Origin of the sequence: Streptomyces fructofermentans (assembly GCF_014651055.1) — a bacterium.
Lineage (GTDB): Bacteria > Actinomycetota > Actinomycetes > Streptomycetales > Streptomycetaceae > Streptomyces > Streptomyces fructofermentans.
Genome location: NZ_BMWD01000017.1, coordinates 112,227 through 154,083, shown reverse-complemented (window position 1 = coordinate 154,083; position 41,857 = coordinate 112,227). Strand labels below are relative to the sequence as shown.

At 72.9% G+C, this 41,857-nt stretch carries 39 protein-coding genes (1 of these 39 running past the window's edge); 13 read left to right on the top strand and 26 right to left on the bottom strand.

The window, feature by feature from the left end; genetic code table 11:
* Window positions 1–26: 26 nt before the first annotated feature.
* Window positions 27–485: a DUF2690 domain-containing protein gene (locus IE265_RS23135; RefSeq protein WP_190037555.1), complete on the bottom strand. Its 459-nt coding sequence runs from the start codon at window positions 483–485 to the stop codon at window positions 27–29.
* A gap of 487 nt (window positions 486–972) precedes the next feature.
* On the opposite strand from IE265_RS23135, the gene IE265_RS23130 reads away from it, so the two are divergent.
* Together IE265_RS23130 and IE265_RS23125 are read left to right on the top strand one after the other, a co-directional pair.
* The gene (locus IE265_RS23130; protein ID WP_190037554.1) at window positions 973–1,419 is read left to right on the top strand and encodes a hypothetical protein; all 447 of its coding nucleotides are present in this window, start codon (window positions 973–975) and stop codon (window positions 1,417–1,419) included.
* A 107-nt stretch (window positions 1,420–1,526) separates the two neighbouring features.
* Window positions 1,527–1,949: a spore-associated protein A gene (locus IE265_RS23125; RefSeq protein ID WP_190037553.1), complete on the top strand. Its 423-nt coding sequence runs from the start codon at window positions 1,527–1,529 to the stop codon at window positions 1,947–1,949.
* Window positions 1,950–2,015: 66 nt separating this feature from the next.
* On the opposite strand, the gene IE265_RS23120 is transcribed toward IE265_RS23125, so the two are convergent.
* The gene (locus tag IE265_RS23120) at window positions 2,016–3,041 is read right to left on the bottom strand and encodes a glycosyltransferase family 2 protein (protein ID WP_190037552.1); all 1,026 of its coding nucleotides are present in this window, start codon (window positions 3,039–3,041) and stop codon (window positions 2,016–2,018) included.
* 127 nt (window positions 3,042–3,168) lie between these two features.
* Between IE265_RS23120 and IE265_RS23115 the strand changes: the two genes are divergently transcribed.
* On the top strand, window positions 3,169–4,617 hold the full coding sequence (locus IE265_RS23115) for an LCP family protein (RefSeq protein ID WP_435843720.1): 1,449 nt from the start codon (window positions 3,169–3,171) through the stop codon (window positions 4,615–4,617).
* Between the two features lie 344 nt (window positions 4,618–4,961).
* On the opposite strand, the gene IE265_RS23110 is transcribed toward IE265_RS23115, so the two are convergent.
* The gene (locus IE265_RS23110; RefSeq protein WP_190037550.1) at window positions 4,962–5,510 is read right to left on the bottom strand and encodes an acyl-CoA thioesterase; all 549 of its coding nucleotides are present in this window, start codon (window positions 5,508–5,510) and stop codon (window positions 4,962–4,964) included.
* Window positions 5,511–5,629: 119 nt separating this feature from the next.
* Between IE265_RS23110 and IE265_RS23105 the strand changes: the two genes are divergently transcribed.
* Window positions 5,630–6,901, top strand: coding sequence for an LCP family protein (locus IE265_RS23105; protein ID WP_190037549.1), 1,272 nt, complete (start codon window positions 5,630–5,632; stop codon window positions 6,899–6,901).
* Window positions 6,902–7,071: 170 nt separating this feature from the next.
* Here IE265_RS23105 and IE265_RS23100 read toward each other — a convergent pair whose 3' ends face one another.
* Window positions 7,072–8,229 (bottom strand): acyl-CoA dehydrogenase family protein, encoded by a 1,158-nt coding sequence (locus IE265_RS23100; protein WP_190037548.1) that lies wholly within the window; start codon window positions 8,227–8,229, stop codon window positions 7,072–7,074.
* A 200-nt stretch (window positions 8,230–8,429) separates the two neighbouring features.
* Here IE265_RS23100 and IE265_RS23095 point away from each other — a divergent pair, with 200 nt between their 5' ends.
* Window positions 8,430–9,773, top strand: a complete 1,344-nt coding sequence (locus IE265_RS23095; RefSeq protein WP_190037547.1) for a UDP-glucose dehydrogenase family protein — start codon at window positions 8,430–8,432, stop codon at window positions 9,771–9,773.
* Between the two features lie 161 nt (window positions 9,774–9,934).
* On the opposite strand, the gene IE265_RS23090 is transcribed toward IE265_RS23095, so the two are convergent.
* From IE265_RS23090 to IE265_RS23070, 5 genes are all read right to left on the bottom strand, one after another.
* Complete coding sequence (locus tag IE265_RS23090; protein ID WP_190037546.1) at window positions 9,935–11,116, bottom strand: dipeptidase; 1,182 nt, start codon at window positions 11,114–11,116, stop codon at window positions 9,935–9,937.
* Between the two features lie 108 nt (window positions 11,117–11,224).
* Entirely contained in the window at window positions 11,225–12,454 is a 1,230-nt protein-coding gene (locus IE265_RS23085) for an RNA polymerase sigma factor (RefSeq protein WP_190037590.1), read from the bottom strand.
* Window positions 12,455–12,620: 166 nt separating this feature from the next.
* Window positions 12,621–12,977, bottom strand: coding sequence for a YciI family protein (locus IE265_RS23080; protein WP_190037545.1), 357 nt, complete (start codon window positions 12,975–12,977; stop codon window positions 12,621–12,623).
* Window positions 12,978–13,171: 194 nt separating this feature from the next.
* Complete coding sequence (locus IE265_RS23075; protein ID WP_190037589.1) at window positions 13,172–14,185, bottom strand: LCP family protein; 1,014 nt, start codon at window positions 14,183–14,185, stop codon at window positions 13,172–13,174.
* A 239-nt stretch (window positions 14,186–14,424) separates the two neighbouring features.
* A complete protein-coding gene (locus tag IE265_RS23070; protein WP_190037544.1) occupies window positions 14,425–15,486 on the bottom strand; it encodes a LacI family DNA-binding transcriptional regulator in 1,062 nt (353 codons plus the stop codon).
* Between the two features lie 224 nt (window positions 15,487–15,710).
* On the opposite strand from IE265_RS23070, the gene IE265_RS23065 reads away from it, so the two are divergent.
* From IE265_RS23065 to IE265_RS23050, 4 genes are read left to right on the top strand one after another with little or no spacing between them, the layout of a single operon-like run.
* On the top strand, window positions 15,711–17,078 hold the full coding sequence (locus IE265_RS23065; RefSeq protein ID WP_190037543.1) for an ABC transporter substrate-binding protein: 1,368 nt from the start codon (window positions 15,711–15,713) through the stop codon (window positions 17,076–17,078).
* The gene (locus IE265_RS23060; RefSeq protein ID WP_190037542.1) at window positions 17,075–17,986 is read left to right on the top strand and encodes a carbohydrate ABC transporter permease; all 912 of its coding nucleotides are present in this window, start codon (window positions 17,075–17,077) and stop codon (window positions 17,984–17,986) included. The genes IE265_RS23065 and IE265_RS23060 overlap by 4 nt, the downstream gene beginning before the upstream one ends.
* Before the next feature lie 4 nt (window positions 17,987–17,990).
* Window positions 17,991–18,893, top strand: a complete 903-nt coding sequence (locus IE265_RS23055) for a carbohydrate ABC transporter permease (RefSeq protein WP_190037541.1) — start codon at window positions 17,991–17,993, stop codon at window positions 18,891–18,893.
* A 49-nt stretch (window positions 18,894–18,942) separates the two neighbouring features.
* Window positions 18,943–21,246: a beta-xylosidase/alpha-l-arabinosidase gene (locus IE265_RS23050; RefSeq protein ID WP_190037540.1), complete on the top strand. Its 2,304-nt coding sequence runs from the start codon at window positions 18,943–18,945 to the stop codon at window positions 21,244–21,246.
* A 106-nt stretch (window positions 21,247–21,352) separates the two neighbouring features.
* Here IE265_RS23050 and IE265_RS23045 read toward each other — a convergent pair whose 3' ends face one another.
* The 4 genes from IE265_RS23045 to tsaB are packed head-to-tail and all read right to left on the bottom strand — an operon-like array spanning window position 21,353 to window position 23,874.
* Complete coding sequence (locus tag IE265_RS23045) at window positions 21,353–21,625, bottom strand: hypothetical protein (protein WP_190037539.1); 273 nt, start codon at window positions 21,623–21,625, stop codon at window positions 21,353–21,355.
* On the bottom strand, window positions 21,622–22,737 hold the full coding sequence (tsaD, locus tag IE265_RS23040) for a tRNA (adenosine(37)-N6)-threonylcarbamoyltransferase complex transferase subunit TsaD (RefSeq protein WP_190037538.1): 1,116 nt from the start codon (window positions 22,735–22,737) through the stop codon (window positions 21,622–21,624). The genes IE265_RS23045 and tsaD overlap by 4 nt, the downstream gene beginning before the upstream one ends.
* Window positions 22,730–23,203, bottom strand: a complete 474-nt coding sequence (rimI, locus tag IE265_RS23035) for a ribosomal protein S18-alanine N-acetyltransferase (protein WP_190037588.1) — start codon at window positions 23,201–23,203, stop codon at window positions 22,730–22,732. Before rimI ends, tsaD begins: the two co-directional genes overlap by 8 nt.
* Before the next feature lie 20 nt (window positions 23,204–23,223).
* The gene (gene tsaB, locus IE265_RS23030; protein WP_190037537.1) at window positions 23,224–23,874 is read right to left on the bottom strand and encodes a tRNA (adenosine(37)-N6)-threonylcarbamoyltransferase complex dimerization subunit type 1 TsaB; all 651 of its coding nucleotides are present in this window, start codon (window positions 23,872–23,874) and stop codon (window positions 23,224–23,226) included.
* Between the two features lie 110 nt (window positions 23,875–23,984).
* On the opposite strand from tsaB, the gene IE265_RS23025 reads away from it, so the two are divergent.
* A complete protein-coding gene (locus tag IE265_RS23025; protein ID WP_190037536.1) occupies window positions 23,985–24,539 on the top strand; it encodes a hypothetical protein in 555 nt (184 codons plus the stop codon).
* A 15-nt stretch (window positions 24,540–24,554) separates the two neighbouring features.
* On the opposite strand, the gene IE265_RS23020 is transcribed toward IE265_RS23025, so the two are convergent.
* The 8 genes from IE265_RS23020 to IE265_RS22985 all read right to left on the bottom strand — a co-directional run bounded on the left by IE265_RS23020 (window position 24,555) and on the right by IE265_RS22985 (window position 33,891).
* A complete protein-coding gene (locus IE265_RS23020; protein WP_190037535.1) occupies window positions 24,555–24,719 on the bottom strand; it encodes a hypothetical protein in 165 nt (54 codons plus the stop codon).
* A gap of 921 nt (window positions 24,720–25,640) precedes the next feature.
* On the bottom strand, window positions 25,641–26,171 hold the full coding sequence (gene tsaE, locus IE265_RS23015; protein WP_190037534.1) for a tRNA (adenosine(37)-N6)-threonylcarbamoyltransferase complex ATPase subunit type 1 TsaE: 531 nt from the start codon (window positions 26,169–26,171) through the stop codon (window positions 25,641–25,643).
* Window positions 26,140–27,390: an alpha/beta fold hydrolase gene (locus IE265_RS23010; protein ID WP_190037533.1), complete on the bottom strand. Its 1,251-nt coding sequence runs from the start codon at window positions 27,388–27,390 to the stop codon at window positions 26,140–26,142. Before IE265_RS23010 ends, tsaE begins: the two co-directional genes overlap by 32 nt.
* A 103-nt stretch (window positions 27,391–27,493) precedes the next feature.
* Complete coding sequence (gene alr / locus IE265_RS23005; RefSeq protein WP_190037532.1) at window positions 27,494–28,645, bottom strand: alanine racemase; 1,152 nt, start codon at window positions 28,643–28,645, stop codon at window positions 27,494–27,496.
* A 582-nt stretch (window positions 28,646–29,227) separates the two neighbouring features.
* Entirely contained in the window at window positions 29,228–30,661 is a 1,434-nt protein-coding gene (locus IE265_RS23000; RefSeq protein ID WP_190037531.1) for an NAD(P)H-hydrate dehydratase, read from the bottom strand.
* 479 nt (window positions 30,662–31,140) lie between these two features.
* Complete coding sequence (locus IE265_RS22995) at window positions 31,141–31,509, bottom strand: holo-ACP synthase (RefSeq protein ID WP_190037530.1); 369 nt, start codon at window positions 31,507–31,509, stop codon at window positions 31,141–31,143.
* A gap of 4 nt (window positions 31,510–31,513) precedes the next feature.
* The gene (gene glmS, locus IE265_RS22990; RefSeq protein ID WP_190037529.1) at window positions 31,514–33,361 is read right to left on the bottom strand and encodes a glutamine--fructose-6-phosphate transaminase (isomerizing); all 1,848 of its coding nucleotides are present in this window, start codon (window positions 33,359–33,361) and stop codon (window positions 31,514–31,516) included.
* Window positions 33,362–33,639: 278 nt separating this feature from the next.
* Complete coding sequence (locus IE265_RS22985) at window positions 33,640–33,891, bottom strand: hypothetical protein (protein WP_190037595.1); 252 nt, start codon at window positions 33,889–33,891, stop codon at window positions 33,640–33,642.
* 174 nt (window positions 33,892–34,065) lie between these two features.
* Between IE265_RS22985 and coaA the strand changes: the two genes are divergently transcribed.
* Window positions 34,066–35,055 (top strand): type I pantothenate kinase, encoded by a 990-nt coding sequence (coaA, locus tag IE265_RS22980; protein WP_190037528.1) that lies wholly within the window; start codon window positions 34,066–34,068, stop codon window positions 35,053–35,055.
* A gap of 37 nt (window positions 35,056–35,092) precedes the next feature.
* Window positions 35,093–36,049, top strand: coding sequence for a DUF389 domain-containing protein (locus tag IE265_RS22975; RefSeq protein ID WP_190037527.1), 957 nt, complete (start codon window positions 35,093–35,095; stop codon window positions 36,047–36,049).
* Between the two features lie 234 nt (window positions 36,050–36,283).
* On the opposite strand, the gene glmM is transcribed toward IE265_RS22975, so the two are convergent.
* The 3 genes from glmM to rplM form a co-directional block, all read right to left on the bottom strand.
* The gene (gene glmM / locus IE265_RS22970; RefSeq protein WP_190037587.1) at window positions 36,284–37,642 is read right to left on the bottom strand and encodes a phosphoglucosamine mutase; all 1,359 of its coding nucleotides are present in this window, start codon (window positions 37,640–37,642) and stop codon (window positions 36,284–36,286) included.
* A gap of 190 nt (window positions 37,643–37,832) precedes the next feature.
* Window positions 37,833–38,354, bottom strand: a complete 522-nt coding sequence (gene rpsI, locus IE265_RS22965; RefSeq protein ID WP_190037526.1) for a 30S ribosomal protein S9 — start codon at window positions 38,352–38,354, stop codon at window positions 37,833–37,835.
* 42 nt (window positions 38,355–38,396) lie between these two features.
* Window positions 38,397–38,840 (bottom strand): 50S ribosomal protein L13, encoded by a 444-nt coding sequence (gene rplM / locus IE265_RS22960; protein WP_168529673.1) that lies wholly within the window; start codon window positions 38,838–38,840, stop codon window positions 38,397–38,399.
* Between the two features lie 792 nt (window positions 38,841–39,632).
* On the opposite strand from rplM, the gene IE265_RS22955 reads away from it, so the two are divergent.
* A complete protein-coding gene (locus IE265_RS22955; RefSeq protein ID WP_190037525.1) occupies window positions 39,633–40,502 on the top strand; it encodes a hypothetical protein in 870 nt (289 codons plus the stop codon).
* Window positions 40,503–40,566: 64 nt separating this feature from the next.
* Here the strand turns inward: IE265_RS22955 and IE265_RS22950 are convergent, their stop codons facing one another.
* Both IE265_RS22950 and IE265_RS22945 read right to left on the bottom strand, forming a co-directional pair.
* A complete protein-coding gene (locus tag IE265_RS22950; protein WP_190037524.1) occupies window positions 40,567–41,319 on the bottom strand; it encodes a polyprenol monophosphomannose synthase in 753 nt (250 codons plus the stop codon).
* A protein-coding gene (locus IE265_RS22945) for a UDP-glucose dehydrogenase family protein (RefSeq protein WP_190037523.1) crosses the window boundary here: on the bottom strand, window positions 41,316–41,857 show its 3' portion. It continues 781 nt past the right edge of the window; only the last 542 of its 1,323 coding nucleotides appear in the window; its start codon lies off the right edge, out of view — the gene reads right to left on this strand; its stop codon occupies window positions 41,316–41,318. The genes IE265_RS22950 and IE265_RS22945 overlap by 4 nt, the downstream gene beginning before the upstream one ends.

Genomic DNA, 41,857 nt, shown 5'->3' with positions numbered 1-41,857 from the left:
GGGGTCCGCGGCGCCCGGGTCCCCGGTCAGTAGGAGGCGGTACGGGTGTTGGCCTGGCCTGCCGCCGAGTCGATGTAGGCCTGGGCGAACGACGTCAGACCCTTGTCGTAGACCATCGGGGTGTAGCACTGCTTCTGCCCCTTGGAGATCTCGCACGAGTACTGGCGGCCGTCGTTGTTGCGCACGACGTAGGCGTGCGCGCACTCGTAGCCCGCCGCGGCGTTGCCGCAGGCCGACTGGGTGTAGTTCAGCGTGAGCCGGGCCCACGCGGTGTGGCACTTGAGGCTGTAGCGCAGCTCGATCGTGCCGAAGGTCGCGTTGCTGTTCTTCACGGTCGCGGACTCCACCGTCGTGGCGTCGCCGGAACAGCCGGCGGCCGACGGGTCCGAGCCGTCGTGGGTGTAGGCCTGCGCGCCGCCCATCGTGGCGATCAGCGACAGCCCGAGTGCCCCCGCCACCACGCCCGCCCGCGCCAGATTCCTCATACCGAAACTCACTGGATCCCTCTCCTGGCATGCCGAGAACTCCACGGATGGTCAGCCGCGGAGTGGCCTTGAAGGCCGTCGAGGATCTGATCATGGGCACTTCACACGGTCAACTCAGTTTCGGTAAAGGCGACTTGATGCGGTACGTGATGATCCCCATAGCGCCGTGGCGTGAAAACGGCGTGACGCGGGAGGGGCGTTCGTTCATGATCGAATAGACAACCGCCCCCCACGGACAGGTATGTGACAGTGCTTCAGCGCAGCACGCGTGCGCCGGCCACGCCCGACTCGGGCCGCCCGCGGGCACGTCGGCGACCGGGGCCCGGCCTCCGGCGGAGCGGCGGCGCGGCGAGGCGTTTCCGGTCACCATGATCGCTTTTCCGACAACACTTAATCGGATACTTGTTCGAATCCCAGGGCCGTGTCAGTGTCCTCTGCGGATCACGGAGATCCACATCGGCACCGACGACCGTCCCAGGGGGGCATCTTGAAGCTCAGGAGCAAGGCAGCCAGAGTCGCCACGTCCATCGCGCTGACGCTGGCGGGAATCGCCGGCTACTCGCTCGTGACGGCGCCCGCCGCGGCCGCCGCCACCTACGGCTGCAACGGTTCGCAGATCGACAGCTGGAACAACACCTACAACGGCACGACCTACGCCACGACGTACCTGTTCTGGGACGGCACCTACAACTGTGTGGCCGCCGTGAAGCGCGGTTCGTACTACGGCGTGAAGTCGCGCATCGCCGTGGACGCCTGGACGGACAAGGACGGCTACGTCAGCCCCGGGGACGACGGCAGCTACCTCTACTACGCGAGCTTCAAGTTCTACGGGAAGGGCCGCTGCATCGCGGTCGAGACCGACGTCTGGAACCTGAACGGCAACAACATCATCCAGGACCACGTACCGCCGGGCGGCTACTTCCACTGCGGCTGACCCCGCGACGCACCCGCGCGGGCACCGGGCCTCCCCGGGCCGCGTGCGGGTGCGCCCCGACAGAAGCGCGCCCGGCCCCGCACCTCGATTCCGATGGGAACCCAACCATGTTCAGCACCAAGCGACTCGGCTCGCTCGCGGCCATCCTCGGCCTGACCGTCGCCGGCACGGTCGTGGCCACCGGCACCGCCTCGGCCGCCTCCTACAACGGCGGCTGCGGGTCCGGCTACAGCGTGATCGGCTCCAAGGACGTCGGCGACGGCAACACCTTCATCACGTACAACAGCTCCAACGGCTACAACTGCGTCGTCACCGTCAGCGACACCCCGGGCTCCTCGATGTACCTGGACGCGCGGCTCCGCATCCACCGGACCGACACCGTGTGGAAGGCCTCCGAGGTGGACTCGGGCAACTTCAAGTACTACGCGGGCCCCGTCTACCTGAAGGCCGTGGACACCTGCATCGACTACGGCGGCACCGCGAACAACGCGAGCTACATCCAGGTCAACTACAACGTCCACTGCGGCTGAGCCCACTGACGCCGAAGGCCCCTGCCCGATCCGGGAGGGGCCTTCGCGCCGTGTGCCGGGAGACCGTCAGGCCTCGGCCGTAACGGCCGGCCGCCGCGAGGCGACGACCTTCCTGGCAAGCGACTTCGGGCTGGTCAGGAAGCCGAAGCCCCACGACATGTGCATCGTCGCGAGAGCCACCGGGATCCGCAGCCGCGCCTTCACCGGAAGCCCCTTGCCGGCGGGCAGCGAACCGAGCGCGATCGCCGCGAGGTAGCCACCGGGGACCACGAAGCCCCAGGGGGTCAGCGCGGCACCGACCACGACGCCCGCCGCGATCGCGCACACCGCCGCCGGCGGAGCGAGGTAGCGCAGGTTGATGGAACCGGCGTGGTACCGGGCGACGACGTGGCGCCAACGCCCGTAGTCCTTGTACTGCTTGGCGAGGGCCTTCACCGTGGGCCGCGGCCGGTACGAGACGCGCAGTTCCGGCGAGAACCAGATGAGGCCGCCCGCCTCCCTGATCCGGAAGTTCAGCTCCCAGTCCTGGGCGCGGATGAACTCCTCGTTGTAGCCGCCCTGTTGCTCCAGGGCCGCACGGCGGAAGACACCGAGGTACACGGTCTCAGCCGGGGCCGCCTCGCCGCCCGTGTGGAAGGCCGCGTTGCCCACCCCGATCTTCGAGGTCATGGCCGCGGCGACCGCGTGCTCCCAGTCGTTCTCGCCCTCGGCGTGCATGACGCCGCCGACGTTCTGCGCGCCGGTCTCCTCCAGGAGGCGGACGGCCGTCGCGATGTAGTTCGGCGAGAGCATGCCGTGCCCGTCGACGCGGACGACGACCGGGTGCCGGGACGCCTTGATCGCGGCGTTCAGCGCGGCGGGGGTGCGGCCGGTCGGGTTCGGGACCGTGTGCACACGGGAGTCCTCGCGCACGAGTTCGGCCGCGATCTCGTCCGTACGGTCCGTCGAGGGACCGATGGCGATCACGACCTCCATCTCGCCCGCGTACTCCTGGGCGAGGATCGCTTGCACCGCTCCGCGCAGGTGCCGTTCCTCGTTGAGGACCGGCATGATCACGGAGACGGCGGGGAGCTGCACGTCGTTGGCGTTCATCGCCGGTTACGTTACCGCGAACGGGGGACACGGACGCGCGCCGCCCCGTCCGCGGCCCGGGCCGGAGATCGTATGGGCCTACCGTTCCCATGGCCCCCCACATCCGGCCGACGCGGAGGTGTCCGCCTTGCCCACGCCGACCCGTCCCCCAGCGCCCCCGCCGCGGCAGCGGCCCGCACGTCCCTCCGGACGGCGCAACCGGCCGCGCTGGGCCGTCCGGGTGGCGGCCACCCTCTCGGTGACGGTGCTCGCGGCGGCCGGCATCGGGCACGCGATGGTGACCGGCCTGGACGCCGACATCAACAGGATCGACCCCTTCAAGGACATGAAGAACCGGCCCGAGCGGGGCCACGGCATGAACGTGCTCCTGGTCGGCACCGACGGCCGGGACCGGATCACGCCCGCGGAGAAGAAGAGGTACCGGCTCGGCGGCGCCCCCTGCCACTGCACGGACACGGTCATGATCGTGCACCTCTCCGAGGACCGGCGGCGGGCCAGCGTCGTGAGCCTGCCGCGCGACTCGTACGCCGAGACGCCCGAGCACACCGACCGGACGACCGGCAGGCGGCACCGCCCGCACCCGGTCAAGCTGAACGCCGCGTACGCGGAGGGCGGGCCGCAACTGACCGTGCGGACCGTGGAGAAGATGACCGACGTGAAGATCGACCACTACCTGGAGGTCGACTTCACCAGCTTCATGAAGACCGTGGACGTGCTCGGCGGGGTACGGATCTGCACCGTCCGGCCCCTGAAGGACACGTACACCGGACTCGACCTCGCGGCCGGCACGCACGACCTGGACGGCGGGCAGGCGCTCCAGTACGTCCGCTCGCGGCACATCGACGGGGCCTCGGACCTCGGCCGGATGCAGCGCCAGCAGCGGTTCATGGCGGCGCTCATCGCGCGGGCCACGTCGTCCGGGGTACTGCTCAACCCGATCAGGTTCCGTGACATGACGCAGTCCGTGCTCGGATCGGTCCGCGCGGACAAGGGGTTCGGCACGGACGAGCTGCTCGACCTGGGGCGGGCCATGCGGGCCTTCTCGCCGTCCTCCTCGGAGTTCACCACGGTCCCGATCGGGCGGATGGGGTACGCCGTGAAGGGCATCGGTTCGACCCTGAAGTGGGACGAGCGCAGGGCCGGCCGGCTCTTCGACACCCTGCGCGAGGACAGGCCCCTGGCAGCGCACCGGGTCCGGGCGAAGGCCGTACGCGTCGACGTGCCCCCACAGCAGATCAGGGTCCAGGTCGAGAACGGCACGGCCACCGCGGGACTCGGGCGCCGCGTCGACAGCGGGCTGGCGGCCACCGGGTTCCGCACGACGAGGGCCCCGGTCAACGCGGCCGACCGCACGGTCCGGCGCACGGTCGTGCGGTACGACCCGCGCTGGGACCGCTCGGCCAAGTCCCTCGCGGCGGCGCTGCCCGGCAGCGAACTGCGCGCGGAGAAGGGCCGGGGGCCGCTCATGAAGGTGACCGCCGGCGCGGACTTCCGGAGCGTGCGGAAGGTTCGGGCCGAGAATCCGGCCCCGGGCGAGTTCGGGGCGGTCACCGGCGACCAGGTGGTCTGCCCCTAGCGGTCGGCGGGGAGGTCGGCGGCGACCGGCCCGCGATGCCCGGCTCCCCCGGCGGTTCCGCGGCCCGGGCGGCTCGGCGGCCCGGGCGGTCCCGTGGCCCGGGCGGGTCCGCGTCCCCGGCGGCTCCCCGTCGCGGGCGGCTCCCCGTCGCGGGCCGCCTCAACCCGGCGGTTCCGACAGGGTCCCGATTCCGGGGCCGGGGTCCCGGAGCTGAGGCACGGGGCCGGGGTCCCGATCCCGGGGTCCTGTCCCGATCCCGGGGCCCCTGTCCCAGAACTGGCCTCCCGGGGCCGGGGTCCCGATGCTTCGGGTCCCGGAGCCGGTTTTCGGCATCCGGGGCGCGGCTACAGGTCGAGGCCCTCCGCGGCCCTCTTCGCCCGCAGTTCCATGATCGCGCGGCGCCGTGCGAGCCGGTGCGTGCGGCGGATCTGGGCCTCCTGGTAGCGGCGCTCGTCCCGCTCCGACTCCGGGAGCACCGGCGGCACCCGCCGGGGCTTGCCGTCGGCGTCCACGGCCGCGAAGACGAGGTAGGCCGAACCCACCTGCTGCGGCGGCGTCGACTCGTTCCACCGCTCGGCGAGCACCCGCACCCCGACCTCCATCGACGTGCGCCCGGTCCAGTTCACCTGGGCCTTCACATGGACGAGGTCGCCCACGCGGACGGGCTCCAGGAACGCCATCTCGTCCATGGAGGCGGTCACCGCGGGACCGCCCGAGTGCCGGCCCGCCACGGCGCCCGCCGCGTCGTCGACGAGTTTCATGATCACTCCACCGTGCACCGTGCCCAGAAGGTTGGTGTCGTTGTGGGTCATGATGTGGCTGAGGGTGGTCCGGGATGCCGAGGTCGGCTTGCCCGGAATATCGGAATCCGGGTCGTGGGCCTGGTCTGTCATGCGTCCCACCCTATGTCGGTGCCGTACGGCGAATGCTTTGCATCAGCTCTGCAACAGCCGTGGTGCGATTTTCCACAGACCCTGTCTGCCGCACAGCCGGGCACTGCACACTGGGGCGCATGAACGATTGGCCCGAGGGATGGTCCGGAAACAACGGCGGCGACCGCCACGGCCGCGGCGGCGCGAGCGCCCAGCCCGAGGGCCCCCGCGTGATGCGCCAGGTGCAGCGCGGCCGGGCACCCGGCCCCTCCGCGCCCCCGCACGGCGTCCCGCAGCAGCCGACGTACACCGACGGCCACGGCGAGGGCGGCTACGACAGCGGCTACAACACGGGCCAGGTGTACGGGGCCCCCGGCGGCGGCGGTCCGCAGGACCCGCCCGGTTCCTACGGCCGGGACCCGCGCCCGGCGCCGGACTGGCGCCGGCGGATCAAGTGGACCGCGATCACGCTGGTGACCGTTCTCGTCGTGGTCTCCGTGGGCACGTACTTCTGGGCGGACTCGAAGCTCAAGCGCGAGGTCGACCTGTCCAAGGTGATCGACCGGCCCGACGCGGGCGAGGGCACGAACTACCTGATCGTCGGCTCCGACAGCCGCGCGGGCATGTCCGCCGAGGAGAAGAAGAAGCTCCACACGGGCTCCGCCGCCGGCAAGCGCACGGACTCGATGATGATCCTGCACGTCGGCGACAACGGGAACACGATGATCTCGCTGCCGCGCGACTCCAACGTGACGATCCCCACGTTCAAGGGCTCGGAGTCCGGCAAGACCTACCAGGGCACCGGCCGCCAGGTGAAGTTGAACGCGGCGTACGCGGAGGACGGGCCCGAGCTGCTCGTCCGGACCGTCGAGGCGAACACCGGGCTGCGCATCGACCACTACGCGGAGATCGGCTTCGGCGGCTTCGCGAAGATCGTCGACGCGGTGGGCGGTGTCGAGATGGACATCCCCAAGGCCTTCAAGGACGACAAGTCGGGCGCCGACTTCCAGGCGGGCAAGCAGACGCTGAACGGCGAGCAGGCGCTGGCCTTCGTCCGTACCCGGTACGCCTTCGCCAACAGCGACCTGGACCGTACGAAGAACCAGCAGAAGTTCCTCTCGGCCCTGGCCTCGCAGACGGCGACCCCGGGCACGGTCCTCAACCCGTTCAAGCTCTACCCGACCATGGGCGCGGGCCTGGACACCCTCACCGTCGACACGGACATGTCCCTGTTCGACCTGGGCTCGATGTTCTGGGCGATGAAGGGCATCACCGGCGGCGACGGCAAGTCGATGAACATGCCGATCTCGGGCAACTCCGCGAACGGCAACCTCCAGTGGGACACCGCCAAGGTCAAGACCCTGGTGAACCAGCTGAAGAACGACGAGAAGGTGACGGTCTCGGGCAACTGACCCCGCGACCCCACCCGGGCCCACCACGGGCCCGGGCCCTCCCGGCGGGGCCCGGACGAGGACAGCGCAAAGCCCCCGGCTGCGAGCCGGGGGCTTTCGTCGTGTCACACCCCGAAGCGGTCGTCCCGCCCCGGAAGGGGCGCCGGGCGGCCCGCGCGCGGGATGCCGGGCTACGGCAGGTTCCGCGCCATCACGATCCGCTGGACCTGGTTCGTGCCCTCGTAGATCTGCGTGATCTTCGCGTCGCGCATCATGCGCTCGACCGGGTAGTCGCGGGTGTAGCCGTAGCCGCCGAGGAGCTGGACGGCGTCCGTGGTGACCTCCATGGCGACGTCCGAGGCGAAGCACTTGGCGGCCGCGCCCTGGAAGGTGAGGTCCTTGTCGCCCCGCTCCGACTTGGCGGCCGCCGCGTACGTCAGCTGGCGGGCGGCCTCGATCTTCATCGCCATGTCGGCGAGCATGAACTGGATGCCCTGGAAGTCGGCGATCGGCTTGCCGAACTGCTTGCGCTCCTGGACATAGCCCTTGGCGTAGTCGAGGGCGCCCTGCGCGATGCCCAGCGCCTGCGCGGCGATCGTGACGCGGGTGTGGTCCAGCGTCTTCATCGCCGTGGCGAAGCCGGTGCCCTCCTCGCCGATCATGCGGTCGGCCGGGATGCGCACGTTGTCGAGGTAGACCTCGCGCGTCGGGCTGCCCTTGATGCCGAGCTTCTTCTCCGGGGCGCCGAAGGACACGCCCTCGTCCGACTTCTCGACGACGAACGCGCTGATGCCCTTGGAGCGCTTCGTCGGGTCGGTGACCGCCATGACCGTGTAGTACTCGGAGACGCCCGCGTTGGTGATCCAGCGCTTCACGCCGTTCAGGACGTAGGAGTCCCCGTCGCGGACGGCCCTCGTCTTCATGCCGGCCGCGTCCGAGCCCGCGTCCGGCTCGGAGAGGCAGTACGAGAACATGCCGTCGCCCTTGGCCAGCGGCGTCATGTACTTCTTCTTCAGCTCCTCGGAGCCCGAGAGGATGACCGGCAGCGAGCCGAGCTTGTTCACCGCGGGGATCAGGGACGAGGACGCGCAGACGCGTGCCACCTCCTCGATCACGATGACCGTCGCGAGCGCGTCGGCACCGGTGCCGCCGTACGACTCGGGGACGTGCACCGCGTGCAGGTCCGCGGCGACCAGGGCGTCCAGGGCCTCCTGGGGGAAACGGGCTTCCTCGTCCACGGCGGCGGCGTACGGCAAGATCTTCGCCTCGGCCAGCGAGCGGATCGCGTCCCGGAGCATGTCGTGCTCCTCGGACGGGCGGTACAGGTCGAAATCAGCCGATCCGGCCAAGGTCTCTCACGCTCCAAAGACACTGTGCTGCTGACGCTAATTACCGTTAAGTAACCCAAATTTTAGGGGTCTGCCCCCGTGAGTGATACGTGAGCTTGGCGACAGGGGGAATTCTGCCCGGTGAAACGCTCGAACAAGCCCGGACTATGCTCGGTCAGCGCACTGCCGCCGCACCCCTACAGGCATCCACTGGAGCATCCATGGCCCTCAAGATCACCGTGATCGGCACCGGCTATCTCGGCGCCACGCACGCCGCGGCCATGGCCGAACTCGGCTTCGAGGTGCTGGGCCTGGACGTGGTCCCCGAGAAGATCGAGATGCTCCAGCGGGGCGAGGTCCCGATGTACGAGCCCGGCCTCGAGGAGCTGCTGCGCAAGCACGTGGCCGGCATCGAGGGGTCCAGCGGGCGGCTGCGGTTCACCATGGACTTCGCGGAGGCGGCGGCCTTCGGGGACGTCCACTTCGTCTGCGTGAACACCCCGCAGAAGCACGGCGAGTACGCGTGCGACATGTCCTACGTGGACTCCGCCTTCGCCTCGCTCGCCCCGCACCTGACGGCTCCGGCGCTGGTGGTCGGCAAGTCCACCGTGCCCGTCGGCTCGGCCGACCGGCTGGCCCGCACGCTCACGGAACTCGCTCCCGCGGGCGAGGAGGTCGAGCTGGCCTGGAACCCCGAGTTCCTGCGCGAGGGCTTCGCCGTCCAGGACACCCTGCACCCGGACCGCATCGTCGTCGGCGTGCGCAGCGAGCGCGCCGAGAAGCTGCTGCGCGAGGTCTACGCGACGCCGGTGTCCGACGGCTCGCCGTTCGTGGTGACGGACTTCCCGACCGCCGAACTGGTGAAGACCGCCGCGAACTCCTTCCTGGCGACCAAGATCTCCTTCATCAACGCCATGGCCGAGGTCTGCGAGGCCGCGGGCGGCGACGTCGTGAAGCTCGCCGAGGCGATCGGGTACGACGACCGGATCGGGAAGAAGTTCCTGCGCGCGGGCATCGGCTTCGGCGGCGGCTGCCTGCCCAAGGACATCCGCGCGTTCATGGCGCGGGCGGGGGAGCTGGGCGCCGACCAGGCGCTCACGTTCCTGCGCGAGATCGACTCCATCAACATGCGGCGGCGCGGCCAGATGGTGGAGATGACGCGTGAGGCGCTGGGCGGGGGCTCGTTCCTCGGGAAGCGGATCGCGGTGCTCGGCGCGACGTTCAAGCCCGACTCGGACGACGTCCGCGACTCCCCCGCGCTGAATGTGGCCGGGCAGATCCACCTCCAGGGCGGACAGGTCACGGTCTACGACCCCAAGGGCATGCACAACGCGCGCCGGCTCTTCCCGACCCTGGGGTACGCGGAGACCGCGGTCGAGGCCGTACGCGGCGCCCATGCCGTGCTGCACCTGACCGAGTGGCGCGAGTTCCGGGAGCTGGACCCGGCCTCCCTCGGCGAGGTCGCGACCGACCGGATCGTGCTGGACGGCCGCAACGCGCTCGACCCCGCCGTGTGGCGCGCGGCCGGCTGGACGTACCGCGCGATGGGCCGCCCGGCCGCCTGACCGGCACAGCCGCCCGACCGGCCCCCTTCCGACACCTTCCGTCACCTTCCGGCCCTCCGCCCGAAGCGCGGGACGCGCGCCGAACCGGCGGGTGTACGCGGACCCGGCGGGGCGTCCGTTCCGCCTGTGCTCCGGCCGGTCCGCCGGGCGGTCGGCGTCGCCTAGCCGTCGAGGTCGGCGATCCTCGCCGTGGACGGCTCGCGGCGGTTCCGTGCGGCGCGGGCCGTGAAGTCCGCGCTGCGCAGCACCCGTTGGACGTTCCCCCAGGTGAGCAGGGCCAGGTCCGCCTCGGACCAGCCGCGGCCGATGAGTTCGGCCACGAGCCGCGGATAGCCGGAGGCGTCGGGCAGGTCCTGCGGATGCGCGGCCCCCGAGTCGTACGTTCCCGACAGGCCGACGCACTCCGGGCCGGCGAGCGCGCGCACATGGTCGAGGTGGTCCGCGACGTCGCGGACCGAGGGACCGGTCTGCTCGGCGGTCAGCGGCACCAGGCACAGGCCCTTGGCGGCGCCGAGCGCGACGAGCAGGTCGTCCGGCAGGTTCGAGGGGTGCGGGCGCAGGGCGCGGGCCGCCGAACGGGTGCACAGGACCGGGGCCTTGGAGATGGCGACGGCCCGGCGGACGGTCGCGTCGGAGGCACCCGACAGGTCCGCGAGTACGCCGAGGCGGTTCATCTCGCGCACGACCTCCTCGCCGAACCGGGTCAGCCCGTTCTCGCCCGCCCAGGAGGTGCCGGAGAGGGTGACGACGCGCAGCCCGAGGGTGTGCAGGGCGCGCAGGATGCCCAGCGAGTCGTCCAGGGCGGTGGCACCGGCCGGACCGAGCAGCACGGCGACCCGTCCGCAGTTCGTGGCGTCCGTGGCCTGGGCGGCGCCGTGGGCCATCCGCAGCCCCTCGGGATGCGCCTCAACCACGGTCCTCACGAGGTCGAGCTGCTCCAGGGTGGCCCCGACGGCGCGTTCGCCGGCGAGGCCCTCGGGCAGGTGCAGCGACCAGAACAGCGCGCCGACGTGCCCCTCCCGCAGCCTCGGCACGTCGGTGTCGATCGTGCTCTCGCCGAGCTCCAGGTCGTACCAGGGCAGGTGCCGCAGGACCCAGGGCAGGCCGCTGTACCCGTCGGCGACGGGGTGGGCGGCCAGCAGGGCGTGGGCACGGGCCAGGGGGTCGCCGCCGGCGGCGTCGGCGGGCGCGCCGGCGGGTTCCGCGCCCGCGCCCGGAGGGTCGGGGGCGGCGAGGGGCTCCAGCACGGCGAGGCTCTCCGGTCCGGCGTCCCGCACGGCGGCCGGAGGGTCCAGTTCGCCGACCTCGGCGGTGGCGTGCAGTTCGTCCTGCAGTTCGGCCATGGCGGGGCTCCGGGTCCTCGGCGGCGACGGGTGCAACCACCGTGGCACGGCAGGAGGACGGGGTCTCGGTGGGTGGCGCGTTCGGGGGACCGCCCCGGACGCCCCCGCTCACTCCGGCGCCGGGTCCGCGCACCGGGCCGCGCGCGCCGACAGCAGTTCCCGTTCCCGCTCGTTGCGGGTGAGCGAGGCGGCCCGCTCGAACTCCTCGCGCGCCTCGGCGGCGCGCCCGAGGCGGGCCAGCAGGTCCCCGCGCACGCTGGGCAGCAAGTGGTAGCCGCGCAGGGCGGGTTCGGCGGCGAGCGCGTCGACGAGGGCGAGTGCCGGGCCGGGGCCCTCGGCCATCGACACGGCGACCGCGCGGTTCAGTTCGACGACGGGGGACGGGGTGCGCGCGGCGAGCAGCCCGTACAGGGTGGCGATCCGCGTCCAGTCCGTCTCCTCGTAGGTGTGGGCGTGCGCGTGGCACGCGGCGATCGCGGCCTGCAGGACGTACGGTCCGGGGCCGCCCGTGGACACGGCCTCGGCGCGGGCGAGGGCCGCGTAGCCGCGTCGGATCAGGAGCCTGTTCCAGCGGGACCGGTTCTGGTCCCCGAGCAGGACGGGTTCCCCGGAGGGGCCGGTCCTGGCGGCCGAGCGCGACGCCTGGAGTTCCAGCAGCGCGGCCAGGCCGTGCACCTCGGCCTCCTGGGGCATCAGCTCGGCCAGGACCCGCGCGAGCCGCAGCGCGTCCTCGCAGAGCGCGGGGCGCAGCCAGTCGTCGCCCGCGGTCGCCGCGTACCCCTCGTTGAAGATCAGGTAGATGACCTCCAGCACGGAGCCGAGCCGTGCCTCGCGGTCGGGTCCGTAGGGCACCTCGAAGGCGACGCCCTTGGCGGCCAGCGTCCGCTTGGCGCGCACGATCCGCTGCGCGGCGGTGGCCTCGGGGACGAGGCAGGCGCGGGCGATCTCGGCGGTGGTGAGTCCGCCGAGCAGGCGCAGGGTGAGGGCGACCCTGGCCTCCGCGGACAGCACGGGGTGGCAGGCCGTGAAGACGAGCCGCAGCAGGTCGTCGTCGATGTCGTCGGGTTCGGCGGGTTCGTCCGGCGGCCCCTGGGGCGCCGCGGTCTCCAGATCCCGTCCCATCTCGGCGAGCTTGCGCGCGTAGCGCTCCCTGCGCCGTACGAGGTCGACGGCCCGGTGCTTCGCGGTGGCCGTGAGCCATGCCCCGGGGTTGTCGGGCACTCCGTCCCGTGGCCACTGCTCCAGTGCGGCGACCAGCGCGTCCTGGGCCAGTTCCTCCGCGATGCCGACGTCCTTCACGACGCGGGCCACGGCGGCGATGATGCGGGGCGCCTCCATGCGGAAGACGGTCTCGATGGCGCGGGCGGGGGTGTCCCGCGGTCCGGCCCGCCCGGTGCGGGCGGGGGTGTCCTGCGGCTCGGCCTGCTCGGCGCGGCCCGGGGTGTCTGTCGGCTCGGCTCTCACGCCCCACCATCAGACACCCACCGGGCCGTACGGCCAAGGCTCAGCCTTCGGCGATTTCCCGGAGTTCGCAGGTCACCGTCCAGTGCGCCTCGTGGACCTGGAGGAAGCGCCTGGTCCACTCGACCGCCTCGGCGGTGTCCTTGGCCTGGAGCAGCGCGTACCCTCCGACGACCTCCTTGGCCTCGGTGAACGGCCCGTCGGTGACGGTGAGTTCACCGCCCTCCCAGCGCACCCGGGTGCCCTGCGCGGTCGGCGTGAGGCCCGCGGTGTCCAGCAGCACGCCCGCCTTCGTCATCTCCTCGATCAGCTCCCCCATGCGCTCCATGAGTGCGGGGCTCGGCCCCTCGGCGGGCGCGTTCTGCTCGTCGATCCGGATCATCGACAGGTAGCGGGGCATGGTGACTCCAGGGTTCCTCGGTACGGGGGCGGGGTCGTTCCCCGCCTCTCACCCCTGCGTCGATCGGGGGGCGGCTGGATCGACACGCTCCGGGGAATTCTTTCGAGGATGCCCCGCCGCGGGCGTTCCCGCGGGCCGGCCGGACGCCCGGAGGTCCCGCCGACCCGACGGCCCCCGGGGCGTGTCCGCCCGGTTCACCTCAGCGACCGCCACAGCTCGCCTGCCTCCGGCTCGTCCGCCACCACACGGTTGTGGTCGGAGGGGGCGGGGACCACGGGCATCATCACCGTCTCGGTGCCGGCGGACGACAGGGCGTCGAGGCTGCGGCCGAGTTCCACCAGCTTCGGGAGCGAGTCGAGGCCCGTGTCCGTGGTGAGGCTGCCGGTGACGGCGTCGGCGACCTTGTAGAGGCGGGTGGGGCTGGAGAGGAGGCTGGTGGAGGAGACCTGGTCGAGGAGCGCCTTCACGAGGTCCTGCTGGAGGCCGATGCGGCCGAGGTCGCTCCGGTCGCCTATGCCGTGCCGGGTGCGGGCCAGCGCCAGGGCCTTCGTGCCGTCCAGGTGGTGGGTGCCCGCCTTCAGGTGGAGGTGGCTGTCGTCGTCGGAGATGTCCTGGTCCGTCGTGACGGTGACGCCGCCGAGGGCGTCCACCAGGTCCGCGAACCCGGCGAAGTCGATCTCGATGTAGTGGTCCATGCGGACGTCCGTCATGGACTCCACGGTCTTGACCGCGCAGGCGGGGCCGCCGACCGCGTACGCGCTGTTGAACATGGCGCCGTGCGCGACCGCCGTCGAACCTCCGGAGGGCAGCGGGCAGGACGGGCGGGTGACGAGTGTGTCGCGCGGGATGCTGACGACGGTCGCGCGGGTTCGGCCCTCGTCGAGGTGGACGACCATCGCGGTGTCGGAGCGGGCTCCCGTGCTGCTGCCGCCGCCGAGTCCCTTGTTCCGCTCGCCGCCGCGCGAGTCCGAGCCGAGCACCAGGATGTTGAGCGCGCCGCTCGGCGGAGGGGAAGCGGAGGGGACGCCGTCGGCGGGTCCGCCCGTCGGGGAGGGTGCCGTCGAGGCCTTCGCCGGACGGTCGTCGCCGAGCGCGTGGTCGATGTCGACGCTCTTGATGTTGTGGTTCAGATGCCAGTAGGCCCATCCCGCCCCGGCCGCGGAGAGGACCAGGACACAGCCGAGTCCGATTCCCACGGCCCTCAACAGCCTTGACCGGCCCGGCCGTTGCCCGTCGCCGCGTCCCGCGGCACCCTCGCCGTACTCGTCTTCTGCGCTCACGTTGAGAACGTAAGTCCGAATTATTACAAGGAGAAACCACTTTCCGGCTTTCCTTCGGAAAATCTCAGGTTTCGTTGAGCTTTCTCAGACGGCGGGCGGACGCCGAAGGGGCTTCGAAAGTTTCGAAGCACCGCCCGCGAACGGCCCGCTCCGGGCTCGCCCGCAGCTCAGGAGCCCGCTCCGAAGCGGGCGGCCCGGCCCTCCCCGGACGGCGCGGCGGTACTGCTCCGGACCACCAGGCTCGTCGACAGCTCCAGCCGGGTCGCGGCGGACGGACGCTCCCCGCGGCCGAGGTCGAGGACCAGGCGGGCGGCGGCCTCGGCCATCTCCGTGAGCGGCTGGCGCACGGTGGTCAGCGGCGGGCCGACCCAGCGGGCCACCGGCAGGTCGTCGAAGCCGACGATGCTCAGGTCCTCGGGGACGCGCAGCCCCAGCTCGCGGGCGGCCTCGTACAGGCCGAGGGCCTGGAGGTCGTTGCCCGCGAAGACGGCGGTCGGGCGGTCGGGCAGCTTCAGCAGGTCGAGGCCGGCCCGGTAGCCGCTCTCGTGGTGGAAGTCCCCGTCGCGGATGAGGGCGGGGTCGACCGGCAGCCCGGCCGTGTCGAGGGCCGCCCGGTAACCGTCGAGCCGGGCCCGGCTGCACATCATCCGCGAGGGCCCGCTGATCACACCGATGCGGCGGTGCCCGAGGTCCGTGAGATGCCGGGTCGCGGCGAGGCCGCCCTGCCAGTTGGTCGCACCCACGGAGGGCACGTCGTCGCCGGGGTCGCCCGCCGGGTCGACGACGACGAAGGGGATGGAGCGGCTGGTGAGCAGGGCGCGCTGGGACTCGTCCAGCCCGTTCAGCACGAGCACGACACCGTGCGGCCGGCGCGCGGCGACCTGGTCGGCCCAGGTGCGGCCCGGGGTGAGCCGGCCCGCGCTCTCCGAGAGGACGACGCTCAGCCCCTCGTCCCGCGCCACGTTCTCCACACCCCTGATGACCTCCATCGCCCAGGCGCTCTCCAACTCGTGGAAGACCAGGTCGATCAGCGGCGACCGGGACGCCTCGGCACGGCGGCGCCGGTAGCCGTGGTGGCGCAGCAGTTCCTCGACCCGCGTCCGGGTCGAGGGGGCCACATCGGCACGGCCGTTGAGCACCTTCGAAACAGTCGGAGCCGAGACTCCCGCCTCGCGGGCGATCTCGGCCAGCGTCGCTGACTGGGCTACAGCGGGATTCGGGCGAGTCATGAACGCGATCGTATCCCTGCGCAACCTCTTGACGAAGCCTTGCGTCAGCCATACGTTCCCGGAACATTCGAAGTACAACCCGAAACATTCGCGATGCAAGCGAGCCGCAGAGGCGCGCCTGTGCCGGCAGCGCGAGCCTGCCCGGGCCCCGGCCCCGGCACGCCGGCGCCCCGGCACGGGCCGCGCGCCCGGCGGTGCGCGGGCTCAGAAAAAGAGGTGCTGTCATGGAGTCGATCAGCGGGCGGTCCAACGGCGGGCGGCCCACGAGCGGGAGCCCGGAGGGACGGACGTTCAGCAGGCGCTGGGTGCTCGGCGCCGGTGCGGGTGCCCTGCTCGGCACCGGGCTGACCGCCTGCGGCTCCGACGACGGTCCCGGCGGGGGCGGCGGAGGCACGCTCACCGCCTTCGTCTACGGCGACGACGCGGTGAAGGTCCAGCAGGCGGCGGTCGAGCGGTTCAACTCGTCCGCCGCGGCCAAGTCCGCGGACGGCAGGGTGAAGCTGGAGAAGGTCCCCGGCTCGGACTACTCGGCCAAGCTCCGTACGGCGATGGGCTCCCCGAGCGCCCCGGACATCTTCTTCAACTGGGGCGGCGGCTCCATCAAGGCCTACCAGGAGGCGAAGCAGCTCGTCGACCTGACCGACACGATCGAGGGCGACCCGGTCCTGAAGGACGGCTTCCTGCCCGCGGTGCTCGCGGCGGGCGGGCTCGGCGACCGCAGGTACGGCATACCGATGCGCGGCATGCAGCCCGTGATCCTCTTCTACAACAAGTCGGTCTTCGCCGAGCACAAGCTCCGGCCACCCACCACCTGGGCCGAACTGCAGGACGTCAACGCCACGTTGAAGGCCGCGAAGATCACCCCGTTCGCGCTCGGCGGCGCCGACACCTGGACCGAGCTGATGTGGCTGGAGTACCTCGTGGACCGCGTCGGCGGACCCCAGGTGTTCGCGAGGATCCAGGGCGGCGACGCGTCCGGCTGGGGCGATCCCGCCGTCCTCAAGGCCGCCGAGACGGTCAGGGAACTCGTCGACGACGGCGCCTTCGGCTCGAAGTTCAGCTCGGTGTCGTACGTCAACGGCGGCGCTCCCGCGGTCTTCGCCAAGGGCAAGGCGGCGATGCACCTGATGGGCTCGTGGGAGTACTCGACGCAGCTCGGCAAGTTCCCCTCCTTCGCGAAGAACAACCTGGGCTGGTGCGCCTTCCCGACCGTCGAGGGCGGCACGGGCGACATCCGCAACGTCGTCGGCAACCCCACCAACTACTGGTCCGTGAACGCCCGCACGAAGAACAAGGACGCGGCGATCGCGTTCCTCAAGGACTGCGCGTCGGAGACGTACGCGAAGGCGCTGGTGGCCAACGGCGACATCCCGACGACCTCCAACGCCGCGAAGCTGCTGGACGCCTCGCCCAACCCGGAGTTCGCCAGGTTCCAGTACGAGATGGTCGAGAAGGCGCCCGCCTTCACGCTCTCCTGGGACCAGGCGCTGGGAGCGGACGTGGCGACCCCGATGCTCACCGAGATCAACAAGCTGTTCGTCGGGAAGTCCTCCCCCGCCGAGTTCGTGGCCGCGCTCAAGGAGCTGAAGTGAGCGCACCCGCGCCGGCGAAGGACCGGACCGCGGAGCCGGGGGCCCGTCGGGCCGCCGGCTCCGCGGCCGGCCGCCCGCACGCGGCCTGGGCACTGCCCGGCGTCCTGTTCTTCGCCTTCTTCGCCGTGGTCCCGATGGGCCTGGCCCTGTACCTGTCCTTCACGAGCTGGGACGGCCTCGGCGACCCGCGGCCGGTCGGCCTCGACAACTGGCGGAAGCTGCTGGCCGACGAGCGCATGGTCCAGTCCCTGTGGCTGACCGTGCTGCTGACCGCCGCGAGCTGGGTCTTCCAGACGGTCGTGGCGCTGCTGCTCGGCGTCTGGGCGGCGGGCCGGCAGCGCAACCGGGCCGTCCTGTCGGCGATCTTCTTCATCCCGCTGCTGCTGTCCTCGACGGCCGTCGCTCTGCTCTTCTACGCCCTGCTCGACCCGAACTTCGGAATCATCCAGGAGAACATCCTGGGGTCGTCGAACGGCGCGTTCCTCGCGATCGTCTTCGTCGGCGGCTGGCAGTTCATCCCCTTCCACACCCTGATCTACCAGGGCGGGGCCCGCCAGATACCCGAGGTGCTCTACCAGGCGGCGGCGATCGACGGCGCCGGCCGCCACCGCCAGTTCCTCTCGATCACGCTCCCGCAGCTCCGGCACACCATCACCACCTCGACCGTGCTGATGGTCGTCGGCTCGCTCACGTACTTCGAGACCGTGCTCATCCTCACCAAGGGCGGCCCGGGCACCGACACCGCGATCCTGCCGTACCTGATGTACGAGGCGGGCTTCAAGAGCTACGACTTCGGCTACGCGAGCGCCATCGCGACCTTCCTGGTGGTGACCGCCACGGGGCTGTCCCTGATCCTCGTGCGGCTGACCGGCTTCGGCGGCATGCGCAGTACCCGCGAAGGGATGTGACGGAGTGTCACACGATACGTTGCCGCGTCCCGCGACCACCGGGGAGCCCACCCCGCGGCCGCCGCGGCCCGCCCGGCGCAGGCGGCACTGGACGAAGCGCGCCAACCCGCTCGCGGGCCTCGGCTCCGTGGTGTGGCTCGCGGTGGTGCTGGTGCCGGTCTACGCGATGCTGTCGGCCTCGCTCACCGGCCAGGACAAGGCGCTCACCGGCAACCCGCTGTCACCGCCCACCAGTCCCACGCTCGACAACTACAACACGGTCCTGCACAGCGGCTTCGGCCATCTGCTCGTCAACACGGCGATCGTGGCCGCGGCGGTCGTGGCCATCGTCCTCGGCCTGTCCGTGCCGCTCGCGTACGTGGCAGTCCGCACCCGCGACCGCTGGTCGGGCATGGCGTTCCGGCTCTTCCTGCTGGGCGTCGCGATCCCGGCCCAGGCCGTCGTCGTACCCCTGTACCTGCTGATCGCGGAACTCGGCCTGTACGACAGCCTGCCGGCCGTCATCCTGCCGACGGCCGCCTTCGCGATGCCGGTCTCGGTCCTCGTCCTCGTGGGCACCCTGCGGGACGTCTCCGAGGAGCTGTACGAGGCGATGGCGCTGGACGGCGCGTCGCCGCAGCGGATGCTGTTCCAGCTCGCCGTCCCGATGGCCAAGGGCGGCATCAGCACCGTCGTCGTGTATTCGGCGCTCCAGGCCTGGAACGGCTTCCTCTTCCCGCTGATCTTCACCCAGTCCGACGGCCCGCGCGTGCTGACCCTCGGACTCTTCAACTACGTCAGCCAGTTCGGCGTGAACATCCCGGCCCTGCTCGCCTCGGTCGTCCTCTCCGGCATTCCCATCTTCGCCGTCTACCTCGTGGCCCGCCGCGCGCTCGTCGGCGGCCTCATGGGGGTGGGCGGCAAGTGACCGCGGGGACGACCGCCGCCGACACCGCACCGACTCTGACAGGAGTTTCATGACCACCGCCCCCTGGCGTGATGCCGCGCTGCCCGCCGAGGCACGGGTCGACGACCTGCTCGCCCGGATGACCCTGGAGGAGAAGACCGCCCAGCTCTACGGCGTCTGGGTGGGCGCCGCCACGGACGGCGACGGGGTCGCCCCGCACCAGCACGAGATGACCGCGGACTACGACTGGGACGAGCTGATCACCCACGGCCTCGGCCAGCTCACCCGCTCCTTCGGCACGGCCCCCGTGGACCCGGTGCTGGGCGCGCAGGCCCTCGCCCGGGCCCAGCGCAGGATCTGCGGGGCGGGCCGTTTCGGCATCCCGGCGATCGCCCACGAGGAGTGTTTGGCGGGCTTCACCGCCTGGGGCGCCACCGCGTACCCGGTCCCGCTGGCCTGGGGCGCCACCTTCGACCCCGCCCTGATCGAGGAGATGGCCGGCCGCATCGGCCGGGACCTCGCCTCCGTCGGCGTCCACCAGGGCCTGGCCCCGGTCCTGGACGTCGTACGGGATCCGCGCTGGGGCCGGGTCGAGGAGACCATCGGCGAGGACCCCTACCTCGTCGGCACGATCGGCGCGGCCTACGTCCGCGGCCTGGAGTCCGCCGGAGTCGTGGCCACGCTCAAGCACTTCGCCGGATACGCGGCCTCCGCGGGCGCCCGCAACCTCGCCCCCGTGCGGGCGGGCGTACGGGAGCTGGCCGACGTCACGCTGCCGCCGTTCGAGTTCGCGCTGCGCGAGGGCGGCGCGCGCTCGGTGATGGCCGCGTACACGGACACCGACGGCGTCCCGGCCTCCGCGGACCCGTATCTGCTCACCGAACTCCTGCGGGAGCAGTGGGGGTTCACCGGCACGGTGGTCGCCGACTACTTCGGCGTCGGCTTCCTCCAGACGCTGCACAAGGTCGCGGGCAGCACGGCCGGGGCCGCGCACGCGGCACTGGCGGCGGGCGTCGACGTCGAACTGCCGACCGTCCGGTGCTACGGCGACCCGCTGGTGGAGGCGGTGCGCGCGGGCGAGGTGCCCGAGTCCCTGGTGGACCGCGCGGCCGCCCGCGTGCTGCGCCAGAAGTGCGAGCTGGGCCTGCTGGACGAGGACTGGACGCCCGAGCCCGCCGGACCCGTCGACCTGGACTCCGCGCACAACCGCGTCCTCGCGCGCCGGACGGCCGAGGAGTCCGTCGTCCTGCTCTCCAACCCGGACGGCCTGCTGCCGCTGGCCCGGGACACCCGGATCGCCGTGGTGGGCCCGCGGGCCGCCGACGCCCTGGCCATGCTGGGCTGCTACTCGTTCCCGTCCCACGTGGGCACGCACCACCCCGGCACACCCGTGGGCATCGAGATCCCCACCCTGCTGGAGTCGCTGCGCGCGGAACTCCCCGACGCCAAGATCACCTTCGCGGAGGGCTGCGACACCACGAACCCGGACACCTCGGGCTTCGAGGAGGCCGTCGAGCGGGCCGCCGAGGCCGACGTCTGCGTGGTCGTGCTCGGCGACCGGGCGGGCCTGTTCGGGCGGGGCACCTCGGGCGAGGGCTGCGACGCGGCGGACCTGCGGCTGCCCGGTGCGCAGGCCGAACTGCTGGACGCGCTGACCGCCACGGGGACGCCCGTCGTCCTGGTCCTGCTCACCGGCCGTCCGTACGCGCTCGGCCGCTGGGAGGGCAGGCTGGCCGCCGGCGTCCAGGCGTTCTTCCCGGGGGAGGAGGGCGGCCCGGCGGTGGCGGGCGTGCTGTCGGGCCGCGTCAACCCCTCGGGCCGGCTGCCCGTGAGCGTCCCGCGCTCCCCCGGGGGCCAGCCGTGGACGTACCTCCAGCCCCCGCTGGGCCTGGCGGGCACGGTCAGCAACCTCGACCCGACCCCGCTGCACGCCTTCGGCCACGGCCTCGGCTACACGGAGTTCGCCTGGGAGGCCGCCGGACCCCCGGCGTCCGTGATCGGCACGGACGACACGTACGACGTGTCGGTCACGGTCCGCAACACGGGCGCCCGTGAGGGCGCGGAGGTGGTGCAGCTCTACCTCCACGACCCGGTGGCCCGGGTGACCCGCCCGGACGTGCGCCTGATCGGCTACCGCCGGCTGGAGCTGGCCCCCGGCGAGGCCCGCCGGGTCACCTTCCACTTCCACCCCGACCTGTCGGCCTTCACGGACCGGGCGGGTGTGCGGATCGTGGAGCCGGGCGCCCTGGAACTGCGCCTGGGGCGCTCCAGCGCCGACACGGTCCACACGGCGCACGTGACCCTCACGGGCCCGGAACGGCATCCGGGGCCCGACCGGCGGCTGCGCTGCGAGGTCACGGAGGCGCAGGCGTGAACGGGTCCTCCGGGCCGGACGGGACGCTCCCGGGCGCGCCGGGAACCACCGGCCGCCCTGCGGGGGCGTGACGGTCCGCGGGGCCGCCGCCCACCGGACCCCGGGCTCACCGGCCCGGGGACTCCTGGGCCTCCACGGACTCGAACCGCCACCGGTGCACCGCCCGGGTCACCAACTCCCCGGACGGCTCCGGAAGTTCGGGCAGCTCGGCGTCGTACGCGGCATCCCACCACGTGATGACGAGCACCCGGTCGCCCGGGGCCCGCAGTACCTCCCGGCGCAGGGGCCGCGCCGGGAGGTGCCGCTCCCGCACCCACGCGAGCAGTGCGTCCCCGCGCCCCTCGGCGGCGCGGGCCTCCCACATCAACGCGACGGTCATGAGTAGAGGTTGTCCTTCGCGACCTCGTGCACGTGGTCGTGGTCGTGCGTGTGGTCGTGCGTGTGCGAACGTCCCGGCACATGGGTGTCGGTCACCGGGAGGGAGGAGTCCGCCGACAGGTCCCAGTCCGAGGCGGCCCGGCCCCTGGCGACCATCTCGGCGCCGAGCGCGGCGACCATCGCCCCGTTGTCCGTGCACAGCTTGGGCCTCGGGACACGCAGGCGGATGCCCGCAGCCTCGCAGCGCTCCTGGGCGAGCGCCCGCAGCCGCGAGTTGGCCGCCACCCCGCCCCCGATCATGAGGTGGTCCACGCCCTCGTCCCGGCAGGCCCGTACGGCCTTGCGCGTCAGCACGTCGACCACGGCCTCCTGGAAGGACGCGGCCACGTCGCGCACCGGCACGTCCTCGCCGGCCGCCCGGCGGGCCTCGATCCAGCGCGCGACGGCCGTCTTGAGCCCCGAGAAGGAGAAGTCGTACGCCGGGTCGCGCGGCCCGGTGAGCCCGCGCGGGAAGGAGATCGCCCCCGGGTCGCCCTCCCTGGCGTACCGGTCGATGACCGGCCCGCCCGGGAAGCCCAGGTTCAGGACCCGCGCGATCTTGTCGAAGGCCTCGCCCGCCGCGTCGTCGATCGTCGCGCCCATCGGCCGTACGTCACTGGTGATGTCCGAGGACAGCAGCAGCGAGGAGTGGCCGCCGGAGACGAGCAGGGCCATGGTCGGCTCGGGCAGCGGGCCGTGCTCCAGCTGGTCCACGCAGATGTGGGACGCCAGGTGGTTGACGCCGTAGAGGGGCTTGCCGAGGGCGTACGCGTACGTCTTCGCGGCCGACACCCCGACCAGCAGCGCGCCCGCGAGGCCGGGCCCCGCCGTGACCGCGATCCCGTCGAGGTCCTTGGCGCTCACACCGGCTTCCGCGAGTGCCCGCTCGATGGTGGGGACCATCGCCTCCAGGTGCGCGCGGGACGCCACCTCGGGCACGACACCGCCGAAACGGGCGTGCTCGTCGACGCTGGACGCGATCGCGTCCGCGAGCAGGGTGGTGCCGCGGACGATGCCGACGCCGGTCTCGTCGCAGGAGGTCTCGATGCCGAGGACGAGCGGTTCGTCAGCCATTGATCCCGGTTCCTTGTACAGAGGTCGAAGGGTCGTTCAGTCGCATGACCAGGGCGTCCACGTTCCCCGGCTGGTAGTAGCCGCGCCGGAAGCCGATCGGCTCGAACCCGAAGCGCTCGTACAGCTTCTGGGCGCGGACGTTGTCGACGCGGCACTCCAGGAGCACCTCGACGCACTCGAAGGCGGTCGCGGCCCGCAGCAGCTCGGTCAGGATCAGCGCGCCGAGGCCGGTGCCCCACTGCTCGCGTGCCACCGCGATGGTCTGCACGTCACCGGAGTCCCCGGCGGCGGCCAGGCCCCCGTAACCGACGATCCGTCCGGCGTCCTCCGCCACGACGTAGCGGCGGGTCGCGTCGGCTCCCCGCGCGTGGGCCAGGTCCGACCAGAACATCCCCCGCGACCAGGCGTCCTCGGGGAAGAGGTCCTTCTCCAGCTCCAGGACGGGCTCGATGTCCCACCAGCGCATCTCACGCAGCACCGCGGTCGTCACTTCGGGGTGACCACCTTGTAGTTCTTGGGGACCTGGGCGTCGGGGCGGCGCAGGTACAGGGGCCGCGCGGCCTCCAACTCCTCGCCCGCCGCGAGCCGTTCGGCCGCCAGCGAGGCCAGTGCGGACGCCTGGACGTACTCGGGACCGCGGGCGTCGGGGAAGCTGTCCGGATAGAGCAGGGCGCCCGCCCCCACCACGGGCAGGCCGCCCACGTCGACGTCGGCCGGGCGGTCCACCGCGGGTTCCGACACCCGGGTGCGGGAGTCGGCGTACCGCGCCCAGTAGACCTCCTTGCGCCGGGCGTCGGTCGCCACGAGGAAGGGTCCCTCGGCGACGTCGGCGGCGTACGCGAGGCCGTCCAGCGTGCACAGTCCGTGCACGGGCACGCCCAGGGCGAGCCCGAACGTGTCGGCGGTCATCAGTCCGACCCGCAGCCCGGTGTACGGGCCGGGGCCCACGCCGACGACGATGCCGGTGACCGCGTCGAGGCGCAGCGAGGCCTCGGCGAGCACCCGGTCGACGGCCGGCAGGAGCAGCTCCCCGTGCCGGCGCGCGTCGACCTGACTGGAGGCGGCGATGACGGACGTCCCGTCGTGCAGGGCGACGGTGACGGCGGGCGTGGCGGTATCCAGAGCGAGCAAGAGCACGCGAACAGCCTACGGCGCCCGGGCCCGGAGCACGGCCGACTCAATCCGACGCAGACCTGCTGCTACCGTCACAGCAAGGACAAATGCCGTAGGAGAGGTGGGCACCCAAGGTGGCACGGAGCAGCTCGGGAACGGTGGCCGGGCTCACCGCGGCGGCTCTGGCCGTGATCGCTTTCTTCGCCTACCAGGCGTCGGCCCACGCGCCCGGCGGCATCGGTTCCGGGGTGCACGCGGACTCCGGCTCCACGTCCTCGACGAAGTCCCCGCGCGACCGGAGGCACCCGACGGCGCTGCCCGCCCGCTCGGGCAAGGGCCCGCGGGTCGTCTACTCGGTGGACGACGACCGCGTGTGGCTGGTCGGCAAGGGCGACCGGGTGCAGCGGACGTTCCGCGTCACCCCCGGCACGGTGGACCCGGTGCCCGCCGCTTACGTCGTCAGCTCGCGCTCCGGCTCGATCACCGGTTCGGACGGGGTGGACGTCGAGCACGTGGTGCGCTTCGCGAACGTGGACGACATCGTGATCGGCTTCAGCGCGGCCGTCGACGGCTCGGTCTCGGACCCGGACCCCTCGCAGAAGGTCGGCGGCATCCGCTCGACGCGTGCGGACGGCGACGCCCTGTGGGGCTTCGCGACGATCGGCACCAAGGTCGTCGTGATCAGGTAGCGGCCGGGGCGGCGGTCACGCGGCCCTGCGGCCCTCCTCCTGCGCGGGCGGGGCCGGCGGGCGCGGCGGCGTGGAGACCGCGCGGGCGGCGGCGCCGGCCGCCAGGAGCTCGCGCATCGACACCCGGACCGGCTCCGCGGGGGCGGGGCGCCCGCTCGCATCACGTTCCGAAGTCGTCATGGCGGCCTCCTGGGGCTCCGGGAGCTGACATGGTTAGGTAGACCTAACCAACTCCTCCGTCCATGTGAACACGGCGAACCCGCCCGACGCAACATCTTGCCGACGTCTTGTCGGAACGTTAGGTCGAACATACGAAGGCCCGGCGGGCGGCGACTGCGGGGGCCACCGTGCACGGGGCACGCGCCGCCGGGCCCCCACGTCGCGGGGCGCCCCGTGCGGACACCTGCGCGGCGGACGGGTGGGCCCGCGCGGGGCGGGCGAGGCGGCCATCGCGGGGCCCGCGCCCGAGGCGGGGCGCGGCGGGACAGCGGTCCGCGGGACCCCGGACGAAGCACGCGGGGCCCGGGCGGGGATGACACGGCCGGACCTCGGGGCAACGCCCTGGACCGACGCAGCGGCGGCGCGGAGCCCGGGCCGCGCGCGGGTGGCGGCGCGGGGCGGCACGGGGCCCGGCACTGCCGGAAGCACGGGTCGGCGCGTCGGCGCGGGAAGCCTGCGCGGGAGACGGGCGGGCCTGCCTGGGAGACGGGCGGGCTGACACCGCTGGACCGCGCCCGGGGCCGCGCGCGGCGGGAGACGGTTCGCTCGGCCCGGACTGGGCAGACACGGCCGGCCGTACCGGAGCAGGAAGCCTGTGAGGCCGGACGGTCGGGCCTGCCTGGGAGACGGGCGAGGGCTGCCACCGCTGGACCGCGCCCGAAGCCGGGCGCCCCCGGAGACGGTTCGCGGGCCCGGGCGAAACACGCGCGACCCGGGCGGGGCAGACACGGCCTGACCGCAGGCCGCGCCCGGGACGGGGCGGGCGCGGGACGGGGCGCGCGGGACGGGGCGGGCGGCCGAGGCGCGGCGCCTGGGCGGGCCCCGGTGCGCGGGTGCCGACTGGGGCCCCGCGCCGAGTCCGGGCCGTACCGTGTTCGACCGTCAGGCGGAGAGCACGCTCAGGTCCGCCGACGCCCAGCGCGCGCCGACGCCGGTCACCGTGAGGTGCCGCACCTCGTCGGCCGTGTCGCCGACGGCCCGGTGGATGAGGACGTGCAGCCGGTCGTCGGTCAGCTCCTCGACCTTGCCCTCGCCCCACTCGACGACGATCACCGAGTCGGCGAGCGAGACGTCGAGGTCGAGGTCCTCCATCTCGTCCAGCCCGCCGCCCAGCCGGTACGCGTCGACGTGGACGAGCGGCGGACCGTCGCCGAGCGGGGGGTGGACGCGGGCGATGACGAAGGTCGGGGAGGTGACCGCTCCCCGCACGCCGAGCCCCTCGCCGAGCCCGCGGGTCAGCGTCGTCTTGCCCGCGCCGAGTTCACCGGTGAGCATCACGAGGTCGCCGGCCCGCAGCAGCTTCGCGAGGCGGCGCCCCAGCTCCTTCATCAGATCCGGCGAATCGACGGTGATCCCGGTGGTCACGGACCCGGACACGGGCTCAGCCGGGTTGTGCGCTGCTGGTGCTTCCATAGCCACCCACGGTAGCTCCTGCGGGAACCGCGCCCACGCGCGTCAGGAGGTCGGCGAGGCGGTCTATCACGACCTCCGGGTGCTCCAGCATCACCAGGTGCCCCGCGTCCGGCACGAGCACCAGCTCGGCGTCCGGCAGCAGATCGGCGATGGCCTCGCTGTGCTCGCTCGGGGTGACCAGGTCCTTGACCCCGGCCAGCACGAGGACGGGCAGATCGGCGAAGCGGGCGAGCGCCTCGGTCTTGTCGTGGTCGGTGAACGCCGGGTAGAACTCCGCGACCACGTCGATCGGGGTGGCCTCGATGAGCCGTTCCGCGAACCGCGCGACCGCCGGGTCGACGTCACGGGTCGCGAACGAGTACCGCTTGATGATCCCCGTGAACAGGTCCGCGGTGGCCCGTCGGCCCCGCTCCACCAGTTCGGCCCGCTGCCCCAGCGCCTTCAGCACGCCGGGCAGCACCCGCCGCACCGCGTTGACACCCGCGACGGGCAGCCCGAAGTTGACCTCGCCGAGGTTGCCCGACGAGGTGCCCACGAGGGCGACGCCGACGACGCGCTCGCGGATCAGGTCGGGGTACTGGTCGGCCAGGGCCATCATCGTCATGCCGCCCATCGAGTGGCCCACCAGCACCAGCGGGCCCTCGGGCGCGGCCTCGTCGATGACGGCCTTCAGGTCGCGGCCGAGCTGGTCGATGGTGACCGGCATGTCGTCCTCGAGCTGAGCCACCCCGCGTGCGGAGCGGCCGTGGCTGCGCTGGTCCCAGTGGACGGTCCGGACGACTCCCCGCAGCGCGGCCCGCTGGAAGTGCCAGGAGTCCTGGCTCAGGCAGTAGCCGTGGCTGAAGACGACCGTGACGGGCGCGGGCGCCTTGCGGCCGAAGAGCCTGCGCCGGCGCGGGGCCAGCGCGGAGTCGGGCTCCACCTCGTCGGCCTCGTAGTACAGCTCGGTGCCGTCGTCCGCGCGGGCCTTGCCCGGCATGCCGCGCAGCGCCCCGTACGGGCCGGTCGAGTCGAGGGCCAGGCGGGCCTTGCGGCGCATGCCGCGGCCGACCGTGAGCCGCTCGATCGCGACGCCCGCGGCCGCGCCCGCCGCGACCACGCCTATCGCGGCGCCCGCGATTCCGGCCTTGCGCCAGTTCCCGGCGCCGCCCGCCGCGGAGACGGCCGCGACGGCGGCCGTGACCACGTCCGCGGCGGCCTCCGCGCTGCTCTCGCTCACGTACCGCTCCTCTTCCCCGTTGTGCCGCGTCGTGCCGGCTGCGTCCGGTGCTCGGTGTGGTGCAGGTGCTGCTCCCGTGTCCCTTCGAGGACACGTGTGCGAACTACCCCGCCTCGTGAGTGTTCACGTGGACACGCGGCACCCGGGTTCCGATGCGGGTGACGATCTCGTACGCGATCGTGCCCGCGGCCTGGGCCCAGTCCTCGGCGGTCGGCTCGCCGTGGTCGCCGGGGCCGAACAGGACCACCCGCTCCCCCACCGGCGGCTCGTCCCCGCCGAGGTCGACGACGAACTGGTCCATCGCGATCCGCCCCGCCGCCGTCCGCCACTTGCCGCCGACCAGGACGGGCCCGGTGCCGGAGGCGTGCCGCGGGATGCCGTCCGCGTACCCGACGGGCACGAGGCCCAGGGTCGTGTCGCCGGCCGTGGCGTAGTGGTGCCCGTAGCTCACGCCGTGCCCGGCCGGTACGTGCTTGACCAGGGCGAGCGACGCCGACAACGTCATCACCGGGCGCAGCCCGAAGTCGGCGGAGGTGCCCAGTTCGGGGCTGGGCGAGATGCCGTACATCGCGATCCCGGTCCGCACCAGGTCGAAGTGGGTGTCGGGGAGGGTGAGCGTGGCGGGCGAGTTGGCGATGTGCCGCACCTCGGGCCGCACTCCGCGGTCCTGCGCGTACGTCACCATCTCGTCGAAGAGTTTCGACTGGGCCTCGATCGAGGGGTGGCCCGGCTCGTCGGCGCAGGCGAAGTGGGACCAGAGTCCCGTGACGCGCACCAGGCCCTCGGACTCGGCCAGCAGCGCCTTCGCGACCAGTTCGGGCCAGTCGGCCGGCTGGCAGCCGTTGCGCCCCAGGCCGGTGTCCGCCTTGAGCTGCACCCGTGCGGTGCGGCCCGAGGCGCGCGCGGCCCGGCAGGCCTCGTCGAGCGCCCAGAGTCCGCTGATCCCCAGGTCCAGATCGGCCTCGACGGCCTCCTGCCAGGGGCCGCCCGGAGTCCACAGCCAGCACATGACGCGGCCCCGCAGTCCCGCCGCGCGCAGGGCCAGCGCCTCCTCGGGCGTGGCGGTGCCCAGCCAGGTGGCGCCGGCCTCCAGGGCCGCGCGGGCGCACTGGACCGCCCCGTGCCCGTACGCGTCGGACTTCACCACCGCCATCAGGGCGGCGGCGGGCGCCTTGGCGCGCAGGGTCCGCACATTGGCCCGGAGCGCGTCCAGGTCGATCTCGGCGCGGGCCCGCGCGGGTGCTGTCTCAGTCATCGCGCCCAGTGTCTCAGAGGGGTCCGCCGAGGCCCTCAGCCACCGGCCCCGCGTCCTGCGGCGCGCCCTCACTCACCCTTGTGCAGCAAGCCCGGGGCCGCGGCCGGTCGGCCGGGAGCGCAGCCCGGCCCACGGGAACCGGGCGGCCTGAAGCCGGCCGGTCGGTCGCCTGGCGCGGCGGTCGGGGGCGGGGGGCCGGGCACGGCGGTCGGGGGCGAGGGGCCGGGCACGGCGGTCGGGGGCGAGGGGCCGGGCACGGCGGTCGGGGGCGAGGGGCCGGGCACGGCGGTCGGGGGCGAGGGGCCGGGCACGGCGGTCGGGCGCGCGCGGGCGGCGGGCGCGCAGTCAGCGCGTCCGCGTGCCGGAACGTCCGCGCCGGGCGCCCCAACGGCCCGAGGGCTCGGGCGGTCGGCCGGGCGCGCCGGGGACTCGCCGGGCCGGTGGCGTCCGGGCGGCGGGCGCTCGGTCAGGGCGTCCGCCGCCCGCGGGTGCTCGGGGTAGCGGGTCCGTGTGCCGGGTGCCCCTGGGGCCCGGGGCGCGGGCGGTCCACCCGACCCGGAGCCCCACGCAACGCCGTGCCGGTCAGTCCATGACGTCGCGCCACGCCTCGGGCACCGCGTCGGCCACGTCGTGCGCGCCCGCGGGCGCCCCGTCCGAGGCGAAACGGCCCGCCAGCCCGTGGAGGTACGCGCCCACGCTCGCGGCGTCCCGGGCCCCGAGCCCCGAGGCGAGCAGCGAACCGGTCAGGCCGGACAGCACGTCCCCGCTGCCCGCCGTGGCCAGCCAGGGCGTGCCCGTCGGGTTCACCCGCACGGCGCCGCCGCCCGGGGAGGCGACCAGCGTCGTCGACCCCTTGAGCAGCACGGTCGCCCCGTACCGCTCCGCGAGTTCGCGCACGGACGCGAGCCGTGCCCCCTCGACCTCCTCGCGTGCCGTTCCGAGCAGCGCGGCCGCCTCACCCGCGTGCGGTGTCAGCAGGGTGGGCGCCGAGCGGGCCCGTACGACCGCCCGGTCCGCGAGCCGCAGGCCGTCCGCGTCCACGAGCACCGGTACGTCCGCCTTCAGCACGGCGGCCACGGCGTCGGCGTCGTCCCCCGCCCCGGGCCCGACGACCCACGCCTGCACCCGCCCCGCCCGTTCGGGCGAGCCGGACGACACGAGGGTCTCCGGGAACCTCGCGATCACCGCGTCCCCGGCCGGCCCCGCGTACCGCACGGCTCCGGCTCCTCCCCGCAGCGCCCCGGCGACCGCCAGCACGGCCGCGCCCGGGTAGCGCGCGGAGCCTGCCGCGATGCCCACCACCCCGCGCCGGTACTTGTCGCTCTCCGCGCCCGGCGCCGGAAGCAGCGCCGCGACGTCCGCGTGCTGCAGCGCCTCCAGCACGCCCTCGCCCGGCAGGGCCAGCCCGATGTCGACGAGGCGTACGGAACCGGCGTACTCCTTCGCCGGGTCCACGAGCAGGCCCGGCTTGTGCGTACCGAAGGTCACCGTCAGGTCGGCCCGTACGGCGGCCCCTCGCACCTCCCCGGTGTCGGCCTCGACGCCGCTCGGCAGGTCGACCGCGACGACCGGTGCGCGGGTCTCGCTGACCAGGTCCACGAGCGCTGCGGCGTCGGGGCGCAGGCCCCCCTTTCCGCCGATCCCCACGATGCCGTCCACGACGAGGTCGGCCCGTCCGATCGGCTCCCGCGCGCCGCCGGGGTCCGCCGTCGTGCCGCCCGCGCGCCGCAGGGCGGCGAGGCCGCCGGGGTGGGTGCGGTCGGGGGACGCGAGCAGCACCGCCGTGACGCCCGCGCCGCGCCGCGCCAGCCTGGCGCCGGCGTACAGGGCGTCGCCGCCGTTGTCGCCGCTGCCGACCAGCAGCACGATCCGGCTGCCGTATACACGGCCCACCAAGTCGGCGCAGGCCGCGGCCAGTCCGGCCGCCGCCCGTCGCATCAGCGTGCCCTCGGGGAGCCGTGCCATCAGCTCCCGTTCGGCCGCCCTCACCGTCTCCACGCCGTACGCAGTCCGCATGGGGTCGAGTCTCCCCCACCCCCGCGTCCCGCGCCGGTCCGCACCCGCGGAGCCCGCCGGCCACCGCGTCGGCCACCGCGTCGGCCACCGAGGGCTGCCCGGGCCGAACGCCCTGCCCGAACAGGCCGTTCCCCGCGGGACGTTCCCCGCGGGACGGGGCACGGGCCACCCGGGCCCACCCGAACGGGACGCCACGACGGGCCGGTCCGGCAGGCCTGTGCGGCGGCTCGGCCGACCCCGCGGGACGGTCCCCGGCGGGCCCACGCCGGACACGCGGCCCGTCCGTACTGGCAGGGCGGGCCCCGCCACCGATCCGCCCAGGCCGACCCGCACAGGCCGACCCGCACGGGCCGCGCCGAGCGAGCCGCGCACGACGGGGGCCGGCCGACCCCGGCCGGACGAGGCGGCCCGCCAGGACGGAGCGGCCCCTCGGGACGAATCGGCCCCCGGGGTGTGGCGAACCCTCCCCGGGAGGCGTCCTAGCCCTCCGCTATCACCACGGCCGAGGCCACCCCCGCGTCATGGCTCAACGACACGTGCCACGCACGGACCCCCAGCTCGGCCGCGCGCGCCGCCACCGTTCCCGTCACCCTCAGCCGCGGCTGACCGCTGTCCTCGACGTAGACCTCCGCGTCGGTCCAGTGCAGGCCCGCGGGCGCGCCGAGCGCCTTGGCCAGGGCCTCCTTCGCCGCGAAGCGCGCCGCCAGTGAGGCGACGCCCCGGCGTTCCCCGCCGGGCAGCAGCAGCTCGCTCCTCACGAAGAGCCGGTCGGCCAGTCCCGGCGTCCGCTCCAGCGACACCCGGAACCGCTCGATCTCGGCCACGTCGATCCCCACCCCGATGATCACGTGCTCACTCCACCGTCACGGACTTGGCCAGGTTGCGCGGCTGGTCAACCTCGTTGCCCCGGGCCGTCGCCAGCTCGCACGCGAAGACCTGCAACGGCACCGTGGCGACGAGCGGCTGGAGCAGCGTGGGCGTGACCGGCACGCGGATCAGATGGTCGGCGTACGGGACCACTGCCTCGTCGCCCTCCTCCGCGATGACGATCGTCCGCGCCCCCCGGGCCCGGATCTCCTGGATGTTCGACACGATCTTGTCGTACAGCACGGACCGCCCGCGGGGCGAGGGCACCACGACGACCACCGGCAGGTCCTCCTCGATGAGGGCGATCGGCCCGTGCTTCAGCTCCCCCGCCGCGAAGCCCTCCGCGTGCATGTAGGCCAGCTCCTTCAGCTTGAGCGCGCCCTCCAGCGCCACGGGGTACCCCACGTGCCGCCCCAGGAACAGCACGGTGTCCTTTGCGGCCAGCGACCGCGCCAGTTCCCGTACCGGCTCCATCGTCTCCAGGACCCGCTCCACCTCGCCGGGGATGCGCGCCAGGTCCCGTACGACGGCCCGGATCTCGTCGGCCCACTTGGTGCCGCGCACCTGCGCCAGGTAGAGCGCCACGAGATAGCAGGCGACGAGCTGGGTCAGGAACGCCTTCGTCGAGGCGACCGCCACCTCGGGCCCCGCGTGCGTGTAGAGCACGGCGTCCGACTCCCGGGGGATCGTCGACCCGTTCGTGTTGCAGATCGCCAGGACCCGGGCCCCCTGGTCCCGCGCGTGCCGCAGCGCCATCAGGGTGTCCATGGTCTCGCCGGACTGCGAGATGGCGACGACCAGCGTGCGCGCGTCCAGGATCGGGTCCCGGTAGCGGAACTCGCTGGCGAGCTCCACCTCGCACGGGATCCGGGTCCAGTGCTCGATGGCGTACTTGGCGATCATCCCGGCGTGGAAGGCGGTGCCGCAGGCCACGACGACGACCTTGTCGACCTCCTTGAGGACCCGGGCCGGAATCCGCACCTCGTCGAGCGACAGCGACCCGCTCGCGTCGATCCGCCCGAGCAGGGTGTCGGCGACAGCCTTGGGCTGTTCGGCGATCTCCTTGAGCATGAAGTAGTCGTAGCCGCCCTTCTCGGCGGCGGACACGTCCCAGTCGACGTGGTACGAACGCACCTCGGCGGGCCGCCCGTCGAACCCGGTGACGGTCACTCCGTCCCGCCGGAGCTCGACCACCTGGTCCTGGCCCAGCTCGACCGCCGCCCGGGTGTGCTCGATGAACGCGGCGACGTCCGAGGCGAGGAAGGCCTCGCCGTCCCCGACCCCGACCACGAGCGGCGAGTTGCGGCGCGCCCCGACGACCACGTCCGGCTCGTCCGCGTGCACGGCCACCAGCGTGAAGGCCCCTTCCAGGCGCCGGCACACGAGCCGCATGGACTCGGCGAGGTCGGCGCAGCCGGAGAACTCCTCGGCGAGCAGGTGCGCGACGACCTCGGTGTCGGTCTCGGACTCCAGCCCGTGCCCGCGCCCGGCCAGTTCGGCCCGCAGCTCGGCGAAGTTCTCGATGATGCCGTTGTGCACGACGGCGACCCGGCCCGCGTTGTCCAGATGGGGGTGGGCGTTCGCGTCCGTGGGACCGCCGTGGGTGGCCCAGCGGGTGTGCCCGATCCCGGTCGAACCGCTCGGCAGGGGCCGGTCGACCAGCTCCTTCTCCAGGTTGACCAGCTTGCCGGACTTCTTCGCGGCGGCCATCCCGCCGTCCGCGAGCACGGCGACTCCCGCCGAGTCGTAGCCCCGGTACTCCAGCCTTCTCAGCCCTGCCACGACCACATCGAGCGCCGACTGCGGCCCCACGTATCCCACGATTCCGCACATGGCGGCAGCCTACGGCGCACTCCCGCGCGCCCCGGTGATTGCCCGCGCGCACGGCCCCGCCGCCCCGCCACGGCCGGCACACCCCGGCACGCCCGCCGCCCCGGCACGGCCCGTACCCCGCGGGGCGGGCCCGTCACAGTCCCGCACCGCCTCGGCCCGGCGCCGCCTCGGGCCCCGCACCGCCTCGGCCCCGCCGCGGGCCCCGCGCCTCCGCCGGTCCGCCCGGACAGGGCCTGTCCCGGACGGGGCCTCTCCCGGACGGGACGGCCTCCCGGCCGCTACCGCCCGCGCTCCATCTCGTCGATCGCGTCCTGCACGAGCCCCAGGAACTCGACCTCCTCGCACCGGGGCTTGCTGCCCATCCGGTACAGGTCGATGCAGTCGTAGAGGTACTCCCCCAGGTCCTCGTCCGGCAGATCGGCGGACAGTTCGCTGCACACCCGCCCCTCCAGGTCCGCCCCTGGGCGCAGACCCCGCACCGGTCCCGGCGCTCGCCCGGAGAAGCCGGGCACACGGAAACGTACGGCCACGACGACCACCCCAACCCCTGCAGGCCGGGATGCGGCTCGCTCCCGGATGGCGGGACGCTATCCCCGTACGGCCCGGCGGTCCATACCCCGGGACGCGCGGAGAACGGGCGAGGAACACGCCCGGAGTGACGGACCCCACCCGCCACGCCGTTCAAACTCCCGTAACAATGGACTGTGATCTCACCGGTCTCCTCGTTGCCGCGGAGCGCCCACCGGCCCAGGCCGGAGGCGACTCCCTACCTCGACCTCACCCGCTCGGAGTGGAGCGCGCTGAGGGAGAAGACGCCGCTGCCGCTGACCGCCGAGGAGGTGGAGAAGCTGCGCGGCCTGGGCGACGTCATCGACCTGGACGAGGTGCGCGACATCTACCTGCCGCTGTCCAGGCTCCTCAACCTCTACGTGGGCGCGACCGACGGTCTGCGCGGTGCCCTGAACACCTTCCTCGGGGAGAAGGGCTCCCAGTCCGGTACGCCGTTCGTGATAGGCGTCGCGGGCTCGGTCGCCGTCGGCAAGTCCACCGTCGCGCGACTCCTGCAGGCGCTGCTCTCGCGCTGGCCCGAGCACCCGCGGGTCGAACTGGTCACCACGGACGGCTTCCTGCTGCCCACCAAGGAACTCCAGGCGCGCGGCCTGATGTCCCGCAAGGGCTTCCCCGAGTCGTACGACCGCCGGGCACTGACCCGGTTCGTCGCGGACATCAAGGCGGGCAAGGACGAGGTGACCGCGCCCGTCTACTCGCACCTCATCTACGACATCGTCCCCGGCAGGCGGCTCACCGTCCGCCGCCCGGACATCCTGATCGTCGAGGGGCTGAACGTCCTCCAGCCCGCGCTGCCCGGCAAGGACGGCCGCACCCGCGTCGGCCTCGCCGACTACTTCGACTTCAGCGTGTACGTGGACGCCCGGCCGGAGGACATCGAGCGCTGGTACCTGCACCGCTTCCGCAGGCTCCGCGAGACCGCGTTCCAGAACCCGTCCTCCTACTTCCGCAAGTACACGCAGGTCTCCGAGGAGGAGGCGCTCGACTACGCCCGGACGACCTGGCGGACCATCAACAAGGTCAACCTGCTGGAGAACGTGGCCCCGACGCGCGGCCGCGCCACCCTCGTCGTGCGCAAGGGACCGGACCACAAGGTGCAGCGGCTGAGCCTGCGCAAGCTGTGACCTCCGGGCGGCGGGCGGCTGCCGTTACCCTGCGGGGATGCTGCACTTGCGTCTGATCACGCCCGCCGACCGGACCGACGACGTGGTCCGCCTGATCGAGGGCACGGTCGGCGCGACACACCTCGCGGTCGTGCCGGGTGCCGCGCGCCGCCCCGAGGGCGACATCGTGATGGTCGACGTGGCGCGCGAGGCCGGCGACGAACTGATCGCCGGGCTGCGGGAGTTGCGGATCGACGAGATCGGTTCGATCGCGGTCGAGTCCATCGACCTGTCGCTGTCGAAGCGCGCCGAGCGGGCCGAGGAGGACGCTCCCGGCGAGGGCGCGGACGCGGTCCTGTGGGAGCACCTCGCGGAGGAGACGCACGAGGAGTCGACGCTCTCGGTCACCTACCTGGCCTTCATCACGCTGGCCACGATGATCGCGGCCTGCGGTGTGGTCCTCGACAACGCGATCCTGATCGTGGGCGCGATGGCGGTGGGCCCGGAGTTCGGTCCGCTCGCGGGGTTCTGCACCGCGCTGGTTCAGCGGCATCCGCGGCTGGCGCTGCGTTCGCTGACCGCGCTGCTCGTGGGCTTCGCCGCGGCGATGGCGGCGACCGTCCTCTTCAGCCTCTTCATGGACGCCGTCGGCCTGTTCAGCGAGGGCAGGTTGGAGGACGAGCGGCCCAACACGGCGTTCGTCTACGCGCCGGACGCGTTCTCGTTCGTCGTGGCGCTCCTCGCGGGCGCTGCCGGGACGCTCTCGCTGACGTCCGCCAAGTCGGGGGCCCTCGTCGGCGTGGCGATCTCCGTGACGACGGTGCCGGCGGCGGCCAACGCCGCGGTGGCCCTGAGCTACGGGGACACCCGTCAGACCCTGGGCTCAACCAACCAGCTCCTGCTGAACCTTCTCGGCATCGTCCTCGCCGGAACGCTCACCCTGCTCGCCCAGAAGTGGTTCTGGGCCAGGAAGCGCGCGAATGCCGGCACCCGGCAGGCCGCTGTTCCCGAGTAGCCCGCTCCGTACGGGCCGTCCCCGGCCAACCCGTCACCGAGCACCCGTGCCAGTGCGGTCCGTGCCCGGACGGTCCATCACCGAACGGTCCGTCACCGAACGGCCCGTCACCGAACGACCCGTCTCCTCAAGTCCGCCCCCGGACAGGCGCCTTCAGGCACGGGGCCCCGCGCGGTCCGCCACGGACGCCCCGTGGTCCACACGCAGAACCCCACCCCCCCTGCGGCAACGCTCCTAGCCGAGCGCGGACTTCACCACGTCGGCGAGCCGGGCCGCGACCGACCGCGCCTGCTCGATGTCGGCGGCCTCCACCATGACGCGCACGAGCTGCTCGGTGCCCGAAGGACGCAGCAGCACCCGCCCGGTCGAACCGAGTTCGCGCTCGGCCTCGACGACGGCCGACGCCAGTTCGGCGGAGGTCCCCACCCGGGTCCTGTCCACGTCGGGCACGTTGACGAGCACCTGCGGCAGCCGCTCCATGACGGACGCGAGGTCCCGGAGCGTACGGCCCGTCTGGGCGACGCGGGCCGCGAGCAGCAGCCCGGTCAGCGTGCCGTCACCCGTCGTCGCGTGGTCGCGGATGATGACGTGGCCCGACTGCTCGCCGCCGAGGGCGTAGTCGTGCTCCTTCATCTCCTCCAGGACGTAGCGGTCGCCGACCGCCGTCTGGACGAGCGACAGGCCCTCGCGCTCCATGGCCAGCTTGAAGCCCAGGTTGGACATGACCGTCGCGACAACGGTGTCGGAGCGCAGTGCGGAACGCTCCCGCATCGCCAGCGCGAGTACGGCCAGGATCTGGTCGCCGTCGACCTCGGCGCCCGTGTGGTCCACGGCGAGGCAGCGGTCGGCGTCGCCGTCGTGCGCGATGCCGAGGTGCGCGCCGTGCTCGACGACGGCGGCCTTCAGCAGCCCGAGGTGCGTGGACCCGCAGCCGTCGTTGATGTTGAGGCCGTCGGGATCGGCACCGATCGTGACGATCTCGGCGCCCGCGCGCGTGAAGGCCTCGGGCGAGACCCGGGCGGCGGCGCCGTGCGCCTCGTCGAGGACGACCTTCAGTCCCTCCAGGCGGTTCGGGAGCGCCGCCAGCAGGTGGGCGACGTACTGGTCGAAGCCCTCCTCGTAGGACTCGACGCGTCCCACGCCGGAGCCGGTCGGCCGGTCCCAGGGAGCGCCGGTGCGGTGCTCCTCGTAGACGGACTCGATCCGGTCCTCCAGCTCGTCGGCGAGCTTGTGCCCGCCGCGGGCGAAGAACTTGACGCCGTTGTCCGGCATGGCGTTGTGGCTCGCGGAGAGCATCACGCCGAGGTCGGCGCCGAGGGCGCCGGTGAGATACGCCACCGCCGGCGTGGGCAGCACGCCCACGCGCAGGACGTCCACGCCCGCGCTCGCGAGGCCCGCGACCACGGCGGCCTCCAGGAACTCCCCGGACGCGCGCGGATCCCGTCCGACCACGGCCCTGGCCCGGTGGCCCTCGAAGGTACCCGCCTCGGCCAGTACGTGCGCCGCCGCTACGGACAGTCCGAGCGCGAGCTCGGCCGTGAGATCCGCGTTGGCGACACCCCGTACCCCGTCCGTGCCGAAGAGTCGTCCCACCTGGTGTCCTCCGAACTTGCTCATGTACTCAGAATGTGCGGCTCAGGCCAAGGGTCCGGCTCCGGCCCTTGTCAGGTATATCCCCCGGGCCCGCATGTTTCGCAGACCTGTTTGAAGACTGTGGTAAACGAACGCCCCGGCGACACAGAACGTGCCGCCGGGGCGTTTCGTGCAAACAGCTGAGCGATGTTTAGCGCTTGCTGTACTGCGGGGCCTTACGGGCCTTCTTGAGACCGGCCTTCTTGCGCTCGACCGCACGGTCGTCGCGCTTGAGGAAGCCGGCCTTCTTGAGGGCGCCGCGGTTGTTGTCCACGTCGGCCTCGTTCAGGGCGCGGGCCACGCCGAGGCGCAGGGCACCGGCCTGACCGGACACGCCGCCACCCGAGATGCGGGCGACGACGTCGTAGCGACCCTCGAGCTCGAGCACCTTGAAGGGCTCGTTGACTTCCTGCTGGTGCACCTTGTTGGGGAAGTAGTCCTCAAGGGTGCGACCGTTGATCTTCCACTTGCCGGTGCCCGGGACGATCCGGACGCGGGCGATGGCGTTCTTGCGACGGCCCAGGCCGGCGGCGGGCTGCGGGTCGCCGAAGCGGCCGGCCAGCGACTCCGAGGTGTACTCGCCCTCGACGGGGACCTCGGACTCGGTGGTGTAGTTCTCGATGTCGACGAGCTCAGTCTCTTCGACCGGCTGCTCAACGGTGGTCTCGGCCACGATTCTCCTCAGATTTCTTTATGTCTTAGGGGGTGGCCGGAACTACTGCGCGACCTGGGTGATCTCGAACGGGACCGGCTGCTGAGCAGCGTGCGGGTGGTTCTCGCCCGCGTAGACCTTCAGCTTCGAGAGCACCTGGCGGCCCAGGGTGTTCTTGGGAACCATGCCCTTGATGGCCTTCTCGACGGCCTTCTCGGGGTTCTTCGCCAGCAGCTCGTCGTAGCGGACGGAGCGCAGACCACCCGGGTAACCGGAGTGGCGGTACGCCAGCTTCTGGGTCTTCTTGTTGCCGGAGAGGTGCACCTTGTCGGCGTTGATGATGATGACGAAGTCACCAGCGTCGACGTGGGGCGCGTAGATCGGCTTGTGCTTGCCGCGCAGAATGTTCGCGGCAGTGGTCGCCAGACGACCCAGGACGACATCCTGGGCGTCGATGACGTACCACTGGCGAGTGATGTCGCCGGGCTTGGGGCTGTACGTACGCACGGTCGTAGCCTTCGCTTCTTCAGTGAGTGGGTCCTGACATGGCCACCACGGACGATCACGACAGCCCTGACCGCACTGCGGTGACGCATACCGCGTGCAGGTCGCTGGTCATCAGCCCCGGTGGACCGGTGTAAGGGCCCCTCACGTGAGAATGAGCAAGCCAATACACATAACGAAACGCAAGAATAGCGGCGGTGGGCCGGACGGGTCAAAACGAGCGACCCCGGACGGCCCCCTCCCCCGCGGACGCGGGGCCCGGGAGCCGCGGGGCGGCGCACCCGCCCTGCTCCCGGGCGACCCTCGGCGGACGGCCGGGAAGCCCGGCACCACCCCAGCGTCCGACCACCCGACCGCTCGGCCGTCCGTGGACGGGGAGGGCCAAAAGGCCGTGCGGGGCCCCGGCGCGGCGGCACCGGGCGTCCCCGGGGGCCGGCGTGTCCGCGGATCGCGGCGGCGCGCACGGCGGCGCGTGCGACCGACCGGGCGCCCCCGCGCGACGGACCGGGAAAGTGCGCATCGTCATACCGGAGCACCCCGCCCGGACGGCACCGCGGCCCCCGCAGCGGCACCGCAGCCGGCGGCCCCGTACCCCCTGGGCAGGGACGTCCCGTCGGCACCCGTGCCGGGGGCGGTCGCCGAGGCGGCTCCCGCGGGCCCGCAGGCGGCCCGCACCAACCACCCCGAGATGCCCCCATTGGTGTCGGTCGGGCCGGTCCCACCAAGGGTTCGACCGGGTCCGACTGCCCCACGGCGCGGACCTGCGCACCCCTTGGCCCGTCTAAGATGCGCCCCATGAGCTTTGGGCAGGGGGGACCCCAGTGGGGTTCCGGGGGATCAGGTTCTCAACCTCCCCGATGGAGCAGCCAGACGCCCGACTGGGCAGCGATGGCCGAGGCGTCCGAATCACGCAACCGGCGCCGCAGGTGGATGCTGGTCGGCGGCGGCGCGCTCGCCACGATCGCCGTGGGCGCGGCGGTCGCCGTGGCCGTGGTCTCGGCGGACGGCGACGGACAGGCGTCGAACAAGCCTTCCTCCCAGCTGCCCGCCACCGCGGACATCCCGTCGGACACCACGGGTCCCGGGCCGTCGTTCGAGGAGACCTCGGCGCCGCCCCCGCTGGACCCGAAGGAGTTCATATCCGACGTGAAGAAGGACACCGCGCCCATCGGCCCGGACACCCTCTTCCCGGGTACGCAGCTCACGATGGGCGAGACCGTCTACAAGAAGGGCGCGCTGGCCTCCACGAAGACCTGCGCGTCGGCGGCCCAGGGCACGCTGGGCGCGGTGCTCACCAAGAACGACTGCACCCGGCTCATGCGCGTCACGTACATCAGGGACGGCATCGCGGTGACGGTCGGCGTGGCCGTCTTCGACACCGAGGCCAAGGCCCTGAAGGCCAAGAACGACGCCGACAGCAAGAGTGTCGTGCAGTCCCTCTCCGGCTCGGGCGTCCCCACGTTCTGCCGCTCGGCGATCTGCCGCTCGACCTCCAACGCGTACGGCCGCTACGCCTACTTCACGGTCGCCGGCTTCACCAACGGCAAGGACGTGAAGCAGAAGGACACCAAGGTCTTCACCACGGGCGACGACCTGGCCGAGTTCACCTTCCGCCAGATCCACCGGCGCGGCGAGGCCCAGGCCTCGGAGGCGGCCGGCCAGTAGCACGGAGCGCGCCCCGGGCCCGGCCGAAGCCGGCCGGGCCCGCCCCGCGGGTGCCCGGGCGCCGCTACCTGTTCCTGAGCCGCAGCCTGACCGGCACCACGGCCGATTCGAGCTGGGTGCGCAGGGTCATCTTGGAGACGCCCTCGGTCCGCTCCTCGAAGCGGATCGGGATCTCGACCGCGCTGTGGCCGGCCCGTACGGCCTTGAACTTGAGCTCGACCTGGAAGCTGTAGCCCGCGCTGTCCAGGGAGCGCAGGTCCACGTCGCGCAGCGCCCGCGCGGACCACAGGTTGAAGCCCGCGGTGACGTCACGGATCTTCGTGCCGAGCACCGTGCGCGCGTAGCGGTTGGCGAAACGGGACAGCAGGACGCGGTGCGCGCCCCAGTCGTCGTCGAGCTGCCCGCCCTCCACGTACCGGCTGCCGATGACCAGGCCGACGCCCGAGGCCACGGCGGTGCCGAGCATCCGCGGGACCGCTTCCACCGGGTGGCTGCCGTCGGCGTCCATCTGCACGACGTACTCGGCGCCCTCGTCGACCGCGGCGCTCATACCCGCCACGTACGCGCGGCCGAGGCCGTCCTTCTCGGTGCGGTGCAGCACGCTCATCCGGCGCCGCCCGTCCGCGTTGTACTTCTCGGCCAGCTCCTCGGCGATGCGCCCGGTGCCGTCCGGACTGGAGTCGTCCACGACCTTCAGGTGCAACCCGACCAGCGGCAGCCCCAGCAGGGCCTCCGCCATCCTCGGCAGGTTCGCCGCCTCGTTGTACGTGGGCATGACCACGGTGACGGCCACATCCGCCCCCACGTCGTACGTCATCTCTTCAACCTCCCCATTCGATCGGCTTCTCCGGGCGCCGGCCTGCCCAGCGCACGGAACTCCCAGCCCGCCGCGACCCATTCGGCCGCGTCGAGCACCCCCCTCCCGTCCACGATCCGCGGACGGGAAACCAGTGAGCGGGCCGTGTCCGGCGAGATCTCGCGGAACTGCGGCCACTCCGTCAGGTGCAGCACGAGATCCGCGCCGACCAGCGCCTCCTCGGCCGACACCGCGTACCCGAGCAGCGGGAACGCCTTGCGGGCGTTGTCCATCGCCTCGGGGTCGTGGACCGTGACATCGGCGCCGTCCAGCCGCAGGCGCGCGGCCACGTTCAGGGCCGGCGAGTCACGTATGTCGTCCGAGTCCGGCTTGAAGGCCGCGCCGAGCACGGTGATCCTGGCGCCCAGCACCGCGCCCCCGCACAGCTCGCGGGCCAGCTCGACCACCCGGTCGCGGCGCCGCATGTTGATCGCGTCGACCTCGCGCAGGAAGGCCAGGGAGACGCCCAGCTCGTCGGCGCGGTGCGCGAAGGCGCGGA

Excerpts from the sequence above, each read along its gene's own strand:
- IE265_RS23110 (WP_190037550.1), bottom strand. The coding sequence starts at position 5,510 with ATGACAGACCAGGCCCACGACCCGGATTCCGATATTCCGGGCAAGCCG.
- IE265_RS22975 (WP_190037527.1), top strand. The coding sequence starts at position 35,093 with ATGCTGCACTTGCGTCTGATCACGCCCGCCGACCGGACCGACGACGTG.
- glmS (WP_190037529.1), bottom strand. The coding sequence starts at position 33,361 with ATGTGCGGAATCGTGGGATACGTGGGGCCGCAGTCGGCGCTCGATGTG.
- IE265_RS23070 (WP_190037544.1), bottom strand. The coding sequence starts at position 15,486 with ATGACTCGCCCGAATCCCGCTGTAGCCCAGTCAGCGACGCTGGCCGAG.
- tsaD (WP_190037538.1), bottom strand. The coding sequence starts at position 22,737 with ATGGCTGACGAACCGCTCGTCCTCGGCATCGAGACCTCCTGCGACGAG.
- IE265_RS23135 (WP_190037555.1), bottom strand. The coding sequence starts at position 485 with ATGAGGAATCTGGCGCGGGCGGGCGTGGTGGCGGGGGCACTCGGGCTG.
- IE265_RS23125 (WP_190037553.1), top strand. The coding sequence starts at position 1,527 with ATGTTCAGCACCAAGCGACTCGGCTCGCTCGCGGCCATCCTCGGCCTG.
- IE265_RS23065 (WP_190037543.1), top strand. The coding sequence starts at position 15,711 with ATGGAGTCGATCAGCGGGCGGTCCAACGGCGGGCGGCCCACGAGCGGG.
- IE265_RS23105 (WP_190037549.1), top strand. The coding sequence starts at position 5,630 with ATGAACGATTGGCCCGAGGGATGGTCCGGAAACAACGGCGGCGACCGC.
- IE265_RS23000 (WP_190037531.1), bottom strand. The coding sequence starts at position 30,661 with ATGCGGACTGCGTACGGCGTGGAGACGGTGAGGGCGGCCGAACGGGAG.
- IE265_RS23080 (WP_190037545.1), bottom strand. The coding sequence starts at position 12,977 with ATGCCCCGCTACCTGTCGATGATCCGGATCGACGAGCAGAACGCGCCC.
- IE265_RS23045 (WP_190037539.1), bottom strand. The coding sequence starts at position 21,625 with ATGACCGTCGCGTTGATGTGGGAGGCCCGCGCCGCCGAGGGGCGCGGG.
- IE265_RS22955 (WP_190037525.1), top strand. The coding sequence starts at position 39,633 with ATGAGCTTTGGGCAGGGGGGACCCCAGTGGGGTTCCGGGGGATCAGGT.
- IE265_RS23050 (WP_190037540.1), top strand. The coding sequence starts at position 18,943 with ATGACCACCGCCCCCTGGCGTGATGCCGCGCTGCCCGCCGAGGCACGG.
- IE265_RS23095 (WP_190037547.1), top strand. The coding sequence starts at position 8,430 with ATGGCCCTCAAGATCACCGTGATCGGCACCGGCTATCTCGGCGCCACG.
- alr (WP_190037532.1), bottom strand. The coding sequence starts at position 28,645 with ATGACTGAGACAGCACCCGCGCGGGCCCGCGCCGAGATCGACCTGGAC.
- IE265_RS23020 (WP_190037535.1), bottom strand. The coding sequence starts at position 24,719 with ATGACGACTTCGGAACGTGATGCGAGCGGGCGCCCCGCCCCCGCGGAG.
- IE265_RS23120 (WP_190037552.1), bottom strand. The coding sequence starts at position 3,041 with ATGAACGCCAACGACGTGCAGCTCCCCGCCGTCTCCGTGATCATGCCG.
- IE265_RS23085 (WP_190037590.1), bottom strand. The coding sequence starts at position 12,454 with ATGGAGGCGCCCCGCATCATCGCCGCCGTGGCCCGCGTCGTGAAGGAC.
- IE265_RS23090 (WP_190037546.1), bottom strand. The coding sequence starts at position 11,116 with ATGGCCGAACTGCAGGACGAACTGCACGCCACCGCCGAGGTCGGCGAA.
- rimI (WP_190037588.1), bottom strand. The coding sequence starts at position 23,203 with ATGCGCTGGTGGGACATCGAGCCCGTCCTGGAGCTGGAGAAGGACCTC.
- IE265_RS22950 (WP_190037524.1), bottom strand. The coding sequence starts at position 41,319 with ATGACGTACGACGTGGGGGCGGATGTGGCCGTCACCGTGGTCATGCCC.
- tsaE (WP_190037534.1), bottom strand. The coding sequence starts at position 26,171 with ATGGAAGCACCAGCAGCGCACAACCCGGCTGAGCCCGTGTCCGGGTCC.